The sequence below is a fragment of the Duganella radicis genome, assembly GCF_009720825.1.
GTDB classification, from domain to species: Bacteria; Pseudomonadota; Gammaproteobacteria; order Burkholderiales; family Burkholderiaceae_D; genus Rugamonas; species Rugamonas radicis.
In genome coordinates, this window is record NZ_WNKY01000011.1 from 1 (window position 1) to 57,671 (window position 57,671).

Below are 57,671 nucleotides of genomic sequence, written 5' to 3' on the forward strand. Positions count from 1 at the left end.
CCCTGCCCGCTGCCGATCACGCGCGCGCCGACGCCGGCGTCCTGCCAGCCCGGCCGCGCGGCCGCGCCGGCGGCGTACGGCACGTGCAGGACGCCGCTGTCGTGCTCCAGCAAGGTGATCTGGGTGCTGGCGGCGGTGAACATGCGGTGCACCTGGTCGCCGACCAACGCGATCAGCTTGTCCAGGTCCAGTTTGCCGGCCAGCATCTGCGCCATGCGGTTGACCTCCTCCAGTTCCGCGTTGCGTTCGCTGGCCAGCCGGTGCTCGCGCTCGGCCTCGCCGCGCTGCTGCTCGGCCAGTGCCTTCTGTTGCAATACCTCGACGGTGCGCAGCGCCACCTCGCGTTCCAGCGCGCCGCGCTGGGCCGCCAGCCGCCAGGTGCGCAACCGGTAGGCGCCGTACAGGGCGCCGGCGATCAGCATGCTCATGAGCGCGCGGAACCACCAGGTCTGGTACCACCACGGCTGCACGGTGACCGCCATATGCAGCGTCCGCGCGCTCCAGGCGCCGCTGCGGTTCGCGCCGCGTATCGCCAGCTGATACTGGCCGGGCGGCAGGTTGGTGTAGGACGCCACCCGGTGCGCGGCGTCGGCCATGATCCACTCGCGGTCGAAGCCCTCCAGCCGGTAGGCGTAGCGATTGAGCTCGGGCGCGCTGAAGTCGAGCGCTGCAAATTCCACCGCGAAGCTGTTGGCGTCGCTGCGCACCACCAGCGGCGCGCCGCCGTTGCCGTTATAGCCGCTGGCAGGCACCGACACGCCGCCCAGCCGCAGCTCCGTGACTACCACCGGCGCGTCGAGATTCCAGGGCCGGTAGCGCTCGGGGCGCACGATGGTGATCCCGCCCGAGCCGCCGAACACCAGCTCGCCGCTGGCGGTGGCCACGCCCGCGTGCGACCAGTAGGGCGAGTACTGCACCCCGTCCGCGCGGCCCAGCACGCCGATGGCGAGGGTGTCCGGATCGATCACCACGATGCCGTCGTCGGTGCTGCACCAGACCCGGCCCCAGCGGTCCGCCAGCAGGCTGCCGGTGTTGATGTTGGGCATGCCCTGGGCGATGCCGAGCCGGTGGAAGCGCCGCCGGCCGGCGCCCGCGCCCGGTTCCATCACGTCGATGCCGCCATTGCTGCCCACCCACAGCCGCCCGCGGCGGTCGGTGAGCAGCGTGTTGACGTAGGCGTTGCTGAGCGCGGCGGGATCGAGCGGATCGCCGAGGATGCGCTCGAGCACCGCGCCGCTGGCGGCGTCCACCCGGTTCAAGCCGGTGCGGGTGCCGACCCACATCGAGCCGTCCGGCCCCGGGTGGATGACGGTCACGTCCATGCCGCTCAGCCCGTCCACGTGGCGCACTTGCCGCAGCCCGCCGCGGCCATCGTCGCGCGCCTGGTACACGCCCTCGGTCGCGGTGCCGATCCACAGCAGGTCGCCGGCCCGGGTCAGGGTGCGCAGGTGCAGCCGGTCCAGCCACGGCGCCGCGACCCGGGTGGCGCCGCCGCCGCCCGGCCCCGAGCGGTACAGCCCGCCGCCGGTGGCCACCCACACCACGCCGTCGGCGTCGGCCAGCAGCGCCGAGACCTGGGTGGCCGGGGTCGGATCGTCGTCGCGCAGGCGGCGCGGCCGCCAGCCGGCCGCCGTCCCGCGGCGCGGATCGATCAGGTCGGCGCCATGGCGCACCGAGGCGGCCCAGATCTCGCCCCCGGGCGTCACCGCCATGGCGTTGTAATAAATATCGGACAGGCCCGGGCGGTCGTCGTGCCGCTTGCCCAGCGACAGGACGGCCGGCAGCGGCTGGGTCCGGCTCAGCCCGCTATCGGTAGCCAGCCAGATCGAGCCGGCGCGGTCGGTCAGCAGCGCGCGCACCATGCCGCTGGCCAGGCCGCCGGGCGCCGGGCCGTCGAAGGTGGCGCGCCGCAGGCCACCGCTGGCCGGGTCCAGGATCGCGACGCCGCCGGCGAAGGAACTGATCCAGATCTCGCCGCCTGCCGCCTCGGCGAGGCCGGTGATGATTTCATCCTTCATCAACTCGGCGGCCTCGGCGGTGTCCGCGTAGCGCCGGGCCTGCGCGCCGCCGGGCGGCAGCACGAACAGGCCGCGCTTGCGCGTGCCTATCCACAGCCGTCCGGCGCTGTCCATCAACAAGGCGTTGACCACGGCGCCCTCCGGCAGCGGCAGCGGCACGAAGTCGGACGCGCCGGGCGCGCGCCGCACCAGCCCCTTGAGCGACGCCGCCCACAGCGTGCCGTGCGGATCGACATACAGGGCCTTGACGGCATCGGCCGGCGGACTGCCGGGATTGGCGTCGTCGTGACGATAATGCGTGATGCTGGCGCGCGCCGGCTCGGCCATGCCCGCCATGTAGTCCAGGCCCTTGTCGGTGCCGATCCACAGGCCGCCGGCGTCGTCGCCGGCGATCGCGCGCACGCCGCCCGGGGACAGCGCCGAGTTCTTGCTGTTGTAGGTGACAAAGTCGTCCGACTCCGGCCGGTAGCGCGCCAGGCCGCCGTTCACCGTCCCCACCCACAGCAGGCCGCGGCGGTCCACATGCACCGCCGCGATGAAGTTGTCGGGCAGCGAATGGCTATCGCCGGCGATGTTGGTGTAGTTGCGGAAACGGTAGCCATCCCAGCGCGACAAGCCGCCCTGGGTGCCGACCCACAGGAAGCCGGTCTGGTCCTGGGCGATGTCGGTGGTGACCGGGTTGGACAGGCCGTTCTGCGCGCCATAGTTCTGGAACACCGGCTGCACCAGCCGTGACCAGGCGTCGGCCTCGGCCCGGGCGGCGGCCGGTGCGCCCAGCAGGCCCAGCGCGCTCAGCGCGGCGGCGATCGCCGCCAGCAAGCGCCGGGTACGCCCCCCTTCGAACTGCCACTGTCGCAGGACGGTATTCATCTGTCGCCACACTCCGGTGAGCCGGCGCCCCGGCACGCGCTGTTCATGCCTGATATTGTTACGCACATTCTTGCGCATACGCGCTGTCGCCAAGCACCAGCTGCAAGTCCACCTGCCCCGCGCGCCAGGCGCGTTCCAGGTCCTGCTCGACCTCCTCCACCGGGATCGGCTGGCGCTGGGCGAAGCCGCGCACGCCGTAGGCGCGGTTGCGGCCCTGCGTCTTGGCCAGATACAGCGCCATGTCGGCCAGGTTGATCACGCGCTCCCAGCCCAGCGGCTCGCCCGCCGGCGCCAGCGGGAACGGCGCGTAGCCGATCGACACCCGCACCGAGAGCTGGCGGTCCTGATGGCACACCGCCTGTGACGAGATGCCGAGCAGGATGCTGCGCGCGACCTCGTCGATGCGCTGGCGCGGCAGGGCCGGCACGTAGGCGAGGAACTCCTCGCCGCCCCAGCGCACCACCAGGTCGCTCTCGCGCATCACGGCGCGCAGCTGCCGGGCGACCATCTTGAGCACCACGTCGCCGGCGGCGTGGCCATAGGTGTCGTTGACATGCTTGAAGTGGTCCACGTCCAGCAGGAACAGGGCGCCGACCATGTCGCCATCCGGCGCGCCGCCGGCCTGGCCGCGCCGCTCGCCCGGCGCCAGACCCGCCATGCAGTCCTGGAAGTGGCGGCGGTTGTACAGGCCCGTCAGCGGATCGAGGGTGGACAGCGCCTTGAGCTCCAGGTTCTTGCTGGCCAGCCGCGCGTTCGCCAGCCGTATCTTGCGGTACAGCAGGCCGACCACCACCGACACCAGCGCCAGCACCGCCGCCAGCAACCACCAGATGCGCTGCATCAGGAGATGGTTGTGATTCTCGCTCTCCAGCAGCGCGATCTGCCGCTGTTTCTTGTCGGTCTCGTTGCGTTCCTGTAGTTCCAGCAAGGCCTTCTGGCGCTTGGTCTCGAACAGTTCGTTGTAAATGGCGCGCTCGCGGTGATAGGCGCGCACCGCGCCGGCCATGTCGCCCGCCGCCTCCAGCGCCTGTCCGTACTCCAGCAGGACCTCCTGCAAGCCGGGCTTGTTGCCTGCGTCCTCGAACCACTTCAGCCCCGCCTCGAAGTTTTTCCTGCCTTCGGCGATGCGCCCCATGCCCAGATAGGCGTGTCCCAGATTCACGCGCGCGGTGGCGTCGCTGTCGGTTTCGTCCAGCCCCTGCGTCGTCTGCAACGCCTCGCCGGCGTAAGCCGCCGCCTGCGGGTAATCGCGCCGCTTCAGATAAGCGTCGGCCAGGTTGTTCAGCGTCGAGCCCAGCATGCGGCGGGCACCCAGCTTGCGCTGCAAGGCCAGGCTGTCGAGCTGCGCGCGCAGGGCGCGTTCGGGGTGGCCAAACGCGCTCGCCACCGTGTGTTCGCTAATCTTCTGCAATGCCATCTGCGTCGGCAGACGTTGTTTCTCCGCGATCGCCGTCAGTTCGTCCAGCGTGGCGTAGGCCTTGTCGCGCTCCTTGATCTGGACATACAGGCGGCATATCGATCTCAGCGCGTTAAACAACAGCATCGGGTCGTCGTCCACCTGGCGCGCGCGGTCGACCGCCCGCTGCAACCGTTCCAGCGCAGTGGTAAACAAGCCCTGCCCGGTGCTGGCGGCGCCGACCGCGATCTCGGCCTGCGCCAGCGCCGACCTGTCGTCGCCGCGCAACGCCAGTTGCTCCGCCTCCAGCGCTTGCCGGTACCCCGTCTCGCTGTCCTCGCGCGCGATGGACACGCGCGCCTTGGCCAGCAGCCCCTTGGCGACGATGACGTCGTCCCCCAGGGATTTGCCGTAGGCGACGACCTGATCGGCGGTCGCCAGCGCCGCCTCGTACTGATTCAGCAACATGCGGGCGGCGCTGATCTGCGCCAGCAGCTCGGCCTGGGTGCGCGGCGGTTCGGCCCGCACCTGCGCTTGCAGCGCGAGCAATTGCACCAGGATCTTGTCGGGGAACAGCCGGCCCTGGTCGCGCAGATCCATGATGCGCTGGTCCATCGCTGATCCGGCCAGCGCCGGCGTGCAGAGGACGAGCGCGATCAGCAAGCCTGGCCAGGCCCGCATCAACCGTCCATTATTTATCCAACCCGCCAACTGACGCTCCCGCTAGATGTGTCCTGTTGCACAGGCTACCACCTCTCTGGCATGCAAGACATCAGCAAGACCTGACATGACAGTAGGGAAATCCCTACCACTATTGCGCGACAGGGCAGCACGCCGCCACAGGAGCCCGCCTTGATGAGTGCGCCGGCGTGCTTCCCCAAGGCCTTTGGTTGCTATTGACAACCAAATAAACAGGCAATAGAATTGGTTGTCAATCTCAACCAAGCCATTATGATCAGCAACGAAACCACAGCACAACTTCTCCGTGAAGTCGTGCGCCTGTTCATACGCGACCAGCGTGAGAGCGCGGCATGCATGGACGGCGGACAAACTGTTCGCTGCCACATATTGAACGAATTGCTGCGTAGCGGTTCCCTTCCTCAACAAGCCCTTGTCGAACGACTCGGACTGGACAAGGGATGGATCAGTCGAGCGGTTGAAGCCCTGAGTGCGGAAGGCAGTTTAACCAGGCAACCCAACGAACTGGACAAGCGGAGCGTGATGTTGACGCTCACCGCGCGGGGAACAGACCGCGCCGTTTCTTTAAACAGCCAATTAAATGAGCACGCGACGACCCTGCTGACCCACGTTCCGCCCGAACAGCTAGCCGCCTTGCACAGCGCACTGCGCTCCTTGAAGTCCGCCCTGAACACCCCTGACAAAGCCACGAGGACCCCATGTCAGAAATAAAATTACGCGCCATGCTTCCAGAGGATTGGACAGGCGTTCGCCGCATTTATCTTGAAGGTATTGCCAGCGGCAACTCCACGTTCCAGACCGAGGCCCCGTCCTGGGAGCAGTGGGACGCAAACCATCTGCAAACCTGTCGCCTGGTTGCCGTCAAAGACAACTCAGTTGTAGGCTGGGCCGTTCTGGCGGCAATCTCGGCCCGTCCCATTTATCGCGGGGTCGCGGAGGTCAGTGTCTACGTGGCCTCATCGGTCCATGGACAGGGGGTCGGCAGTGCTCTGATGCGCGAACTGGTATCGGCCTCCGAACGCCAGGGGTTCTGGACTTTGCAAGCGGGCATATTCCCGGAAAACGCGGCGAGCCTGGCACTGCATGCCCGCGTCGGATTCCGCCAGGTCGGAAGGCGGGAAAAGATGGGGCAGCTACATGGCGCCTGGCGCGACGTGGTGCTCGTGGAACGCCGTGTCGATAGCGAACTGCATTAACCGATTCGCGCGCCTTCGCTGGCGCCACCGGACGGCTAAAAGATGTGCGCCATGCCGAAGCCTGTGGACGTCGTGTGCTGGTGTCCGACGCTGAAATACAACGTGGAGCGGCGCGACAAGGCGTAGTCCGCGCCGAACGACAGGTAGCGGTTGTCGACGCCGTTCAGGCGCTGGAGGCTGTAGCCGGTTTTCAGCGTGACGCGCTGGTCCATCTTGTAGCTGGCCGACACCGTATAGGCGCGCGAGCGGCCGTTGGTGGCCAGCTCACGGCTGTCGTCGTACGCGGCCATGATGGCGGCATCGCCGAAGCTGTATTTGCCGGCGGCGAAGTAGTCCTTGTCGCCGATGCTGTTGCGTTCGTAAGCGGCCATGCCGGCCCAGGCGCCCTGCCCGTACTCCAGCACGGCGGACACCGGCCGCGTGGCGCCGCGCGGATCGCGTTCCGGCGTGCCGCTCAGGCGCACGGTGAAGTCGCCGACGGTCGGCGAGTCGTAAAACACGCCGTTATTCAGGCGGCCGTATTCGGCCGTGCCGTTGTTGGCAAAGGGATCGCTGGGCGTCAGATAGTGCCAGTGTTGCCAGGCCGGCGAGGCGATGCGGTTGTAGTTGCACCATGGATCGAACTTCCAGTCGTTGGCCCACATCGCCGTCATGGCGCGCCCTGCCCGCACCGTGCCCCATGCGCCTTTCAGGCCGATAGTGGATTCATCGTGCCAGAATGGTTTATAGCCGGCGCCTTCGCTGGCGCCGGTGTCCATTTCAAAGCGGGTGCTGAGACGGAACACCGCCTTCACGCCGCCGCCCAGATCCTCGACGCCCGAGATGGCGAGATTGCTGCGCTGGACGGTGCCGATCTGCGTCACGCCGTCGAAGCCGCGATACAGGCCCAGATCGAGCATGCCATTGACCGACACCGAGGATTGCGCCCGGGCAGGCGCCGCCATGGCCAGTGCGCCGAGAACGGCGCAGGCCAGCAGCACAGTTTGATGACTGCGCATAATTTTGTCTCCTGTAGTTTTTATCAGAGCGCTCTTGGGCGCCGTTTTTATTTTTTGGCGCGGGTCGCCAGCCAGCAGAGAATCGCGCCGCCGCAGACCATGGCCGCGCCTTGCCAGAAAGCCAGCGACAGCGGCGCGCGCAGCAGCATGGTCGACAAGGCCGCCGACAGCACCGGGATGAAGTAGGACGCGCCGGCCAGCACCGTCACGTTGCCGTGCAGGATGCCGACGTTCCAGGCGCCGTAGCCGAAGCCCATGGCCGCAGCCGCCAGCAGCAAATAGACGATGGCGCTGCCGCTAAAGTCCATATGGCCGCCGCCCTGCAAGGCGTACTCGATCCACAGCGTGATCGCCACCAGCATGAAGAACAGCGTCACGCCATTCTTGCCGCCGGCGATGCGCGCCGTCACCGTGCAGTAGCCGGCCCAGATCACCGCGCCCGCGAAAGCCAGGCCGTAGCTGAGCGGGTTGTCGCGCACGTTGTCCAGCATGCCGGCCGGATCGAAGCCCTGCTCGCCGCCCAGCACCCAGCAGATGCCGACGATCGACACCAGAAAGCCAGGCACGATCAGCCAGTTGGTCTTCTGCCGGTTGAACAGGATGGCGGCGACGATGGTGAAGGTCGGCCACAGGTAGTTGACCATGCCGACCTCGATCGCCTGCCGGGCGTTGTTGGCATAGCCGATCGACAGCGCCAGGCACAGCTCGTAGGTCACGAACAGTACGCTGCCCCACACCAGATAACGGCGCGGGAACTCGCTCAGCTTGACGCGCCCCACCGACAGCAGCAGGAACACCGAGGCCACGCTGTACATCATGGCCGCGCCACCGGTGGCGCCGAGGTGCTCGCTGACGCTGCGAATCAGGCCCACAATCGAACTCCACAGCACGACCGCGACCAGGCCGATCATGGTGGCCTTTTTGGTGTCCATCATGCGTCGATCCAGATGGTTTTGATTTCGGTGTACTGGTCGTGCGCCCACACGGATTTATCGCGGCCGCCAAAGCCGGACTCCTTGTAGCCGCCGAACGGCGTGGTGATGTCGCCCTCGCCGAAACAATTGACCGTGACCACGCCGGCACGAATCTCGCGCGATAGCTTGATGGCGTTGCGCAGATCGTCGGTGTAGACCGAGGCCGCCAACCCGTACACCGAGTCGTTCGCCAAGGTGATGGCTTCCTCCAGCGTATTGAAGGTGGTGACAGACAACACCGGGCCGAAGATCTCTTCCTGGAACAGCAGGCTGTCCGGGCCGACGCCGTCCACCACGGTCGGCTGCACGTAAATGCCCTTCTCCGTCTCGCCACCGTAGACCACGGTCAGTTTTTCCTTGTCCGCCTGTTCCAGGTAGGAACGCACTTTCTCGAAGTGCGCTTTACTGACCATGGCGCCAAGGCGGTTGTCCGGGTCGAGCGGATTGCCCATCTTCCATTCGCGCATATGCACATCCATGCGCTCCAGCAGCTGGCACTTGATGTCGGCATGCACGATCAGGCGCGACGAGGCCGAGCAGTTCTCGCCCATGTTCCAGAACGCGCCGTTGACGATGTGCTGTGCCACGCTGTCCAGATCCTTGACGTCGTTCAGCACCACGGCCGGATTCTTGCCGCCGCACTCCAGCACCACGCGCTTGAGGTTGGACTCGGCCGCGTAATGCAGGAACAGGCGGCCGGTGGTGGTCGAGCCGGTGAAGCTGACCATGCTCACATCGCGATGGCGGCCCAGCGGCTCGCCCACTTCGCGGCCGCCGCCCGGCAGCACGTTGAACACGCCCGCCGGCACACCGGCCTGATGCGCCAGCTCGGCCACACGCAGCGCGGTCAGCGTGGTTTCCTTGGCCGGCTTGACCACGATCGAGCAGCCCGCCGCCAGGGACGGGCCGATCTTCCAGGCCAGCATCAGCAAAGGGAAGTTCCACGGCAGGACCAGGCCGACCACGCCGATGGCTTCGCGCACCACCAGCGCCAGCGCATTGCCGCCAACCGGCGCGGTGTGTTCGTAGATCTTGTCGATCAATTCCGCGTGCCAGCGGATGGTGTGGATGGCTTCCGGGATGTCGGTGTTCTGGCATTCGCGGATCGGCTTGCCGCTGTCCAGGCTTTCCATCACGACCAGTTCGTGGGCATGCTGTTCCAGCAGATCGGCGAAGCGCAGCAGCGTGTGCTTGCGCTGGTTGGGCGACAGGCGGCTCCAGCGGCCGTCTTCGTAGGCGGCCTTGGCGTTGGCCACCGCCACGTCCACGTCCTCGGCATTGCAGGCGGCGATGCGCGCCAGCAGCTTGCCGGTGGCCGGATTGGTGGTCTCGAAGGTCTCGCCCGACAGCGCCGGACGGAAGGCGCCGTCCACAAACGCCTGCGTCGGCAACGTGATGGTCTCGGCCAGCGCCGCGTATTCGGCGCCGGTCAGCAGTTGCGCGGCCATCAGGCCTGGTCTCCAACGGCGGCGGCCACCTCGCTCTTGAGCTGGGCCACGACGGCTTGCAGCGCGGCTTTATCGGCTTCCGTCAGGTCTTGCAGCGGCGCGCGCACGCCGCCCGGACGCAGGCCCACCAGCGCGGTGCCATGCTTGATGGACTGGACGAATTTGCCGCCTTCCAGATAATCCATCAGCGGCATCATGGCCGACATGATGCGGCGGCCCTTGTCGAAATCCTTCTCGACGGCGCAGGCCTGGTACAGGGCGATGTGCTCTTTCGGCAGGAAGTTGGAACCGGCGCACACCCAGCTGCGCGCGCCCCAGGCGAAGAACTCCAGCGCCTGATCGTCCCAGCCGCAGGACAGGCTGATGCCGGGATACTCACGCGCCAGCATGTGCAGTTGGCCGGTCTGGCCCGAGCTTTCCTTGATGGCGACAAAATTCTTCGACGACTGCGTGACGATGTTGAAGAACTCGCGGCCCATGGACATGCCCATGCGGCCCGGGTAGTTGTACAGCATCACCGGCAGGCCGGCGGCCTTGTCGATGGCCAGCGCGTGGGCGGCGTTTTCCTGCTCGGTCGGCAGCGCGTATGGCGGCGTGCCGACCAGGATGGCGTCGGCCTTGATTTCCCTGGCCAGCTTGGCGTACTCCACCGATTCCTCGGTGCGGATGGCGCCGGTGCCGATAATTAACTGGGCGCGATTGCCGATGACCTGTTTGGCCAGCGTCGCCAGTTCCACGCGCTCTTGCGCGGTGTGGGCATAGTACTCGCCGGTGGAGCCGGCGAGTACTATGCCGTGGATGCCTTCGGCGATCAAGTATTCCAGCACTTCGGTGAATGCGGCTTTGTCGATTGCGCCGGTGGCGGTCAGCGGCGTGATGGCCGGGGTGTAGATGCCTTCGAATTTCATGATGATCTCTCTTAAAAATTGGGGGATGAAGAATCAGCGTTTGAGCGAGGAGGCCTGTTCCAGGCTCATGCCACGCGTCTCAGGCGCCAGCCAGACGGATACAATCAAACCGATGAACGAGACGGCGGCGGCCACGTACATGGTGTTGCCGATGCCGAAGCTGGCCAGCGACATCGGCACCAGCCAGGTGCCGATGGCCGAACCAACACGGGTCATGGACGAACCAACGCCGACGGCAAAGGCGCGGATCTCGGTCGGGAACAATTCGTTCGGATAAACCAGTTCCAGCACTTGCGCGCCACCGATGAACAAGGCGTAAGCGCCAAACATCAGCAGCACCAGCGCTTCGGCGCTGTGCGAGAACGCGCCCAGTCCCAGCAACGCCAGGCTGGACCACAGGAAGCTGTGGATGATCAGCGGGCGGCGGCCCATGGTGTCAATCAGACGGGTGGCGACAATGCAGCCAACCACGAACAGCATGGTGATCAGCACCGAGCCGTAGGCGGCCCAGTCGCCTTTCAGGTTGAGCGCTTGCAGCACCACCGGGGCGAACGAGTAGACGGCAAACATCGGCACCACGGCGGCGGTCCAGAACACGATCACGAACAGCATGCGCGTGCCATAGCCCGAGGTCAGCAGGTTGCCCAGCGAGACTTTCTTTTCGGAGGTTTCCGCCGGCATGTTCGCCAGCGAGAACGACGGGCCGTAGACTTGCTTGATGATGCGGCCGGCTTCGTCGAGACGCCCCTTGCTCACCAGCCAGCGCGGCGACTCCGGCGTGCCCAGACGCAGCAGGAACAGCAGCACGCCCAGCACGGCGGAACTGGCCAGCACCAGACGCCAGCCATCGGCGCCGCCATGGGCCAGGATGAAGTTGCCGACGATGTAGGACAGCGCGGCGCCGACAAACCACAGGATGGTCAACCCGGCCAGACGTGGGCCGCGATTCTTTTGCGGCAGGAATTCGGTCAGCAGCGAGCCCGCCACCGGATATTCCAGCCCCACGCCCATGCCCACCAAAAAGCGCAGCACGAACAACGAGACACCCGATTCCACCCAAAAGGTGCCGACCGAGCCGACGATAAACAGTATCGGCCCGACGAAGAACAGGCGGCGTCGTCCCAGCTTGTCGGTCAGCCAGCCGCCGAGGAAGCCGCTGCAAAACGTGCCGAGCATGGCCGAGGCGGCGACCAGCCCCTGCCAGAACGAGTCCAACCTCAGGTAATCAGAGAACTGGACGATGGCAACGCCGATAATACTCAAGATATAACCATCCAAAATCCATCCGCCGCCGGCGCGTACCGTCATCAGCTGGTGAAATTTATTTAATGGCACATCCTCGATGGATATATCGCTTTTATTCATGGCAGGTTATCTCCTTTAATATTTATTTATTCGCCGTATTTAAAACATTCAGCTTTCCAGACCTGCCTTGCGCTGGCCCCACCACAGCGTGGCGTTCACGCCGATGGACAGGAACGGCTCCGGCGGCAGTGTGTTGGGGCCGGAATCGGCCACCAGGAAATCGATCAGCTCATTGCGCTTGCCGGCGATCAGGTCGGCCAGCAGCGCGCCGGTGACGGTGCCGCGCGTGACGCCCAGGCCGTTGCAGAACAGCGCGCCATACACATTCGGCGCCAGCTGGCCGAAGAAGCCTTTGTGATTTTGCGTCAGCGCCAGCGAGCCGCTCCAGGTGTAGTCGAACCCGACTTCCGGCAGCATGGGGAAGCGGCGCTCGAAAGACTGGCGGTGGTTGTGGGCGAAGCGTTCCAGGCAGTCCGGCCTGGACTGCTGCCTGGGATTGAAGCTGAAACTGTTGCGCATCAGGATGCGGTTGTCGTGTGTGCGGCGTACGGTGGAGCCGTAGGGATCGGCCGGGATCACGCCCCAGAAATCCTTGCCACCCAGTTGCGCCTGCTCGGCCCCGGTCAACGGACGGCTCAAGCTGGCGTACAGATACATCGGCAGCACGGTGTGCCTGAGGAAGCCGAAGCGCGCGCCAAAGGCATTGTTAGCGAGGATCAGCTTGTCGGTGACGATGCGGCCTTGTTTGTGCTTGAGCACCACCTTGTCGCCATACTCCACCTCGGTGATCGCGGTGTTTTCGTACAGCTTGACGTTGGACGGCAGGCTGTCGGCCAGCCCTTTCACCAGCGCCGACGGTTGCAGCAGCATGGTGCCGGGCGTGAACAGGGCCTGGCGGTAGAACGCGGTGCCGATGTGCCGCGGCAGGTCCTTGCCGGCGATGACCTCGTACGGCTCGCCCAGCTTGTCCAGTCCGCGACGGTAGGCCTCCAGCACGGCGATGCCGCGATCTTCGATCGCCGCCTGGTATTTGCCGCTGGGGCGCATATGGCAATCGATGCCGTGTTCCTTGACCAGCGTATGCAGCATGGTCTGACCGAGGCGGTTGAGCTTGAGGGTGGTCCTGGCGATATCGATGTCGCCGATGTAATCGTCGGCGCCGATGTCGTGCGGCAGGTCGATGGCGAAGCCGGCGTTGCGGCCCGAGGTGCCGAAGCCAACCTCCTGCGCGTCGATCAGCACCACTTCATCGTTGGGAAAATTCAGCGCCAGCTGGCGCGCGGCGGCCAGGCCGGTGAAGCCGGCGCCAAGCACGGTCCAGCGGGTATGTTTTTCGCCGGCGTGGGCGGGTTTGGCCTGACGGGCCGGGGCGGTGTGATACCAGCCGCACATCGCGTCGTCTTTCGGCGTGGCGGATATTTTAAACATGTGGCCTCCAATAAAACCCATTATTTTTATTTCGACTTATTCGAATTAGTCTGGATATAATCTTTTATTCGGGAGTCGGGCACAATCGACTTTTCATGCAGGAAATTGATAACCGGGCGTTATGAATAAGAACCCATCCACCGACCAGCTGCTGCTCAAGATGCCGTCGCTGCGGGCGGTCAAATGCTTTGTCGTGGCGGCGCGCTACCAGAGCTTCACCCGCGCCGCCGAGGCGCTGTGTGTGACGCAGGCGGCCATCAGCCGGCAGATACGCGAGCTGGAGGAACATCTCGGCACCAATCTGTTCGAGCGGGTCGGACGCTCGGTCAAGCTGACCACGGCGGGTGCGATCTTCTTTGAAGCGGCGCAGCTTTCGTTCATCGCCATCGCGCAGGCGGCGACGCGGGTACGCAAGGATTACGGCAGCAATGCGCGGCATACCGTGACGGTGTGCTGCTCCCCCGCTTTCTCGGCGCTGTGGATGTCGCACCGGCTGCCGAGCTTTTTCAGCGCCAATCCGGATATCGATCTGGATCTGGTGACCACGCAGAATTTTTTATCGCTGGAACCGGGCCTGCATCCGGACATCTTCATCACCAAGATGGCGCGCGTGCGCGAAGGCTATGTCAGCCTGCCGCTGTTTCATGACCGGATCTACCCGATCTGCACGCCGGAGTATTTGCGCGAGCATCCGGAGATCCACACGCTGGAGGGATTACGGAATGGCGTGCTGCTCAACCTGAGTCCCTACGGACGGTCGCAGGTGGCCGAGCATGTGGACTGGAGTGTGTGGCTGGCGATCCACCATCTGGATATTGAAGAGCGCCTGAAAACCGGCGCCCACTTCTTCAATGCCAACGACTACAACCTGCTGATCCAGATGGTGCTGAACAACCAGGGCGTGGCGCTGGGCTTCGACCATCTGGTGGCGCCGCTGATTGCAAAAGGCCTGCTGACCAAACCGGTCGGACAGGAATTGGTGCTCGAAGACACCCGCCACTACCTCGCCTACCGCGAAGACAAGGCCGACGACAACGCCGTTAACCGCTTCCGCAACTGGTTCTTCGAGCAAAGCGGCGGCGTTGCCGCCGCCGGTCTTCGTCACATCAACTAGAAGTTCACACGCAGGCCAACCCGGTAGGTACGTCCCACCGAGTCATACACGGCAGGATTCAACGCCAGGCTCAGGTTGGTCTGCGGCACCAGCACCGGCGCGCGGTCGGCCAGGTTGTCGACCTTGAAGTAGGCCGTCACCTGTTGGTTGACATTGTAGTTGCCGCCCAGGTCGAAGTACACCGCGCCCGGCATATGGTTGTCGTAGATGGTCGGGTGCGCCGCGGTCGGCAGCGGGCAGTTGGTCTGGCACTCGATGTACTCGTTGTTGAACTTGCCGGCGCTGATCCAGCGTTCGGTCAGGCTCAGTCCCAGCCTGCCGCCCAGCAAGCCATCCCACGACTGCGACACCATGGCCTTCCACTTCGGCGTGGCGCCGGTCATCGCGCCCGCGCCTTCGATCGGCGTGGTGCCCGGCACGCCGGGATCCGAGATCGAATGGATCATGCGCGACGCCAGACCACGCAGGGTGACGCTGCCCGGCAAACCGAAGTCGCCCATGTTCTTGCGGTAGGCCAGCTCAAAATCGACGCCGCGCGTATGCAGCGAGGCGAAGTTGAAGCTCTGCGCCAGCACATAGTTGGTGCCGGCGGGACCATTGATCGAGACCGCCGAGCACACCTGCTGGTTGCCGCCGTAGCACAGGTCGACTTCCTGCTGCGGATTCAGCGAGCTGATCACGTTCTTGACCTTGATGTCGTAGTAATCGACCGAGAAGTTGAAGTTGCGCGCCCAGCTCGGCTGACTCAGCACCAGGCCGAAGGAATTATTGCGCGCCTCCTCAGGCTTGAGCGACGGATTGCCGACGTTGCGCTGCTGGATCTGGATCGACTGGCCCTGATTGTTGTTGACCGCCTGATTGGTCACCGTCATGGCGGCAAACAGCTCGGACAGGTTCGGTGCGCGCACGTCCTTGGAGCTGACCGCCCGCACGCGCAGGCCATCGACCGGGGTCTGCCAGGTGGCGCCCAGCTTCCAGGCGCGCGCCTTGCCGGCCGTGCTGTACTTCTCCTCGCGGTCGGCGATGTTCAGGTTGGCTTCGCCGAAGGTGGCCGACTTCAGGAACGGGATATTGAATTCCACATAGGCTTCCTTGACGTTGAACGCGCCCTTGCCATTGTGGTAGTTGCCCGCGAACCAGTTGTCGCCGGTGGTCGACAGGGTCGGATCGGCCGGATGCGCTGCGGTGTAGGGCGATTCCAGCGCCACGCCGGCGCCGTAAGGATCGCCAAACACGGAGTAATCCTCGCGCCGCCATTCGGCGCCAAACGCCACCGAAATCGGACCGGCCCAGCCTTGCGCTACGTCACCATTAATGTTAGCGCTAACAACATTTTGCGTCGAGTCCGTGTGTTGCAAGGGGCCGTTGCTCGGCGCGATGTAGTTCCAGCCGGGCATGTTGATCGGCACATCGCCGAAGATATTGATCGGCTGGCAGCCGGCGGCGCGGGCGGCGGCGCTGCGGCAGACGATCTGGCCGGTGGCCGGGTCCTTGATGGCGTCGATGGCAAAGTTGTAGCGCGGGTTGAGCGTGATGTCGTTGACGCGGATGATGGTCTTGTTTTCGCCATGCTCGGCGTAGGCGTCGTAAGACCATTCCTTGTCGAACAGCTTGAACTTGCCGTTGGCGCCGGCCACCAGGCGGCGCTGGGTGCGGGTCGGGTGGACATTGATGTTGGCCGGGAACTCGGCATTGGCGGTGCCGACCGACATCACGCCGCTCGGGTAACCGGACGCGCAGCCCGCCGCCACCGATGCCGGCAGGTAGGCATTGTCGCAACGGATAGACAGATTGCCCTGCTTGGCCGCCCCCGGGTTGGGCGAGAATGCCGAGGTGACCTGCGCCCAGTTGCCGGTGACGTAGATTTCATTATCGGCGTCCAGATCCCACGACACGCGGGTGTACGCCACCTGGCGCTTGAAGTTCATCGCCAGATTGGTGCCCGCGCCCACGCTGCCGGAGCGGTCGCCGCCGATGCAGAAGTTGCCGACGCAATCGGTACCGTACTGGAACGGGTATGGCGTGCCGCCCGGACCGAAGGCGGTGCCTTTCAGCGGGCCGTTGGTGATCAGGCCGTATTTGGCGTACTGGATGTGCTGGGCATTCACAATGCTGCGATAGCGCGGCAGGCCGGCCGCCTGCATATCCTTGGTCGACTCCTGCAAGGCCGGATTGTTGTACCAGGTGCGGCCGCCCGCTCCTACCTGGCCGAAGCCGGGCGAGTCGATGCCGTTTTGCTTGGTGAATTCGCCGCTGAGGGTGACATGCAGGCGGTCATCGACAAAGCCCTTGCCCCAGGCGGCCTGCAAGGTGCCGCTCTTGTCGTCGTGGTATTTGGTTTCGCCGCCGGCGACGTTGGCCTTGAAGCCGGTGAACTTCTTGTCGGTGATGAAGTTGACCACGCCGCCGATGGCGTCCGAACCGTAGGACGCCGAGGCGCCGCCGGTCACCACGTCCACGCGCTTGACCAGCAGTTGCGGGAACTGGCTGACGTCGGTGACGCCGGTGACGTTGGCGCCCACCACGCGCTGGCCGTCCAGCAGGGTCAGCGTGCGCAACGTGCCGAGACCGCGCAGCGACAGCGAAGACAAGCCCTGGATGCCGCTGGAGGTACTGAAGGTGTTGGTGGTGCGGCCGGTACTGCCCTGCAACGCCGGCAGTTCGATCAGCGATTCGAAAATATTCGGCTTGGCGGATTTGTCGAGATCGGCGGACGACAGCGTGGTGGTCGGCGTCGGCTGGGTGAAGCCGCGCGCGGCAATGCGCGAGCCGGACACCGTCACCGTCTTGACTTCCTCCTGTGGCTGTTCGGCCGGTGCTTGCTGGGCATGGCCCGGCATCGCCAGCATGCCGCAGGCGCTGGCCACGGCAAGGTTGATCATGGTCCGTTGAAGTGGTTTTTGCATAGAGTCTCCTGTTTTTATGTTTGCGCTAACATACTACGTTAGCGCTACCAATGTAGTCGCGCAATTAGCAATGTACCAATTACTTTTTTTGTCGTGATTGATATCGTTTTCGATATCAGTTACCTGCGTCGTGGTTGCCGAGGTAGGCTACAATCACCACTTTTCGCCGGAGCCGCGAAAGTGATTTTCAAGCTGCGATCTCTTTGCTTTTTCGCTTGCGCCTTGTTTTCTTCGATCGCGACACCCGCCTCCACGCCGGGCGTCGCGCCGCTTGAATTACGTATCGCAATGGTGTCCGACGGACGCGCCGACCCGACTTCCGTTTCTATCTGAGCCCGTCCGCCGCCGGCTACCGCCCCATCATCGAGCGCGCCTTGAAGGAAGCGGAATCCAACGGCCTCAAGGCGCGCCTGATCGACGAAGCCTTCGGGGCCGACATCAAGGCCCTCAACCTGAACCGCCGCCTGCCTCTGCACCTCTCCGCGCCGTAAAATCGTTGGCGGCACCGAAATCGATTACAGTATCCATGCCGCGATACCGAAATGGACGCAGGTGAGTTCACCCAAAATTAAGGAGACAACGATTGGATTTCCGCACCTCTGCCGCCAAGGCCATCCGGAACGGTTTGCTGTTATTGCTGATGGCGGCCCTGCCGGCCGCGGCCGAGGTGGGTCAGCCCATCGCCACGCGCTTTAACGCCGATCCCTCGCCGCACTACTTCCAGACCCAGGATGGCGGCCGCTTCTACCTCTACGCCACCGATGACGCCTCCAACTCCGGCAAGTACTGGGACTCGACCAGCTGGCGCCTGTACAGCTCGCAGGACATGAAGCACTGGCGCGATGACGGCGCCTTCCTGGGCGTGGCCGTGTTCAAGTGGGCGCGGCCGGACGCCAAGGCCTGGGCGCCGGAGGCGGCCTACCGCAATGGCGAATACTATTTCTACGCACCGGTCGGCGGCGACAAGATCGGCGTGGCCGTGGCCGACCGCCCCGAAGGCCCGTTCACCGACGCGCGCGGCGACGCCCTGATCGACAAGGCCCGCGACGCCAATGCCGGCGACGAGCCGATCGACCCCGCCGTGTTCGTCGACCAGGATGGCCAGGCCTATATGTACTTCGGCACGCGCGTGCCCAAGGTGGTCAAGCTCAAGGCCGACATGATCAGCGTCGACGGCGCCATCCGGAACGTGGTGGTGCAAGGCTGGCCGGCCGCCGATCCGAAGAAACAATACGGCGAGGCGCCCTTCCTGCACCGGCACAACGGCAAGTACTACTTCAGCTTTTCCACCGGCTGGCCGGGACAAATCGTCTACGCCACGGCGGACTCGCCGCTGGGGCCCTTCACCTACCGTGGCGTCATCCTCGACTACCTGAAGATTTCGACCAATCACCAGGCCATTCTCGAACACGAGGGAAAAAGCTATCTGTTCTACCACGATAACCTGCTGCCTGGCGGCGGCGACTGGCGCCGCTCGATCGCCATCGCCCCGCTCTACTACGATGGCAACGGCGACATCCAGCCGGTGAGCACCACCCCGGCAACCACCTTCCCCGTCCACATGCGCGTGAACGCCGGCCAGGACGACGGCGCGCTTCCGCCCATGTGGCGCTTCTTCGGCGCCGACGAGCCGAATTACGCCACCATGAAGGACGGCCGCAAGCTGATGGCCCACCTGGGCGAACTGCGGCCCGGCGCGGTGTACTTCCGCACCCACAACCTGCTCAACACCGGCGACGGCACCGCCGCCTTCAAGTGGGGCAGCACCAATGCCTATACCGAAGACAGCCAGGGCAAGCCGGTGTATGACTGGACCATCGCCGACCATATCATCGACACCTATCTTGCGCGCGGTGTCCGCCCCTACCTGCAAATCGGCTTCATGCCGCAAGCCTTGTCGAGCGCCCCGCCCGGCACGCCCTACCAGCACGGCTGGCGCCCGGGCTATTCCTACGATCTGATCGCCGGCGCCTGGAACGCGCCGCCCAAGGACTACGCAAAATGGAGCGAGCTGGTGTACCAGTGGGTCAGGCACTGCGTGCAGCGCTACGGCAAGGAAGAAGTCCTGCAATGGTACTTCGAGGTCTGGAACGAACCCAACGGGCCGGCCTACTGGAGCGGCACCCAGGAGGAGTTCAACAAGTTGCACGACTATGCGATCGCCGGCGTGCGGCGCGCATTGCCGCAGGCCCGCGTCGGCGGGCCGGACGTGGCCGGCGCCGGCGGCGCCTTCATGGATGCCTTCCTGGCGCACGTCGCGCGCGGCAAGAACCACGCGACCGGCGACACCGGCACGCCCACCGATTTCCTGTCCTTCCACGCCAAGGGAAGTCCGCGATTCGTGGACGGCCACGTGCGCATGGGGATCGCCACCCAGTTGGCGGGCGTCGACGAAGGTTTCCGCAAAATCGCGGCCGTGCCCGAGCTCAGGGACAAGCCGATTGTCATCGGCGAGAACGACCCGGAAGGTTGCGCCGCCTGCCCCGGCCCGCAGAACGCCTATCGCAACGGCACCATGTATTCAAGCTATACCGCCGCCAGCTACAAGCGCATCTGGCAGCTGGCGCGGCGCGACAAGGTCAATCTGGAGGGTGCCCTGACCTGGGCCTTCACGTTTGAGGATCAGCCATGGTTCGCCGGCTACCGGCAACTGGCCAGCAACGGCATCGACCTGCCGGTGATGAATGTGTTCCGCATGATGGCGAAGCTGGGCGCGCAGCGTGTCGCCGCCGACAGCGACGCCGAGGTGGCGCTGGACGATATCATGCAAAACGGCGTGCGCGGCCACCCGGATGTCGGCGTGCTGGCCGCGCGCGGCGCGAACGGCCAGCTGACGGTGCTGACCTGGCATTACCACGACGACGACACCAGCGGCGCCGATGCAGCGGTCGAACTGCAATTGTCGGGACTCGGAAAATCCGCCGCACGCACGGTCACGCAATACCGCGTCGATCGGCAACACGCCAATGCCTTCACGGCCTGGCAAGCCATGGGCGCACCGCAAGCGCCCAACGAGAAACAGGCGGCACAGCTGGAGCTGGCGTCGCGGATGACGCCGGTGCGCCTGTCCGATATCGCCTTGAAGGGCGGCGCCGGGACGCTGCGTTTTGTGCTGCCGCGCCAGGGTGTCTCGCTGATCGTCATCGATTAAGCGCGACGCGGCGCCGGCGCGCCAGCGCGCCGACCAGCAACAGCCCGGCGCCCAGCAGGACCGGCGGCGACGGCTCCGGCACCGCGGTGAGCACCAGATTGTCCATCCCGACATCCAGCGCGTCACCGCTGAGGATATCGAGCTGTTTCAGGTTGTTGAAGCCGGTGAACCGCGTGGTGATCCAGCTATCGCCGTAACTCACCGCTTGCGACACGCTGGTGCCATCCTGCCGCACGCCGGTGACCACCAGCGCGCCCGTGCCGCCGCCCCGGAACAGCGCGGCAAAGTCGATCGCGCTCAAGGTGAACGCGTGCGCGGCGGACACGCTGATGGTTTTGCCGCCGCCGCATTCCGCCGCGCACCAGCCCAGCACCGTGGTCCCGTTGGTATTGACGCCGGACAGCGGCTGGAAAAAATCGTTGTGATACATGGCGTCGCCAAGCGAGCTGGTGAAGGAATAGCCGTCCTCGACATAGGGGGTGGCGTTCTTCAGCGGCAGGCCGCTCGGCTGGCCGTTCTCAAAGGTCAGGACGGACGCGCCGGCATGCGCGCACAGTACAGCGGCGGCGGCCGCCAACATCCGGCAAATACGCGTGATTTTTTGCATGACATTTCACCTCATGGGTTTGGGTAAGCGCGCGGCGGGACATGCCGCGCGCGATCAATCAGTCGACCTGGTCGATGTGGACCTGATCCAGCAGGATGGTGTTGTCGCCGCCGCGCAAGTTCGTCCCCTGTAACTTCACCGACGCAAAGGCCGCGGTGGCCACAAAGGTCGCGCTGTACGGGCGGTAGCTGGTGGCCCACTGTGCCGGCGCAAAGCTGCCGATGCTGGCGTCGCTCACCAGCAGATCGAAGGTTTGTCCCAGTTGGCCGCCCGGCGTGTTGGCGCGCTGCGCCGCCTTCAGGCTTACCCGGTAGGTCTTGCCTGGCACCAGGCCGGTGATGTCGCGCGCGATGCTGCCCTGGCGCTGGATGAAAGCCACCTGCGTGCCGTCCGGCGCCACCGGATTGCCCGCGCTCATGCCGCTGCCGTTGGAGGCGATGCCGGCGCCGGCGCCGAACGTCCATTCGCTGCCGGCAGGCTGCTCCAGCTGGCTGCCGGTGAGCGGCTTCTCAAAGCCGAAATCGGCCGTGGTGGAATTCCACGCGGCCGGCCGGGAGTAGACCGAGGCCTCGAAAATCCCGGCGGACCAGCTGGCCGAGGCGTTATGCACCATATCCCACACCTGGCTGACGTTGACGCGCACGTAGCGGTAGCTGCCGTTCAGGTTGTGGCTCTGGAAGCCGACCCGGGTATTGGCGGAGTTATCGACCTGGCTGGTCCAGGTGGTCCCGTCCTGGCTGACCGCGACGGTGTAGCGATGGGCGGCGTCGGAGCCGCCGACCGAGCGCAGCGACAGGTCCAGCCGGCCCAGGTCGACATTCTTGCCCAGATCGACCTGCCAGTAGAACGGCGTGCCGGTCGGTTGATAGTAGGCCGTGGCCAGGTTGAAGACACCATCGTTGGCCTGGTCCGGCGTGCGCGGCGCGGCGGCGGTCGAGGCCACGTTGGCGGTCGCAGCCACCGGCTTGCCGTTGGAGACGATCTGGCCGCCGACGCCGCTGGCCTTGCCCTTGGCCAGATCGATGTCGGTTTCCGGCGTCCAGCGCATCTCCATATTGCCGGCGCCGTCGATGTCCAGCGGCAGCCAGACATAGGTGGAGCTGCCCAGCAGCGAGGGATTCCAGCGGTCGCCCAGATACAGGTATTCCGGCGCCGCGGCCGTGCCGATGTCCAGCACCTGGGTCGGCTGGCTGTGCCAGCCCGTGTTGTCGCCGATCGATTTCTGCACTTCCCAGCCATCCTTGTTGCCGATGTCGGCGGTCCGGGTGTACAGCAGCTGATTCGGATACCAGCCGGACTGCCTGGACGTCATCATGTACACATAATCGCCCTTGCGCACCAGCGCCGGCGCCTCGCGCGACTGGTTGATGAACATCGGATACTGCGTGGACGGCACCACGTCGGTGTAATCATCGGTAAGTTGCCACACGCGCAGATAGACATTGTCCTGGGCCGTGACCAGATACGCCTTGCCGGTCTGCGGGTCCTGGAACAGCGTGTAGTCGCGCGAACCGTAGCCTGTGTTGTCGCCCTTCACCGGCGGCGCCGGGTCGCGTCCGTCCGCCGTGAAGTAAATGCTGGTGCCGTCGCTCACCGTGTACAGCTTGACCGCGGCGATCGACCCGGCATACGTGCCGCCGGGCAGCGAAATCACCGGCGGATACATGGGCGCCGCCACGCCGGCGTCGGCCGGGCGGTAGCTCACCGTACCGACCGCGCTGATCACACCGTCTTTCACGCTGACCGCCTTGATCACCTTGGCGGCGTTCAGCGGAATGGCGGTGCCCTCGGCATACACCTTGGTGGTGCCGGCGCCGGCCACCGGCGTGCTGCCGTCGGTGGTGTAGTACAGCGTCGCGCCCGGGCTGCCGGCGACGATATAGGCGTTGTCCTTGAGATTGTTGTTCACCACCACGGTGGCGCCGCCCGCTTGCGGGTAGATCGCCGGCGGCGCCAGCGCGGCGCCGGCCGCCGTGCCGATGACGTAGTCGGCCTGCGCAACGGCGGAACGGCTCGGTGTCGGATAGCCTTCGCCGTCCAGCTTGACGGCAACCGCTTTCAGCGTGGTGCTGTAGCCGAAGTTGGCGAGCTCGGCATTGGCCGCGCCGCTGGCCACCGTCATCGGGTAAGATGGGTAGCCGGGAATAAAGGTGGGATAGTTGCCATCGGCATCGGGCGGTTTGGCCAGATTCGGCGTCGGGATGCCCATCAGGTAACCGACACCGGCGCTATTGCCTTCGCCCGGGCGGAAGTGGCCCTTGGCGGTGATGGTGTACGGCCCCTCGGGCCGGTCCGCGGTGGCCACGATCACGCGCGACGGTCCGTAGCTGCTGTAATTCTCCCAGTGTCCCCACAGGACAAACTTGTTGGTGGCCTGGTTGAACAGCAGCTTGGGCCGTTCAATCTTGCAGTGCGAGAGGATGTGGTTGCCATACACGTCGACCGTGTCCGGCGTCAGCACGGCGCCGACCCGCTCCCAATTCTCCAGGTCGGTGGATTTGTACATGGCCACCGCCTTGAAGCTTGCCGCGTTGTGCGACTTGTCCTCGCCCACCCAGTAGTAGACGCCCTCGTGCTTGAGAACGAAGCCGCCATGCGCCTGGATATGGGTGCCCGATGCGTCCAGGTAGGGCTGGCCGTTCGGCACCGCCGTGTAAGTGGCGGCCATGGCGGGTCCGCCGGCAAAGACGCAGACGGTCGCCAGCAAGACCGGCAGTCGCCGCAACAGCGGATGGCATGTATGGTTCTTCATTGATGTCCCCTCCTTCTCGCTTTGTGTTGTCGTGATTGGCTGCGCATTCGCGCCCAAGCAATATTGCATGGCATGACGACGTTGTCATATAATTTTTTTAACACAACGGATAGCGTTTCCGTATTTCCTCGCCGCGATGGCTTGCATGTGCGCCTATCGCCATTAAGTCCGCTGGAATGGATCAGGCGGCGGGCGCCGGGCCGGTGGAGTCGCGCACGATGAACTTGGTCGGCAATTCGATCCGCATGGCGATCTTTTCATTGCCGTTGATGATGGCGACCAGCTCCGCCACCGCGCGCGTCGCGATGTCGGCCAGCGGCTGGCGCAGCGTGGTCAGCTTGGGGAACACGAAACTGGCTTGCACCACGTCGTCGTAGCCGATCACCGACAAATCGCGCGGCACCACCAGCCCGGCCTCCTGCGCGGCATCGAGCACGCCGAAAGCCATGTCGTCATTGGCGGCAAAAATCGCCGTGGGGGGCGGCGCCATCGCCAGCATCCGCTTTGCCTCGCGGTAGCCGCTCGGGTGGGTGAAGTCGCCTTGGCCGATGTACCTGGCCAGGATGTCGATCCCGGCCGCCGCCAGCGCCTGCTCGTAGCCGCGCCGGCGCTCCGGGCTTTGTCCGGTATTGGCGGTGCCGCCGATGAACCCCACGCGGCGATGGCCCAGGCCGATCAGATACTCCACCGCCTGCCTGGCGCCGGCGCGGTTGGCGCCGACCACCACCGGCAGATCGATGTCGCGGGCGGAAAAATTGATCAGCACGCAGGGGGTGCTGCCACGCTCCAGCTTGCTTAACAACGCGTCCTGGGAGTTCGGCATCACAATCAACAGGCCGTCGCACAAGGTTCGCATCACCTCGCTGGTGGGCGCCCGGTCGGGCGCGTCAAAGCTCGGCGAGTTGAACACCAGCAGCGCATAACCCAGCTCCAGCGCGGCGGCATTGATGCTGGTGATCAGATCCTGCAACACGGAGGAGCCGAAGCCGTGCACGAATACCCCGATCAGCCTGGAGCTGCCGCCGCGTATGCGTTGCGCCAGCACATTGGGCGTGTACTCGACCTGGGCCGCCGCCGCCAGCACTTTCTGACGCGTCTCCTGCTTGACGTACTTGTCGCCACGGATGGCGCGCGAGGCGGTGATCACGGACACGCCGGCCAGCGCCGCGACTTCCTTGATGGTTTTACTTTTGGACATGCTTCAAGCGCCTTCGGGCGGGGCGAACCGATATCGAGATTGTTATTGAAATTTCTCTGACAACGATATCTTATCATGGGCGCCGCGCGGCATTTATCTGCCCGCGCCGGGCTGCCACGCCAGCACTTGCACCTGGCTGGGCGGCTGCCGCGCCAGCCCCTCCCCATCCACCTGGCTCACCCGCTGCAGGAACACATGCAGCATGCCGCTGTCGCGCCATAGTTCGGTGTCGTAGCCGGGCTCCCAGGCACCGTAGGCGTCGGTGGTCAGATCGGCCAGCGTGTAGCGCCCCGCCGCGAAATCGGTGATGGCCGCCACCGACACCCGGTCGCCGCGTTCGGCGTCGCGGAACAGCATCCATCCGGCCGGCTGCGCGCCGCCGTCGAGCACCAGCTGCGGCCGCGAGATCGGAATCGCCTTGGTGCCGCCCCCTGCCAGTGAAAACGGCGTTTTGCGGAAATTCAGGCTGAGTGTCCGCCAGCCTTGCCCGGTGAGGTGAACGATGCGGTATTGCGGCACCGCGCTGTCGGCGTCGCGCCAGTAGCCGGCGATGTAGGGCCGGCCCTGCCGGTCGGCCGCCATCGAGGTCTGGTTGATCAGATCGCTATGCTGCGGGATGCGTGCCGCGTACTCCGCGCTGGCGGCCGTGATCGGCAGCGTGTACGCTTGTCCGCTGGAGCGCTCCCAGCTGCGGCCGCCGTCGCGTGAGCGGGCGTAGGCCAGGTCGTGATTGCTGCCGACGTCGGGCGACTCGCGCCATACCCACGAGACGTGAATCGTGCCGTGGTGGTCGACGCAGGCTTGCCAGTAGGCGCTGCGCCGCCCCTCCCCGCCGATCAGGTTGTCGGCCAGGCGGCGCCAGGCGCCGCTCGCCGGATCGTAGCGGTTCAGGACCAGGTTGCCCTTGCCCGAGGCGCCGTTGCGATAGAAGAACAGCAGGCCGCCGTCCGGCATGCTGAAGAATTGCGGATACGACACCGAGGCCTCGTCCATGCCGGTCATGGCCATGGGCTGCGACAATTCAAGGCTGCCCGGCCGCACACTGCGCGCGTAATGCAGCGGATGGTTGTGATGATCCCAGGCCATGTGCAAATAACCGGCGCCATCAACCATGATGCTGATGGCGTTATGCGCGTCGTCGGCGTGGCCCTGGTACGGCGTGCGCCGCAAGGTCCACGCCTGGCTGCCGGCCTGCCGCTTTCCAAGCACCACAAAGCGCTCCTGATCATAATAGGCGATGTACTGGACGCCCGCGTGGCTCACCAGCGAATTCTGGCGGAAGATCACCGTGTTCACCGAGTTGTTGGCCCAGCCCGGGCCGACCGCGCTCACACTGCCCTGGGGCGCCGCCGGCAGATGTTGGCAGGCGGCCAGCAGCAGGCTGGACACAAAGAGACAAGCGCAAAAAATGGTACGCGTGGGCATGATCATGAGCGATGGGGCGAAATGGTTGATGGGGTGCGGCCCACCGTAACACGCGCCGCGCGGCCCGGGTGCTCATCGCCGTGATTGATCGCGGCGGCCGGCGCCCACCGAGGTCAAATGACAACGTCATCCAATTTCTTTCGACGCCAATTCAAATAGTCATCCGCGTGACTTTTTAGTAAAACCTCGGCCGCCATCGCCTGAAGGCGCCGCGACCGGCGCAATGGTTGCGCTAACCTGAATTGTCGCCGGCCGCGCGGACGCCCCTTGCATAACACAAGGTTGATGCCGAATGCAACCATCCGCCGCCGATTTACCGCCCGCCTGCCCGCGCCGGCGCCGGCCTGTCGAAATATGACAACGTTGGCAGCGCGTTTTCAACTCGTTATTCTAAAAAAACGTGCGCTGCCAACCATGCGGCGCACGCTCTACAGTTTGTTCTGGTCCAAAAATAAAAAGGAGTGGGGAGATGAGCAAGTTAGTCAAGAAACTCGGCGCACGCCAGGTCAGTTACGCCGTGGCCATGCTGGGCATGCTGCCGGCGGCACACGCGCAGGAATCGCCGGCGGCCGACCCGGTGGCCTCGTCCAGCGTGGTCCAGGTGAGCGGTTTCCGCAAGAGCTATACGGATGCGCTGGTCATGAAGCGGCAGAATATCGGTGTCACCGACAGCATCACGGCCGGCGACGGCCGCTTCCCCGACCTGAACGTGGGCGAGGCCCTGCAACGCATTTCGGGCATCCAGGTCAACCGCGAGGAAGACGGCCGCAGCGCCTCGGTCAATCTGCGCGGGCTGCCCAGCGCGTTCGCCAAAGTCACCCTGAACGGCATGGACTTCGCCGCGCCGGTGCTGGGCGGCGCGACGCCGATGGGCGCGTTCGACTCCGACATCTTCAGCGCCTTCACCGTGGTCAAGTCGGTCTCCGCCGCCGACCAGAGCGGCGGCATCGCCGGCAATATCGACATGGTCATCGCGCCGGCGCTGTCGCGCAAGGAAGGCGCGTTCGTGAAGCTCTCGGGCGAGCACGATACCCTGGGCGGCTATAACTCGCCCAAGCTGTCCATCAACGTGGCCAAGAAATACGTGGATGGCCAGCTCGGGGTGTTCGGCATCCTGACCCGCAAGGAAGAAAAGTTCCGCCGCGACTCGCTCTACATCAATCAATTCACCCAGCTGAACCCAACCACCACGCCCAACTTCCTGGCCCGCTACAAGGACTACTACGCGGCCGACTGCACCGGCCAGCCGTCCGGCTGCGTGGCCGCGCCCGGCGGCACCGGCGCCATTTCCAAGTCCGGCGTCACCATCCCGTCCGATATCCGCCAGGCCGCCATGGTCAACGATGGCTCGCTGACCTCGGGCGCGTTCGGCGCCGAGTACAAGGTGTCGCCGCAATTCAAGCTCGGCGCCCAGTACTTCTTCAGCAACCGTGAAATGAAGGGCACCGCGCTCGACATCCTCGACATCGATTACCGCGACGCCAATACCGTGATCGATCCGAGCGCCGCGCCGTTCCTGCATTCGGACGGCCGTTACTATGTGATGGACTACAACTTCACCAATCCGCGCGTATACGGCTCGATGCGGGCCCAGCCATTTGTGCAAAAGTCCAATGGCCTCAACCTGAAAGGCGCCTACACCGACAGCGACTGGCGCGTCGAGGGCACCGGCGTGCTGTCCAGCGCCACCAACTATGGCTACCAGGGCCAGCTGGACGTGCGCAACACGGCCAAGCCACTGGGCACCAGCGGACTGGGGAACGGCGTCACCGGGCGCGTCGGCCTGTCGGGCGGGCTCAGCAACTTCCTCATGAATTTCAACCAGAGCACGCCGGCGCTGGGCGCAGCCCAGTTGACCGGCCCCTGGACCTGGGGCGGCACCGGCAACACGCCGACCGTCACCAACGCGACCGGCGACGTGTTCATCATTGCCGGCTCCGACAACTACGCCGACAACAAGGTCAAGTCCCTCAAGCTCGATGTCGAGCGCTTCGTCGAGCTGCCGTGGCTGGAAGCGATCCAGGGCGGCGCCCAGTACAACAAGAACGACTACAACTCACGGGCCTACCGTTCCAGCGCCGCCGGCGTCGACTACAGCAAGATCAGCACCGGTTTCGTGACGCAAAGCGCGTTTGCCGGCGATTTTTTCGGCGGCAACGCCGGCAATTACCTGCGCAACTGGCAGACCGTCAACTACAACCTGGTCAGCTCAACCTTGCAGCCGACCATCGCCGGCAATCTGCTGCGCACCGCCAGCGGCTGGGTCAACGACCCGGCGGACGGCGGCTTCACCAGTAATAACTTCAGCATGGACGACGATATCAGGGCGCTGTACCTGATGGGCAAGCTGGATGGCAAGCTCGCCGGCATCCGCATTCGCGGCCACGTCGGGCTGCGCCGCGAGGAGACCCGGCAGACCGTCATTTCCATGGACCGCACCGGCACCGGGGCGGCCGCGACCTTCAAGACCAACACCAAGGAAAGCCGGTACACCAACAACCTGCCGTCGATGCTGCTGGCGGCGGACGTGACCGATAAACTGGTGGTCCGCTATGGCAACTACAAGACCTTTGTGCGCCCCAACCCGCGCGACATTTCGCCGATCTCCACCACGGTGGTGGAGGACCCGGTCAACGGCGGCTTCACCGTCAGCCTGGGCCGCGTGAACATCGAGCCGTACACCTCGAAGTCGCAGGATTTGTCGCTGGAGTATTACAACCGGCCCAACAGCATGATCGGCATGGCCTTCTACCAGAAAAAAATCAGTGGCATGATCGTCGGCGAAAACCGCGACGCCCTGCTGTGCCCGGCCAACGGCTACAACCTGGGCCTGGGCAACTGGAGCGTGGTCAGCGACCGCTGCGTCAGCGACCTGGCGGCGCCCGCCGGCAAGGGCCTGAACGGCAAATACACGATCGACGTGAACGGCGCGGTCAACTCGCCGAACGATCTGGTGGCACAGGGCGCGGAGCTGACCGTGCAGCAGGCGTTCGACTTCCTGCCGGCGCCGTTCAACGGCATGGGTGGCGTCTTCAACTACTCCTACACCCGCACCAAAGGCCTGGCGCCGGACGGCACGCCCGCCTTCCTGAACAATGTGTCGCCGCGCTCGGCCAACCTCATCCTGTACTACGAAACGCCGGTCTGGGGCGTGCGCGGGGTGTACAACTACCGCGACGAGTACAACCTGCCAAGCGGCGGCACGTTCAGCGGCGCCGCGCGCGCGGTGAAGGCGCGCGGCCAGTTCGACCTCTCGGCCTCGTACAAGCTGACGCCGGACCTGACGCTGGCGGTGGACGCCTTCAACCTGACCGACACCTTCCGCCAGGAATATGAAGGAACGGCGGCCAAGCTGCGCCGTGCGGACTACGATGGCCGCACCTACCAGTTCTCGCTGCGCTACACCTTCTTCTGAGCGCGCGCTGGCGGCGTTGCGCGGCTGCCGGACATGCCTCGGCGGCCGGCGCGTCACCACGCACAGGCTTTAGGCGCTTCGCCTCCGGGGCCGGGCCAGATCTGGTCCAGACGGCGCAACACCTCGGGGGACAAGCAGATGTCGACCGCGCGCAGGTTAGCGGCAAGCTGCTCCCTGGTGCGTGGACCGATGATGGGCGCGCTGACGGCGGGATTGTGCAGCAGCCCCCCCAGCGCGACGTCCGATGGCTGTTCGCCCAGTTCACGGCACAGCGCTTCGTAAGCCTCCAGCTGCGCGCGGTGCCGTTCGATGACGTCACCGAGCGCACCTCGGCGGCCTGACGCGGCCTTGCCCAGGGTCCCGCCCAGCAAGCCGCCGGCCAGCGGGCTCCACGGGATCACGCCGATACCGAGATGACGACACGCCGGCACGAGCTCCAGCTCGACGGTGCGATTCGCCAGGTTGTACAGGCTTTGCTCCGAGACCAATCCAAGGAAATGGCGGGAGTTCGCCGCACCTTGCGCCATGGCGATGTGCCAGGCCGCGAAATTGCTGCTGCCGACGTACAGCACCTTGCCCTGCTGAACCAGTAGCTCGAACGCCTGCCAGATCTCTTCCCACGGGGTGTGGCGGTCGATATGGTGCATCTGGTACAGGTCGATGCGGTCGGTCTTCAGGCGCCGCAGGCTGTCCTCGCAAGCCTTGCGGATATGGTAGGCCGACAGGCGCCGGTCGTTGGGGCCGTAGCCCATGGGCTGATAAAGCTTGGTCGCGAGGACGATCCGGTCGCGCGCCTGGCGCTCGTGCATCCAGCGGCCAATGATCTCTTCCGAGTGGCCATAACCTTTTTCCATGTCCGGCTTCTGCGGCCCGCCATAGACGTCCGCCGTATCGATGAAGTTGATGCCCGCGTCGAGCGCCGCGTCCATGATCCCGAAGCTGGCCTTTTCATCGCTCACGTAGCCAAAGTTCATCGTGCCGAGTCCCAGGCGGCTGACTTTCAGGCCTGTCCGGCCCAGGTTTGCGTACTTCATGATCGTCCTTTGCAGCTGGTTTATAAATTGTGATCATCAATCTACACGTCCGAATCCATTAATTGATGAATCGCGTTCATAAGCCCAATCAATGCGGGACCGTCCTTTCAGCTGCGCTCGCCCCTACCATGCTGGTCTTCCAACCACCTATCTAAAAGGCATCCCCATGACTGTAAAGGCAAATGGCGCTTACGCGAACGACCGCGAGGCGTGCTCCAGGCCGGCGGCAGGCACCAGCCACGATACGCCAGCGGCTTGGGGCGGCGTGCTTGCCATGTCGCTGGGCGCATTCGCCCTGGTCGCGTCGGAATTCATGCCGGTCAGCTTGCTGACCCCGGTCGCCGCCGACCTCCACATCACCGAAGGCCAGGCCGGCCAGGCCATCTCGGTCTCCGGCGCCTTCGCCGTGATGACCAGCCTGTTCATCTCCTCGCTGGCGGGAAAGCTGGACCGCAAGCTGCTGTTGCTGGGCATGTCGCTGTTGATGATCGCCTCCGGCTCGATCGCCGCATTCGCCCCCAACTTCACCGTCTTCATGATCGGCCGCGCCTTTGTCGGCGTCGCGATCGGCGGATTCTGGTCCATGTCAGCGGCAACGGCGATGCGCCTGGTGCCCGATCGCCACGTCCCACGGGCGCTGGCGATCGTCAATGGCGGCAACGCGCTGGCGACGGTGGTGGCGGCGCCGCTCGGCAGCTACCTGGGTGCGATGGTCGGCTGGCGCGGGGCGTTCTTCTGCCTGGTTCCCGTGGCGGCGCTTGCGCTCGGATGGAAACTGGCCAGCCTGCCTTCGATGCCTGCCAGCGCGGAGGCAGGCGCCGGCCGCGCGTTCGCACTGTTGCGGCGCCCCGCCGTCGCGCTGGGCATGCTGGCGGTCAGCCTGTTCTTCATGGGCCAGTTTGCGCTGTTCACCTACCTGCGCCCCTTCCTCGAATTGGAGACCCGGGCGGACGCCGCGCTGCTGTCCCTGCTGCTGCTGGTGATTGGCGTGGCCGGCTTCATCGGCACCACCCTGATCGGCGCCTTGCTGAAGAGCGGCCTGTTCCGCATCCTGGTGGCCATTCCCCTGATCATGGCGGCCATCGCGGTGGCGCTCCCGGCGTTCGGCGCGTCGGCCATGGTGACCGCGCTGCTGCTGGCCGTCTGGGGGCTGGTGGGCACGTCCGCCCCGGTGGCCTGGTTCACCTGGCTGGCGCAGACCCTGCCCGACGACGCCGAAACCGGTGGCGGCCTGATGGTGGCGGTGATCCAGCTGGCGATCGCCTCCGGCGCCACGGTGGGCGGCGTGCTGTTTGACGCCAACGGTTACCAGGCCACGTTCGGCGCCAGCGCGGCGGTGCTGGTCGCCGCCGCCATCGTGGCGGTCATGGCCGGACGCGCAGTCCGCGGCGCATAGTAGAATCGGGTCAACTTCAACAAGACACCGGGTTTATGGCACGCGACAACATCAGCGACATCCTCGTGTTCCTGGCGGTGGCGCGGGAGCGCAGCTTCACCCGCGCCGCCTCCAAGCTGGGCATGACGCAATCGGCACTGAGCCACACCATCCGTTCGCTGGAGGCGCGCCTCGGGGTGCGCCTGCTGACGCGCACCACCCGCAGCGTGTCGCCGACCGAGGCCGGCGAGCGTCTGTTGCAGAATGTCGCGCCACGGCTGGAAGAGATCGACGCCGAGATCCTCGCCGTCAGCAATATGGGGGACGCGCCGGCCGGCACCGTGCGCATCACCGCCACCGACCACGTGATCGACAATGTGCTGTGGCCCCGGCTGGCGCCGCTGCTGCTGCGCTACCCGGACATCCATGTCGAGATCAGCGCCGAATACCGGATGGTCGATATCGCCGCAGAGCGCTATGACATCGGGGTGCGCTGGGGCGACATGCTGGAACAGGACATGATCGCGGTGCGCCTCACACCGGACACCCGCACCATGATCGTCGGCTCGCCGGCATACTTCGCGCATCGCCGCGCCCCGGCCTCGCTCCAGGACCTGATGAAACACAATTGCATCGGCCTGCGCCTGGCCTCGCGGGGCGGCATTTATGGCTGGGAGCTACAGCATGAGGGACGCAGCGTCGAGCTGCATCCGCGCGGACAACTGGTGTTCAATGGCGGCTACCAGATGTTGCAGGCGGCTCTCAGCGGCTGCGGACTGGCTTTCCTGACCGACGACCTGGCCGGCGGCTACGTGCGTAGCGGACGCCTGGTCAGCGTCATGGAGCACTGGTGCCCGGGCTTTCCCGGCCTGCACGCCTACTATCCGAGCCGCCGGCACGCATCGCGCGCGCTGGAGCTCGTGATCGAGGCGATCCGTCTCAAGAACTGATTTCACAGCGAGCACCGCATGCAAACACTGGCTGACGCCATCGCCCACTGGACCCAGGGGCGGGAGGATTACCCCACCCCCATCGCCAATTTGTTCCTGTACCGGCGCAACCAGCCGACGCCGCCGCAAGTATGCCTGGTGGAGCCCAGCATCGTGTGCGTCGCTCAAGGCGCGAAACAACTGGTCATCGGCGAACAATCCTACCGCTACGATGCCCGGCGTTTCATGGTGGCGGCGCTCAACCTCCCCGGCAGCACGCAGGTGCTGGAGGCGCAGCCGGACCGGCCATGCCTCGGCCTGGTGTACAAGCTGGACCTGCGTGCCATCGCCGAACTGTCGGCGCACAGCAAGCTGGCGGCGCCAGCCGAGATTGCCAGCCAGGGCGCGGCCGCCATCGGCAGCATGACGCCCGCGCTGGCCCATCCCTTCCAGCGCCTGATCGCCCTGCTGGACGAGCCTGAATCCCTGCCCGTGCTGGCGCCCTTGATCGAACGCGAGATCCACTACCGCTTGCTGCTCAGCGACCAGTCCGCACGCCTGCGGCAGATCGCGTCCGCCGGCAGCCAAAGCTTCCGCGTCGCACGCGCGCTGGACTGGCTGCGCGAGCACTATGCCCTGCCGTTGCGGGTCGACGAACTGACGGCGCGCGTCAACATGAGCACGTCCAACCTGCACCTGCACTTCCGGCAACTGACCGCGATGAGCCCTTTGCAATACCAGAAATGGCTGCGCCTGAACGAGGCACGGCGCCTGATGCTGAATGAACAGCTCGATGCCGCCAGCGCGGCGTTCAAGGTCGGCTATGAAAGCCCGTCCCAGTTCAGCCGGGAATACAGCCGCCTGTTCCGCGCGCCACCCAAGCGCGACATCGACACCATGCGGCGCGAGGCCGCTGTCGCCTGAGGCGCCAAAGAGGATCAGGCAAGAATTCCATGGGATTGTGCTATGCGCGGCGCAAATCCGTTCAATAGAATGCAAGCTTGCATTTCCACATGAGCGGAGAGTAAGGAATGATCACACTGAATATCAACGGCTCGACCACACGTGTCGACGTCGCCGCCGACACCCCATTGCTGTGGGTGCTGCGCGACCAATTGCACCTGACCGGCACCAAATATGGCTGCGGCATGGGCTTGTGCGGCGCCTGCACCGCGCACCTGGATGGCACGCCGATTCGTTCGTGCAGCACGCCGGTGTCGGCGGCGGTCGGCAAGAAGATCGTCACGATCGAAGGCGTCGACCGCGCGCGCACAGGCCAAGTGGTGCAGGAAGCCTGGAAAAAGCTGGACGTGGTGCAGTGCGGCTACTGCCAGTCCGGCCAGATCATGAGCGCAGTCGCCCTGCTGGAAGGCAATCGCAAACCATCCGACACCGACATTGACGCCGCCATGGCCGGCAATATCTGCCGCTGCGCCACCTATGTGCGCATCCGCGCCGCCATCCATCAAGCCGCACAGGAGCTGGCATGAACATGAGTCTTCCCCGTATTGAAAACGGTAGCCGCCGCGACTTCCTGCGTGGCGCCGTGCAAGCGGCCGGCGGCCTCACGCTGGCGATTTACCTGCCGGGCACGCAGGCGGCCGAACCGCCGGCAGCCGCGCCGGAGTTCGAGCCCAACGCCTTTGTCCGCATCGGAGCGGACGGTGTGGTCACCGTCATCGCCAAGCACGTGGAAATGGGCCAGGGCGCCTACACCGGCCTCGCCACGCTGGTGGCGGAAGAACTTGACGCAGCCTGGGCGCAGGTGCGCGTGGAAGGCGCGCCGGCGGACGCCGGCCGCTACAACAACCTGGCGTTCGGTCCCTTCCAGGGGACTGGCGGCAGCACCGCCATCGCCAACTCCTGGGAGCAGTTGCGCAAGGCCGGCGCCAGCGCGCGCGCCATGCTGGTATCCGCCGCCGCGGCGCAATGGCAGGTCCCGGCCGGCGAGATCGGCGTCAGCGAAGGCGTGGTCTCGCACGGCGCGCGCAAGGCCAGCTTCGGCGAGCTGGCGCCGGCGGCGGCATTGCTGCCGGTGCCGGCGGGCGTGCCGTTGAAATCAGCCCAGGACTTCAAGCTGATCGGCAAGCAGGCGCCGCGCAAGGACAGCGCCGACAAGGTCAATGGCCGCGCCCAATTTACCCAGGACTTGCATCTGCCGGGAATGCTGACGGCCGTCGTCGCCCACCCGCCGCGCTTTGGCGCCACCGTAAAGTCGTTCGACGCCACCAAGGCCAAAGCCGTCAAGGGCGTGGTGAACGTGGTGCGGATACCAACCGGCGTGGCGGTCCTGGCGCAGGATACCTGGAGCGCCAAGAAAGGCCGCGACGCGCTCAAGATCGTCTGGGATGAATCCAAAGCCTTCAAGCTGGGCAGCGAAGAAATCCTCGCGCGGTACCGCACGCTGGCGCGACAACCGGGCCTGGTCGCCCATAATTCGGGCGATGCCGATGCCGCCCTCGCGCGATCCGGCCGCGTGCTGCGCGCTTCCTACGACTTCCCCTACCTGGCGCACGCCGCCATGGAACCCTTGAACTGCGTCGTGCGCATCGGCGACAACGAATGCGAGCTTTGGTACGGCGCGCAATTCCAGTCCATCGACCAGTCGTCGGTCGCCGCGCTGTTGGGCTTGCCGCCGGAAAAAGTGAAGATCAATATGCTGTACGCTGGCGGCAGCTTCGGCCGGCGCGCCAGCAAGGACGCCGACTACGTGCTGGAAGCGGTGCACATCGCCAAAGCCAGCAAGTCCCGCGCGCCGGTCAAGATGGTCTGGCTGCGCGAAGACGACATGAAGGGCGCCTACTACCGCCCCGCCTTCCACCACGCGCTGGAGGCCTCGCTGGGCGAAGACGGCCGCCCGACCGCCTGGCGCCACCGCCTCGCAGGCCAATCCATCCTGGCCGGCACCGTATTCGGCGGCATGATCAAGGATGGCATTGACGCGGTCTCCGTCGAGGGCGCGGCCAACCTTCCGTATGGGATTCCCGCCATGCGTGTTGAATTGCACTCGCCAAGCGATATTCCAGTCCCGGTTCACTGGTGGCGTTCGGTCGGGTCCACCCATACCGCCTATTCCACCGAGACCTTTATCGACGAACTGGCCAACAGCGCGGGACAAGACCCGGTGGCCTATCGCCTGGCCTTGCTCGACCAGCATCCACGCCACGCCGGTGTGCTGAAGCTGGCGGCGGAGAAAGCCGGCTGGGGCCAGCCGCTGGCGGTCGGAGCGAACGGCGCGCGGCGCGGACGCGGCGTCGCGGTGCATGAAGCCTTCGGCAGCTATGTCGCCGAGGTGGCCGAGGTCACCGTGAGCGCCGATGGCAGCTTCAGCGTCGACCGCGTGGTGTGCGCGGTGGACTGCGGCATCGTCGTCAATCCGGACGTGGTGCGCGCGCAGGTCGAAGGCGGGGTTGGTTTTGCGCTGTCGGCGGCGCTGCACGGCGCCATCACCTTGAAGGACGGCGCTGTTGAACAATCCAACTTCCATGACTACGCCCCGATCCGCATCACCGAAATGCCCAGGGTGGAGGTGCACATCATGCCGTCGGCCGAGAAGCCCACCGGCATAGGCGAGCCCGGCGTTCCCCCGCTGGCGCCGGCGCTGGCAAACGCGCTGGCGGCCGCGACCGGCAAACGCGTGCGCAGCCTGCCGATCCGCACGGAGGAGCTGAAGGCCTGATGGAAAGTGTCGACTTGCAGGTACTGGAGGCCGCCCGCCGCTGGGCGGCCGAAGGGCGGCGCTATGCGCTGGTGACGGTAGCGCATACCTGGGGCTCCGCGCCCCGCCCTGCCGGCTCATGGCTGGTGATACGGGAAGACGGCGTGGCCGTGGGTTCGGTGTCGGGCGGTTGCGTCGAAGACGACATCATCGCCCGCATGCGCGAAGGCAGCCTCGGCGACCGGCTGCCATTCAGCCTGAATTATGGGGTCACCCAGGACGAGGCAGCGCGCCTTGGCCTGCCTTGCGGCGGCGCGCTGCAACTGGTGGTGGAACCGCGGCCCGATGCCGCGCAGCTGAATGAACTCGCCATGCGCCTCGAACAAGGCGAGCTCGCATTGCGGGAGGTGGATCTGACGCGCGGCATCGCGGCCCTGGGCCCGGCGCAACGCGGCGATACGTTGAGCTGGGATGGCCAGCGGTTGCGTACCATCCACGGTCCGCAATGGCGGCTGTTCATCGTCGGCGCCGGACAGATTTCCTATTACCTTGCCCAAATGGCGCAGGCCCTGGACTACGACATCACCATCTGCGAACCACGCGGAGAATATGGCGCCGAATGGCAAGTGCCGGGCACAAAGCTGGTCAACGCCATGCCGGACGACGCCTTCCTTGCCATGCAGGCCGATACGCGTTGCGCCGTCGTCGCCTTGACCCACGATCCGAAGCTGGACGACATGCTGCTGTTGGAAGCCTTGCGCTCACCCGTCTTCTACGTCGGCGCCGTCGGCTCCCGACTCAACGACAGCAAGCGGCGTGAACGCCTGTCACGCCATTTCGATTTCTCGGCGGCCGAGTTACGGCGGCTGCACGGTCCTATCGGCCTCCCCATCGGCAGCCATACGCCGCCGGAAATCGCGGTCGCGATCATCGCGGAAATGACCGCCGTTCGGCATGGCGCGGCGATTGCCGCACGAAGCGAGGCTCCACGGTGACAAGAATAAAGGCCGATGACGATACCCAGCAAATCATCAACGGCCTTCTATTTTTTCTTAAGAATCAGCTAGGTATAACGGGCTCATTACTCCCACTCAATTATCTGAGCATGCGCCAAGGTCTTGAATCTGTAGGAAAATCCGAGCAGGCGTCTGACTATACCATCCAAAGTACCATCAACTGGCAGAGTGCAGTAAATGGGCGGCAGTGTTTTCGACAATACGGCTTTGCAGGCCGTTTTCCACCTATAAAAATCAATGACTTAGAGATTCGCCACACTTTTCGCCACACCAGCCCGCCATTTCCGGACGTTTTGATAGCCGCCAAACCTCGGCAGTAAATGATCAGCATTTGTTGCACAGCTACAAGTGCTAGCGACTCCCTTTTGTTTGATCCGATTCGGTGGTGATGAGGCCCATCTTGGTAAATCACTCAGCTTTATTTCTTAGCCATAGGTATCCCAGGACTCCGGAAGTGACAGAAGCACAAAGGATGGCAAGTTTTGCGCTAATAACTACGCCCGGCGAATTTGGGAATGCCAGGTTGGCGATGAAGATGGACATAGTGAAACCGATTCCGCCAAGCATCGCAGCGCCAGCGATATGCCGCCACGACAATCCCTGTGGAAGCCTGCACAGCCCGGTGCCCACGGCCAGCAGACAGGCCAGACCAATTCCTATGGGCTTGCCAACGCACAGCCCGAGCATGACGCCGAGGCTGTTCGATGTCATCAAGCCGTCCATCCATTGAGCAGACAGTTCGATCCCGGTATTCGCCAGCGCAAATAGAGGAAGAATCAGCAGTGCCACGGGTTTGTGCAACGCGTGCTCGAGTCGATGCGAGGCCGAGGACTCGTCGTCGCAGATGGATGAATACGGAATCGCGAATGCCAACAGCACGCCAGAAATGGTTGCATGCACACCCGACTTGAACATGAGGAACCACATCAGGATGCCGCCAAGCAGATAGGGTGCAAGCGCCTTTACATGGAACAGTCGATTGAGCATCAGTAGCGCCGTCCACACGGCCAATGCCGCAGCCAGATACACCAGCGACACCTTGGCAGTGTAAAAGAGGGCTATGACCACTATGGCGCCCAAGTCATCCATTACAGCGAGCGCCGCCAGAAAAACCTTGAGAGTGGTGGGAACACGACTCCCCAACAGGGCCAGAACGCCCAGCGCAAAAGCGATGTCTGTGGCCATTGGAATACCAAGTCCTGCTTGAGTGGGGGTACCGTAATTGAGGGTCAGGTGGATGAGCGCCGGGACAGCTATTCCGCCAGCTGCGGCCAACGCGGGCAGCAACGCACGTTTCAGGTCTGAGAGCTCGCCGCTATACAGTTCGCGCTCTAGCTCCAATCCGATGAGCAGAAAAAATATCGCCATCAGGGCGTCATTGATCCACAGTTCGACGCTTAACCCAGCGAGATCAGCGTGCCAAAAATGAAGATATTCCTTGCCAATTGACGAGTTGGCTAAAGCGAGCGATAGGATTGTGCAGAAGATGAGGACAATGCCGCCAGTTTTTTCGGAGTTGGAAAATTCAGTGAAACTACGGGAAATGAAGGTGTCGATTTGCATAGGCGCGGCCTTATCGCGCGGCGGCCCGACCAACGCAATACCTGCTTCGCCCCGATGGCAGAAACACCCTGATAGTCATTATACCTGGTCAAGATATGCGCCAGGCAGCTTGAAGCATCCATCGGCTATGGCAAGGCGATCGTCCGAATCGGCGTCATGCTTGGTCCAAGAGAAGATGCAGGAGAACCAGAGCGACGTGTCTTTCGATAGCGATCCGCCGGCGTTGACGACGCGACACGACCCAGCCAGTTAGGTGGCCTCAGTGTGCGACCGCTGGTGGCGCAGGCTGGAGCGTAGTCGGTGATGCATTGATAAGGTGCTGTTGAGCCAACACTGCATACAGGGGTGCGCTGATCACCTTGGAGATCGTGCGCGCAATCATCGCGCATGCCATCAGACTCAAGACCATCGAATGGCCATCCACCATCTCCATGACGATAATGAACGACGTAAGGGGCGCTTGGGTGGCTGCTGCCAAGAACCCGACCATTCCCAATGCAATCAGAGCGGTAGCGTTGGGCATGTGAAGAAATTGTGCGACATCGTTACCCAGCGCCGCGCCGATCGCCAGCGACGGCGCGAAGATGCCGGCGGGGACGCCCGACCAGGTCGTCAGCCATGTGGCGACAAATTTCAACAAGAAGAACAACGCGGGCACCGCTTCCCTACCGGCGACCATATCTCGTGTGTGTCCGTAGCCGCTGCCGAAGGTGGCGCCAGCTGATGCGAGCCCGATCACTGCAACGAGCAGTCCGCACAGCACGGCGAATCGCATGGGCTGTCTGGCCCGCCATCTGGAGAGAATGTCTTTTCCTTGACCCAACAATGAGGCCTGCAGCAGGCGCGAGAAGAGGCCGCCCGCTAGGCCGCTCAGCACCGCAACCAACAAGCCGGGAAGTACCAGCGACACATCGATGCCGGTGGCGCGTATGATGCCAAAGTATGTCGCATTGCCGTAAATCGATACCGCGATCAGACCGGCCAACACAATGGCCGACAGCAACAGACCACTGCTACGCTGTTCCGGTCTGCGGGACAGTTCTTCGATGGCGAACATGACCCCCGCCAATGGCGTATTAAAGGCTGCGGCGATGCCCGCCGCGCCACCTGCCACCAGCAGACCATGCGTACTTACCGCCACGCGCTCAGGCAACCATTTCCCAGCGGCGAGCATGATGCCGGCGGCCACCTGTACTGATGGGCCTTCACGGCCCAGCGACAGGCCGCCAAGCAAACCCCAGGTGGTCAACCCGACTTTGGCGATGCTGATTTTGAACGACACCAGTTTGCGCGTGGCAGCGGGCGTCGCAGCAGGATCGAGCGTCGCCATGACTTGTGGAATACCAGAGCCGGCCGCTGCCCCGACATAGCGCCGCGTGATCCAAACGATGCAGCCTGCGCACATGGGCGTCCATGCCAGCGCCGCCATCGGCTCGTAGTGAAACAGCGTCATGAACAGGTCAAGCGCTTTTTCTCCCAGCCAGGTAAATGCCACCACGACTAGTCCTGCGGCGCAGGCTGCCGCCATGACCACTGCTCGGGTGGCCCAGACTCGCCAATTACGAAACTCGCTGTCAAACGCAGCTGAAGTATTGTGCTTTATTTTCATGGCGATGGATTAGCAAAAAAAATCCTCGCGGATCAAGGACGCGAGGATTAAAGCCTTCAGCGGGCCTGCTGTGACACTTGAGCCGATCAATACATTTGTACAAATATACTTTGCTGCCATATAATTTGTCAAATGTACCGACACAAACTTGCAAGCGTCGCAGCATGGCGACGCAACACCGTCTCAGCGCTGGCGTTGTGCGGAATGGCCTCCTCGGCCACTGCTGCGCCGACGCCCACGCCGGTCAACAACGATTTGCCAGCCATTGTGAAGTCCTTCGCTGCGTTGAGTGGAAATCGCCCTGTCTTTTGCGATGCGCCATCGGCGCTTGCGCCGGCGGGTTGGGTCAGCGCGCCAGTACAATGCGCTTGGCGAAAACGGTTGACCCTGCAGCGCTGGACGCTGGATTTGAAGCGCAACTCGGGCTGCGTCAGCCCCCAGGCCGATTGGTGGCACTGGCAACAACTAGCCGGCTCGGCGACTGCTAGTTCGCCTGTCTGGAACGCTCGCTGGCGTCGTCAAGCCATTTTCCAGGAAGGCAATGAGAGCGCCGGCACGAAGAAAATGACGCTCATTGCGCAAACCGCCGATGGGGCCTGGACTGCAATGACGTGGGGCTGGACACCGTCCAATCGGCCTGGCACACGTGCCTGGGAACAAAACCGCTGGGATCGATTGAAGCAGGCGCTTCAGGAAATGACTGGCAACGAGGACGCCATAAGTTCGCAATCGGCGCTTGGCTTGGGGTACCGCAACCTTCGCAATCGCACCGCCGAACAGTCGGGTAACGCGCTGATTTGGCAGGAGGGCAAACTGTGCATGCGTATCATGGCGGCTGACAAGTCGGCGGAGCCGGACATTCCGCTCCCCTACGCGCGCGAGGACAGCCGGCTTGAGCAACGCGCGGCCATCCAAGTGAAAATGGCGCGTGGCGATGCGTCGTTGGCCTGGCCGGCGGCATTTCATTTGATGCTGCCTATACTTCCCCATCAACGCAGCGCCACTTACGCCGCGGTGGCACGAAGCAATCTACATATTACCGGCCACTTATGGCTGCCAGCGCCGACAGAGAAAGCGGTCCATCTTCACATTGATACAACGCTGATTGCCAAGCAAGGCTCGCCTGAAGAGACGCAAATCGTCTCGGTGCTGAACCGCGAAATGGCCGCTATCGCGGCCCTGTGGGTGGCCGATCATGAACGCTGAAATCCTCTCGTGGCCGTTGTGGCTGTCTTCCCCGCTGGCCCTATTAGGCGCAGGCTTGTTGCTTGCGCAGATGTTGGGCCTTGTACTCGAAGCACGACGGCTGCCCAAGCTATATGGCGCAGTTGCGGCAGGCCTGCTGCTCGGCGTGAGCGGTCTTGGAATGATCGATGCCGCTGTCACCACGCAATTTCAAGAACTGTTCAATGCCGCAACCGCGCTGGTGCTGTTTGAAGTTGGGCGCAAGATGGATATCGCCTGGCTTTGGCGCAGCCGGCGCCAGGGAGCAAGCTTGCTGCTCGCCTGCCTGTTGCGTGTGACCGTCATTTGGGGCCTGCTGGCTGCCTGGGGTTTTGGCTGGGCTGAGGCTGGTTTTATGGCCGCCCTGCTCATCGCCTCAAGTCCGATCATTTACGCGTCCATGGTCTCCGACTCGCAAGCGAGTGGCGTCACCGTTTTTGCTGGCGCCAATTTTGTCGGTCTTGGCAACGTGATGGCATTGCTGGTGCTGTTTCCGACGGTCGCCTGGCTGCGGATGCGCGCCGAAGGCGAACTGGCGAGCTACGCGACAGAATTGATTAAGCAGTTGAGCCGGCTCGGGCTGGGTGTGGCGATCGCTTTGCTCAGCTATGGTTTTTATTTCCTCGCCACGCGACTGACCCGCGCCCGTGCGCGTTTGCGCCCAGGCATGTTGCTGGCGGCGCTGCTGATGGATCTGGGACTATGCTCCGTCAGCGCGGCCAGCGCTCTGTTATCGTTATTGCTGATGGGGCTATTGCTGCGGAACGCGGAAAAACGGGACAACGTCTTTCAGGCAGAGCTGCGCACGGGGCAGGATATCGGGTACGCCTTGTTGTTCATGATGTCCGCCTCGCTGGTGCGCATCGAGCAGCTTTTACACTGGCAGACGCTGCTGGTCGCACTACTATTGTTCGCCGCGCGCATTCTGATGACGCGGCTGGCCCTGACGTTCGCGACGGCATGGGATAGCCAGAAAAAAAATGCCCTGGCACTGTCGACGTGCTCGCTCGTGAGTTTTGGCGCGCTCATGGTTGACAACTCGATGACCGGCTATCCAGGGTTAAGTGAGCCTGCCCAGCAGATCATGGCGGCATTGCTCGCATTAAATGTGCTGCTTGCACCCGGCCTGACGTGGTATGGATTGCACTTGGCCGGAGAGAACCACGAAGAGGAGCGTCATGCTTGAATCATCTGCAACCGCGCCCGATGCCCATACATTGGCCGCATCAGGCCAGGGGCCGGCTTACCTGCCGCCGTTCGCGCACGCTCGGCTCGGCACAATGGGCATCGAACTCGAATTGATGGTGTTGGACCGGCTCACCCACGACCTGTTGCCGGCGGCGCCGGATATCTTGCGCCTGCTCGATCTACAAGAGAAGCGATGGGTGGCCACGCCGGAAATCACGACGTCGATGTTGGAGGTTGCGACGTCGATATTGGAAAACCATCAACAGGCCGCCGCAGAGCTTGAGGAAATTCGCCACAGTGTTGAACGCGCCGCATTTGAAGTGGGCGCTGTTATTTCAGGCGGTGGCGCCCACCCATTCCAGCAATGGAGCGATCAGCGCATCTACCCCAAGGAACGGTATCGCGAGTCGGCACGCAAGTTTGGCTACCTGGCGAAGCTTTTCACCGTGTTCGGCATGCACGTGCACATTGGCGTTCCCAGCGGGGATGAGGCCGTTCGGCTATGCGCCTGGTTGACCCAAAGGGCGCCGCTATTTATCGCATTGTCCGCCAATTCACCTTGCTGGCAGGGAGAGAACTCCGGCTTTTGCAGTGCCCGGAGCAATGTAGTGGGCGCTTTCCCGATGAGCGGCACCATGCCATCGCACATCCGATCATGGGAGCAGTTCCAGCAGCATTTCGATCGACTGGCCAAATTGGGCATCGTCAGCAGCATCAAGGATTTCTACTGGGATGTACGCCCCAAGCCGGAATACGGAACGATCGAATTGCGCGTGCTTGACACGCCCTTGCATCCATCTTACGCCGCAGCATTGGCATGCTATGCCCGTGCTTTGTGTGTCGAGGCGAGCCGTCAGCCTGGCCGCTGGCCGACCAATGATGGGCCGGAGCTTTACACCTGGAACCGCTTCAATGCGGCCCGCGACGGCGTGGCAGGCATGTGGATCGACCCCGAGACTGGACAGCGCCGCTCGATCGTCGATGTCGTGACCGCGGATATGTCCCGGTTGGCGCCGAAATCCGATGACCCGGGCTTTAAGACGGCGCGCGCGCAAATTGAAGAGCTGTTGCGTAACGGAGGGCAGGCGAAGTGGCTCACGGCCCAGTTGGACGCGGGCTACGGCATGAACGATCTGGCCCGCCATGCGAGCGAACTGTTCGGTCAAAAGTCGTCGCAACTACCAGGATATGCCGGAGTAAAGTGATGTCGCCCTTACCTGTGCCGGACGATCTGCGGCGGTTTATCCTCAGCAGTATCGCGTCGGTCCCTCATCTTGAGGCGCTGCTGTTGTTGCGCGCCGCTTCGGAAAAAGATTGGGACAACGACGCCGTGGCCCGTCGCCTCTACATCCCGAACCGCATCGCGCGCAAAGTCCTGGACGATTTAACCGCTATCGGCGCCCTGCACGCCACCGAACTCGCGCAAGGCGTCTGCTATCGGTATGGCCCCAACTCGAACGAGCTGGGGCAGTTGATCGACCGACTCGCTGCAGCCTATTCGACCAACCTGGTTGGGATTACCAGGCTGATACACTCGCAACTGGATCGGCACGCGCAGCAGTTCGCCGATGCGTTCACCTGGAAGAAGGACACCTGATATGGCGCAATTGATCTACGGACTTTGCACACTGACCTCGCTGGCCTGCGCCTGGATGTTACTGACGACATACCGGCGTAATCGCGTACGTCTGTTGTTCTGGAGCGGCCTGTGCTTCATCGGCATGTCCGTCAACAACATATTACTCGTGCTCGATAAGCTGGTGTTCCCCGAAATTGATCTGCTGCCGGTCCGCTTGATTAGCGCCTTGGCCGCATTGATGCTCCTGTTGTTTGGCCTGATTTATGAAACCAAGTGAGGCGGAGATGATTCTGTTTCTGACGGGCGCAATTGTCATGGCTTCGGCGGTCATTGCGCTTTTCTTTCTGCGTTTCTGGCGCAGCACCGGTCAACGGTTCTTCCTGTACTTTTCCTTATCGTTTTTCGTCGAAGCGCTCCATCGGGCGTACTCGGCATGGGACGGCGCCAGCCACGAAGATTCACCGTATCATTATTTGATCCGGCTGCTGTCGTACGGCTTGATCCTGTGGGCAGTCGTGGAAAAAAATTTGCGCCCCCGGTCGCCTGACTCTTGATAGCAAGGTTCGCTCCGATCATTCAAATTCTGCTGGAGGTGCATGGCGGTGCGTCACGTGAATGCCGACAATGCGCAGGACGATAGCGTACTGTATCGATGGCAAAAATATCTGGCCAAACCCACGCCCGCGTGCACCATTGCCGCAAGTGCCGGCTCGCTCCTCCTCGTCGGTCTCATCGCATGGATCAATATCTTGGCGGGCCCGGAGATTCAGCTCTTCGTCTTTTATTTGCTTCCGGTGTTAGGCATCACTTTGTATCTGGGGCGGCAAACCGGTGTTGCAGCATGCTGACTTTGCGTCGCGGTTAATCTTGCAGCGATGTGGTACGTCGGCGACCTCAGTTCCGGACATTGGGTCACGGGTTTTGCCAGACTGCTGGGACTGATCTTGGTGGTAATGAGCTGGGGAAGATTTCATGAAGTCAGCTGCTTACTTGGCGAGCTAAGTATGGTGGACTCGCTGACAGGTCTTCAGAACCGCAGAGCATGCCTGTTACGTGGACAGGCTGAGTTTGCACGGATGCACCGTACCGGCGAGCAGCTCAGCCTGATGTTTATCGACTTGGACAATTTCAAAACCGTCAACGACCAGTTCGGGCATAAGGCCGGTGATCGACTACTGCGTATGACAGCCGCTGAATTGCGGCGGGTTTTGCGCCATAGCGATTTTGCGGTTCGCCTTGGTGGCGACGAATTTGCGACTATTTTGCCGGGAACCGACGGTGCTGGCGGCCGCTCTTTGGCCGAGATCGTGCACATATGCCTGAATAGGCTTTTTGAAATCGCCGGATTTGATGTTAGCGCGAGCGTCGGCGTGGCGACTTTTCGCGCAGTACCTGCCCATTTCGAGGAGGTCTTGCAACGTGGCGATGAACTGATGTACGAAATAAAAAGGGCCGGCAAAGACGGCGTGCTCCAGCGGGATGTAGAATGACCAGACAAAGATCTTTCTATTCAGGATATATGTAGTGATGCCACCGAATCACCCGTCTCAAAAAATCCCCTCTGATTTGCCCACCGTCAAATACACGGATGCGCTTCCGCCATCGACGCGAGTCCTCAGGCAATTCCGTATTGTATTTAACGCCGTCAAAACACACTTCCGCACTGTCGAAAAAGCGGCTGGCATTGGCGGCGCGCAGGTATGGGCGCTGAGCGTCATTGGAAAAAATCCTGGCATTGGCATAGGTGATCTTGCCAAAGAATTGGATGTTCATCAGACGACCGCGAGTAATCTGGTCAAGGTTCTTATGGCTCAAAACTTAGTCAAGCAAGGAAAAAGTGAAACTGACAGACGCGCTGTCACCATGCAGCTTTCCGTCGAGGGCCAGCAGCGCCTGAAGAAAGCACCGCTACCATTTGCTGGCGTCCTCCCTAACGCGCTGTCCTCTATGGATGAGCAGACGCTGGCACGAATGGAGCAGGACCTGGGAACTCTCATCGCCATCCTGGCAGCCGATAAGGACAGCGCGAATACGCCGCTAGCCGAACTTTAAACTCAACAATAAATATGGCCGAATCGTAGCGCGCCCTGGGCCTTCGCTCGCTTCCTGCCGCAAGTAATACAAAAAGGGCAGCCTATTGGGCTGCCCTTTCGCATTTTTGGAGCGGGAGAAGAGTCTCGAACTCTCGACCTCAACCTTGGCAAGGTTGCGCTCTACCAACTGAGCTACTCCCGCTTAGGAGCTTTGGAGGCGAGGACGGGAGTCGAACCCGTCCACACGGCTTTGCAGGCCGCTGCATATAACCGCCCAAATGCCGCGCACCACCAAAACAATGTCTTGATCCAATCCGTAAGCGCTGTCGATAATTCTAACAGCACCCAGATAAATTTCGCCATTTCCCCTTTAAATCAGTACCTTATAGCAGACTGATCACTCCCACTCGATGGTCGCAGGCGGCTTGCCCGAGATATCGTAGACCACGCGGTTGATGCCACGGACTTCGTTGATGATGCGGTTCGACACCTTGCCCAGCAGCGCGTGCGGCAGGTGCGCCCAGTGCGCGGTCATGAAGTCCTGGGTCTGCACGGCGCGCAGCGCCACCACGTATTCGTAGGTGCGGCCGTCGCCCATCACGCCCACCGATTTCACCGGCAGGAACACGGCAAACGCCTGCGAGGTGGCGTCGTACCAGTTGCGCGGCACCGCGTCCTGGTCGAAGCCCGGCACCACGGTCGCCTCGTACGGCGTGTTGCGCAGTTCTTCGATGAAGATGGCGTCGGCCTGGCGCAGCAGGTCGGCGTATTCCTTCTTCACTTCGCCCAGGATGCGCACGCCCAGGCCCGGGCCCGGGAATGGGTGACGGTAGACCATGTCATGCGGCAGGCCCAGCGCCACGCCCAGCTTGCGCACTTCGTCCTTGAACAGTTCGCGCAGCGGTTCCAGCAGTTGCAGTTTCATGTGCTCCGGCAGGCCGCCCACGTTGTGGTGCGACTTGATGGTCTGGCCTTTCTTGCCTTTGCCGGCCGACTCGATCACGTCCGGATAGATGGTGCCCTGCGCCAGCCATTTGGCGTTGACCAGCTTGCCTGATTCCTGGTCGAACACTTCGACGAACTCGCGGCCGATGATCTTGCGCTTCTGCTCGGGATCGGTGACGCCGGCCAGGTGACCCATGAACTGGTCTTCCGCGTCGACGCGGATCACTTTCACGCCCAGGTTGTTGGCGAACATGTCCATGACCATCTTGCCTTCGTTCAGGCGCAGCAGGCCGTGGTCGACGAACACGCAGGTCAGCTGGTCGCCAATCGCGCGGTGGATCAGCGCCGCCGCCACCGACGAATCGACGCCGCCCGACAGGCCCAGGATGACTTCGTCCTTGCCCACCTGCGCGCGGATTTTCTCGACCGCTTCCGAGATGTAATCCGGCATGTTCCAGTCCGACTTGCAGCCGCAGATTTCGTGCACGAAACGGCTCAGCATGACCTTGCCCTGCACGGTGTGGGTCACTTCCGGGTGCCACTGCACACCGTAGAACGATTTCTCTTCGTTGGCCATGGCGGCGATCGGGCACGACGGGGTGTCGCCCATCAGCACGAAGCCCGGCGGCATTTCCAGCACTTTGTCGCCGTGGCTCATCCACACCTTCTGCATGCCGTGGCCTTCGCCGGTGACGAAGTCGACGATGCCGTCCAGCAGCTTGGTGTGATTGCGCGCGCGCACTTCGGCGTACCCGAATTCGCGCACTTTGCCGTTCTCCACTTTACCGCCCAGCTGCGCGGCCATGGTCTGCATGCCGTAGCAGATACCCAGCACCGGCACGCCCAGTTCGAACACGGCGTCCGGCGCGCGCGGCGCGTCGCCTTCCAGCGTCGAGCTGTGGCTGCCCGACAGGATCACGCCGGCGGCGCCGTAGTTGCGCACGAATTCGTCGCTGACGTCATACGGATACACTTCCGAGAACACGCCGGAATCGCGCACGCGGCGCGCGATCAGCTGGGTAACCTGGGAGCCGAAATCGAGGATGAGGATTTTAGAATGCATGGAATGATGTAAACCAGTTTGGATATAGAAAAACGCCGGCGGGCGGCCGGCGTTTGCAAGGTCTTAGTCGCCGGAACGGTAGTTCGGCGCTTCCTTGGTGATTTGTACGTCGTGCACGTGCGATTCGCGCATGCCGGCCGAGGTGATCTCGACGAACTCGGCCTTCTGGCGCAGCTCGTCGATGGTGGCGCAGCCGCAGTAACCCATGGATTGGCGCACGCCGCCCACCAGCTGGAAGATGATCGCCAGCACCGAGCCTTTGTAGGCCACGCGGCCTTCAATGCCTTCGGGGACGAACTTGTCCTGCTTCATGGCGGCGTCCTGGAAGTAGCGGTCGGCCGAGCCGTCCGACATCGCGCCCAGCGAGCCCATGCCGCGATACGATTTGTAGGAACGGCCCTGGTACAGGATCACTTCGCCCGGCGCCTCTTCGGTACCGGCAAACATCGAGCCCATCATCACGGTCGAGGCGCCGGCCGCCAGCGCTTTCGAGATATCGCCCGAGAAGCGGATGCCGCCGTCGGCGATGCATGGCACGCCGGTGCCTTCCAGCGCTTCGGCCACGTTGGAGATGGCGGTAATTTGCGGCACGCCCACGCCAGCGACGATACGGGTGGTGCAGATCGAGCCCGGGCCGATGCCGACCTTGACCGCGTCCGCGCCGTATTCGACCAGCGCCTTGGCGGCGGCGGCGGTGGCGATGTTGCCGCCGATGACGTCCACTTGCGGGTACTTGGTCTTGATCCATTTCACGCGGTCGAGGATGCCTTGCGAGTGGCCGTGGGCGGTGTCGACCACCAGCACGTCGACGCCGGCGGCGACCAGCAGATCGATACGCTCCTCATCTTTCGCGCCCACGCCGACAGCGGCGCCCACCAGCAGCTTGCCTTGCGAGTCTTTCGACGCCAGCGGGTGCTCGGTGGATTTCTGGATGTCCTTCACGGTGATCAGGCCGCGCAGTTCGAATGCATCGTTCACCACCAGCACGCGCTCCAGGCGGTGCTTGTTCATCAGGCGCTTGGCTTCGGTGGTGTCGGCGTCTTCCTTCACGTACACCAGCTTTTCGCGCGGGGTCATCTTGGCGCGCACTTCGGCGTCCAGCTCCTGCTCGAAACGCAGGTCGCGGTTGGTGATGATGCCGACCACTTCCTTGCCTTCCACCACCGGGAAACCGGAAATGCCATATTGCTCGGTCAGCTTGATGACGTCGCGGATTTTCATGGTCGGCGGGATGGTGATCGGGTCACGCAGCACGCCGGCCTCGAAGCGCTTGACGCGCGCCACTTCACGCGCCTGGTCCTTCGGCGCCAGGTTTTTGTGGATGATGCCAATGCCGCCTTCTTGCGCCATGGCGATCGCCAGGCGGGCCTCGGTGACCGTATCCATGGCTGCCGACAGCAGTGGGATGTTCAGGCTGATATTGCGAGTCAGACGGGTTTTGAGGGACGTATCCGCAGGAAGAACGTTGGAGTACGCTGGAACGAGCAGCACGTCATCGAATGTGAGTGCTTTTTGGAGTAGACGCATAGCATTTCCTATAGGCGCAAAAGCAGATTATACAGAAATTGCCCATGCTTGTCATTAACTTCTAGAAACCACTGCGCGCGCAGCGCTTATAAGGGTTTCTTTGATATCTCGAAGTATGCTTTGGTTTGGGAAAGTTTGAGTTTTCGCCCAAATTTCGCCCACGTTTTTTGGAGCACGCAATAGGTGATTGAAACTGGGCGACCAGCGTTCAGTACAGCCGGCTCCTCGACTCTTGAGCGCCAGTAGGAGGGCAGCCTCCACATCGTCGAGCTTCGTGTGGGTGATCGGCAACGCCGCGCACCTCAGTTCACCTTTGTTCCAGCCGGCTGACGCACCCAGCACATTGTTATTAGATGTATGCAAGTCTTTGCATTTTCGACCTCGCAACAGCAATAGGCCGATCGATACAGCCGTCTTTGACTAGTCGACTCGCGGCAAAATGCCCTGCACTGCCTTGAGTAGTTGGAATGAAACAGCCCGACCTATTGCGTTGGCATCAGGATTATCGGGCTGCCATAGATCTACTGGCTCACCGTCAGGAAACGTGATGTCACCGTTATTGGAATGAAACATCACAATCGGCGCAAAAGTGAACGTCTATGTCCAAAATTATTTGGACCATTCTAAATTTTTTCGTGCTTGAAGCGGAATGCTACGATAAAAACTTCAACACCAAGGAGAGCAAAGTGACCCCGGTTGACCGCTTTATCAATCGCGACGATAGGCAGCGCGAGCTTTACAAAATCTTTGATCGACGTGACATGCCGCACTTGCGCAGGAGGCGCATCGCGCGGTTGCTGCACTGCTATAACGATTGGTTGCTCGGCTATGCCTTCGCACAAGTGAAGCCCCTTTCCTAGGCACGAAAAGAGTAAAAACACCGCCAACGCACGGCCAGCGGCAACGGTCCAGCAGCGCTAGACGAGAGAAAAGGTAACCCGGCGAGGGTTCGCCCCCCCCGACCAATTCCTTACGAGAGAGCGGCTCTAAGACCTGATCTATCGAGGCACGCGCGGTACCGAGATCTCGCGGTCTAAAACCGCGATGGATTTCCAGCGCGGCGGCTTCGACGAAGGCGATCGCAAGGTCGTTTAGCCAACACAGTACCGTACGGGCCGATCGTCGCGTTTTTCGGACCTGACAAAGCTTGCACGGTGTTACGGCGTGACCCGAATTTTCTTAGGCCTCGTAATCGGCAGCTGGCCTGAAACGCCAACGAAACCGTTGCGGCGACGCCATGGCTGTGCCGGCTGCTGGAGTGGCAAGGGCGCCAGGACGAACGCGCCTTGCAACACTCATTCATCGTTTCGGCGCTGCTCCAGGATTCTCTGGTGGGGGCGCAATATCCGCAGCATTCATTTGATCCTTCAGCAAGCTTTGAAGTTGCTTCAAGTGCTTGTCCTGCGCCCCTTTTTCAAGCGCTTCGGATTCTTTCAACTTCTTGTCGATAGCAGCTTTCAAGGCCTCCGGATCGTCCTTGAGATGCCACAATCCCAATCGTTTCAATCTATCTTCGCTTGACATGATTTCATACTCCTAATGTTTTCTTGCCTCGACCTGGAGGTCTGCCCGTCCAAACGCGTCTGCAGGGGACTCGCCTGCCAATATACTACTAACCCCAAACACGATACCAGTGCCTCGTTTGCTCAAATTGTCCTTGTGTTTCGGGTGTTCAATTTCATGCAATTTCTCACCTACAATATATTCAGAAACTTTGTCTTGGGCGAGTTGCATATGCATTTCAACCATATTTCTCGTTGCAAAACGACCGACAACGACAAAACTGAACTCATCGCCACCATGGCGAAAGCGGCCAACTTTGATGCCCATCGATTCCATCATCATCATTGTTTGTTCTGCAATCCTTGCCATTCCGCCAAAAACTGCATCGGCGCCGCTATGACCTTTTACTGCGTTTAAGCCTCCCAGGTTTTTAATGTCAACTTCAACATAAAAGGCACGGTCGAGTTTATTCTCGGTGACATGTCTTATGGCGTTTTGCACCGTCGGAGTGCGATCTCCTGCAAGGTCGAACCCCGTTACAGTGTCTGCCGTGACATCGCTTCTTGCTTTCTTGAATAATTGCATTGCAAGCTCGTCGGGAATGCTATTTTGACGCGCAAACCCTTTGAATTCGTTCAAGCGCATTTCTGCCGCCGTTTCGAATTCTTTTGGTTTTCCCAACTTCATCGAAAGGTTATTTAGAGAATGCTCAAAAACCTCACCGAACAAGTCAATTTTTGCCTCAAGTACTGAATTGCATTTATTAATCGTATAGGCAAAGAAGGCGTTCAGGTAAGCGCTTGCTTCAACCTTAAACTTACTCAACATCTCCTGGAAGTATTCACTGACCTGGTGAATATCGTCTTCCTTGGAGAGTTTTTTTTGAGTAACGCCAATGCCGGAAGCGTTCGACGTCGTATGGTTAGCCACGCCCGTCATTGGTGCTTGATCGCCATGTAACTGCAAAGCCTTGCTGCCCATGACGTCGGCCTCATGTTCGAGTCCGGCATCATCATTTACCGGCACCCCATTTTTCATTTGCACGGTCGGCTTCACGATGCCCCGCGCCTGCTGCACCACGTGCCAGGCTTCGTGAGGCAGATGCTGCTCCTGTCCGGGCGCCATGTGGATGTCGCGGCCCTGAGCGTAAGCGTGCGCGTTCAGCTGGGCTGGTTTGTCCGAGTTGTAGTGGACACGGACGTGATCCATGCTCATGCCCGACAGCGATTCGATCCCCGACTTCAGCTGATTGGGCAAGCCGGTCTGGTTTTGCTGTGCTTGGAAAGGCGCGCCGGCTTGCTGCTTCTGGAAGACGTCGAACTTTCCCTGCAGAAGTTCCTCATCGGGCACGCGTTGCGCGGGCACGAACTTCCCTTGCAACATGTCCTCGTCCATGACCCGCTGCGCTGGCGCTGCCTCGCCCTGGGCGGCAATCATGTCGGTGCGGGCTTTTAGCTGGGCGGCCTGGCTGGAATTGTTGGCCATCGATTGAAGGCGCCGCTGCGCGATCGACGAGGCGCGCACGTCATCAATGACAGCAGGCGCGTGCCCTGATTGCGCATTTTCCTGGCCGGTCGCGTTTTTTTGGTCTCGCTGGCCGGTCAAACGTGTCTTCATGGTGAACTCGCTTTCTCGAAATGCAAGGAACGCACAGACTTCATGGGTCGTAGACTAGCGTGCTCGTCCCCCATTCGGAAGTAACAGCCGGGTAACGCCAGCTGCGTTACGTCGCCTCATCAGCCTGTGGTAACCGTTCACGCGGCGGCGTACGTGGTTCGCACAGCCGCGTCATCCAGGTCCCTGAGGGGGCAGTGCGAAAAGCCTGCATGAACGGAAATAGATGCGTTTCGGTCGAAATCGTCGATCCCGAGGCTGCGCTAAATTGGCATTAATAATGCCATCAAATAGCAAAAGACATGCTATTGTTGAGTCGTTCAATTGCTTCAATGTAGATACTACTGGTTCCGAAAACCAGGCTTCGGGATCGACACCGTTCAGCTTGGCCGTGCCGATCAACGAGCAGACCGCAGCGGCCCGTTCGCCGCCGCTGTCGGCGCCGGCGAACAGATAGTTGCGCCGACCAATGGCGACACCACGCAGGGCGCGTTCGGCCGCCGAGTTGTCAATCTCGATGGCGCCGTCGTCGCAGTAGCGCAGCAGCGCCGGCCAGAGCTTGAGCGCGTACAGGATCGCCGCCGCTGTGTCGGACTTGCGCGATAACGTTTCGAGTGTGGTGCGCAGCCAGCGTTCCAGGTCGTCGAGCAGCGGGCGCGAGCAGGCTTGCCGAACTTGCCTTCGCTCGTCGGGCGGCTTGCCCCGCATCTCGGCCTCGATCACATAGAGCTCGGCGATCTGGCGCAGCGCTTCGGTGGTCAACGGCGTGGTTCGCGCCGCGTGCAGATCATGGAATTTGCGCCGGGCGTGCGCCCAGCAGGCGGCTTCACGGATCGTACCACTCTCGAACAAGGCGTTGAAGCCGGCGTACGCGTCCGCTTGCAGCACGCCAGCAGCGCGCGATCGAGGTCGACGCCTTCGCGGGGGTAGATAACGGACTGCCGGTACAGCGGCAGATGGTCGGCGAACTTCGCCACCAGCACATGCGCCAGCAAGCCGGGGCCGGCAATGCCGCGCTCAATCGGACGGCTCGGCGCCGGCGCCTGGACGATGGCGTCGCAGCAGGCGCACGCCAGTTTCGGGCGCACATGGCGGATCACGCGGAAGCTGGCCGGCACGAACTCCAGTTGCTCGGCCACTATCATCAATTATCGCCAGCGGAGTTCATCCCGAGGCATATGGGCGGGCAAATGATGTTTCTTGCAACCGTGCAGATAACATGATCACAAACGCTGCCGCTGAACTCATCAGCTTGCGATTCGCCACCATCCGATTCGCTAGGCCGGCCGGTAGAGTGAACAACTTGTGCAAGCACACCCTCTTTATTCAGTCCTCACCAGCAAGAACACCGCAGCATTGCCGAAATACCGGTAGCCGAAATCTCGCCATACTTAGACGGCGACCAACATGACGCCATTGATCCGTAGCAGCGATGCTCAACTCTTGCTGAACTTTTGGTTCTGCTGCAGTGGTTCTTTGTCAGGAGCTTGCGCGGGCACCGCCAATTGTTAAATTTTGCCGCGCGGAATTGGTGTTGTTTTAACGCCAATCTAAGAAAAACGCTATCTTGGCTGGCCACCTGACAAGTGGCAAAAACAGCCCGGCAGCTGCATCTGCCGGTCACTATAACGTTATGTTTAGGGGTTCTACGATGAAACTGAAGCTACTCGCTGCTGCATTACTCGCTGGCGCCGCATTCTCCGCCAGCGCCGCCGACCAGATCGTCAACATCGGTCTCGGCACCACGGAGTTCTCGGGTATTCCAACGCTGCTGGAAGGCGGCTCGGATACCATCACCTTCGACGGTCTGGCAACCGGCCTGTACAACGTAACCGTTTCGTATCAGGGCAACTTCCTGAATATCGCCTCGGTCGCCTTGAACAACAACCTGGGCACCTCGCTGGTGCTGGGCGGCCCAACCGGCTATTTCAGCGTTGGCGGCCTGACCATCGGCGCCAATTCGCCATTCACGCTGGTGCTGACCGGCGACGAGTCGACCTCCGCGTTCGCGCAATACCAGGGCGCCATCACGGTCACCGCCGTACCTGAGCCTGCCACCTACGGCATGCTGCTGGGCGGCCTGGGCCTGCTGGGCATGGCGGCGCGCCGCAAGAAGCAGTCGTAAAGCAGCAGTGGCGCTCCGGTTGACAGTTGCCATGAATCATGGCGAAATCGTTGTATGTCATCTGGAGCGCTTTTATGAATCCCCGCAACACCCTGCTAGCCGTCCTGCTGCTCGTCACCACACCACTGGCGCTGGCCCAATACATGTGGATCGATGAAAAAGGCGTCAAACAGCTGTCCGACCGCCCGCCGCCACCCAATGTGCCGGAAAAACGCATCCTGAAGGCGCCCGGCAAGCCGCTGTTCAATCCCAACGCCACCGAGCCCGAGTCTGCCGCCGCCGACACCCCGGCCGCCAAGCCGGCGCCCACCCTGGCCGAGCGCAACGCCGACTTCAACAAGCGCAAGGCCGAAGCCGCCGAGACGGCGAAACAGGCCGCCGCCACTGCCCAGCGCAAGGCCGACGAGGCCGCCAATTGCAACGCCGCCCGCCAGAACCAGCAAGCGCTCGACCAGGGCCTGCGCCTCAGCACCTACGATAAAAACGGCGAACGCGGCTATATGAACGACGAACAACGCGAAGAATTGCGCAAAAACACGCAAAAAGTGTTGGCCGAATGCAAATAGAGGCTCTTACTTTCGGCGTAGCTGCCGTATGATATCGCTATCACCATCATACACAGCGCAGCAATGACCAAGACTCAAGCGGGCAAGAGCCGCGCCAGCGGACGCATCACCCTCGCCATGGTGGCGGAAAAGGCCGGCGTGGCCACCATGACCGCCTCGCGCGCCATCACCCAGCCGGAGATGGTGTCACAGGCCTTGCGCGACCGCGTCGATGCGGCCGTGGCCGAGCTCGGCTATGTGCCGAACCGCGCCGCCCGCGCCCTCGCCTCCTCGCAGTCCAAGGTGATCGCGGTGCTGGTGCCGTCGCTGTCGAACGCCGTGTTCACCGAGGTGCTGGCCGGCATCCAGGACGCGCTGGACGCCGACGATTACCAGATCTTGATCGGCAACACCCGCTATTCCGACAAGGAAGAGGAAAAGCTGATCAACACCTATCTGCAATCGAATCCGGACGGCATGCTGCTGTCCGGCCTGACCCACAGCCCGCGCGTGCAGCAAATCCTGTCGACCCTGCGCATGCCTGTGGTGTCGATGATGGACATGTCCACCGACCCCGAGCAGTACACCGTGGGCTTCTCGCAATTCCAGGCCGGCCACGCCATGACCCGCTACCTGCTGGACAAGGGCCACAAGCGCATCGGCTTCATCGGCGCCCAGCTGGACGAGCGTACCCTGCGCCGCGCCGAAGGCTACCGCAAGGCCATGCAGGAAGCCGGCCGCGCCGACGCCAAGCTGGAGGTGATGGTCGGCGAGCCGTCCACCATCGCGCTGGGCGCCGAGCTGCTGGGCCGGATGCTGGCGCAGGCGCCCGATTGCGACGCCATCTTCTGCTGCAACGACGACCTCGCCCACGGCGCCATCTACCAGTGCCAGCGGCGCGGCATCGCCGTGCCGTCGCAACTGGCCATCTGCGGCTTCAACGACCTGCCGGCCTCGGCCTGGATGAATCCGTCCCTGACCACCATCGGCACGCCGCGCTACCGCATCGGTTTCGAGGCGGCCACCCTGCTGCGCTCGGTCATTAAGGGCGAGCAGCCGGCCACGCGCCAGATCGACCTTGGCTTCACGCTGATGGCGCGCGAAAGCGCATAAAACCCCGTCTGCTGCGCCGCACCATCGATAGTGCTTTACAAATTTCGCAATCCGTCTAAACTCGCAGCACCTGTTAGCGCTATCATTCATATGCTCAAAAGTGTCAACCTCAAACCCGCACGCTGGGTCGTCATGGGCGTCAGCGGCTGCGGCAAAAGTTCGGTGGGATTGCAACTGGCCGGGGCGCTGGACGTGCCCTTCCTCGAAGGCGACACCTATC

At 63.0% G+C, this 57,671-nt stretch carries 45 protein-coding genes, 1 tRNA gene and 1 pseudogene (1 of these 47 running past the window's edge); 25 read left to right on the top strand and 22 right to left on the bottom strand.

The window, feature by feature from the left end; all coding sequences use genetic code 11:
• Together GM676_RS12190 and GM676_RS12195 are read right to left on the bottom strand one after the other, a co-directional pair.
• Positions 1–2,888, bottom strand: a 2,888-nt coding sequence (locus GM676_RS12190; RefSeq protein ID WP_170304281.1) for a ligand-binding sensor domain-containing protein, incomplete at its 3' end; no start/stop codon positions are given.
• Between the two features lie 58 nt (positions 2,889–2,946).
• On the bottom strand, positions 2,947–4,965 hold the full coding sequence (locus GM676_RS12195; RefSeq protein ID WP_170304282.1) for a tetratricopeptide repeat-containing diguanylate cyclase: 2,019 nt from the start codon (positions 4,963–4,965) through the stop codon (positions 2,947–2,949).
• A 243-nt stretch (positions 4,966–5,208) separates the two neighbouring features.
• On the opposite strand from GM676_RS12195, the gene GM676_RS12200 reads away from it, so the two are divergent.
• Both GM676_RS12200 and GM676_RS12205 read left to right on the top strand, forming a co-directional pair.
• Positions 5,209–5,694 carry a MarR family winged helix-turn-helix transcriptional regulator gene (locus tag GM676_RS12200; protein WP_155463850.1) on the top strand — a complete coding sequence of 162 codons (486 nt, stop codon included), beginning with the start codon at positions 5,209–5,211 and terminating at the stop codon, positions 5,692–5,694.
• Entirely contained in the window at positions 5,682–6,179 is a 498-nt protein-coding gene (locus GM676_RS12205) for a GNAT family N-acetyltransferase (protein ID WP_155463851.1), read from the top strand. Before GM676_RS12200 ends, GM676_RS12205 begins: the two co-directional genes overlap by 13 nt.
• A gap of 35 nt (positions 6,180–6,214) precedes the next feature.
• On the opposite strand, the gene GM676_RS12210 is transcribed toward GM676_RS12205, so the two are convergent.
• From GM676_RS12210 to GM676_RS12235, 6 genes are read right to left on the bottom strand one after another with little or no spacing between them, the layout of a single operon-like run.
• Positions 6,215–7,177: a porin gene (locus tag GM676_RS12210; RefSeq protein WP_155463852.1), complete on the bottom strand. Its 963-nt coding sequence runs from the start codon at positions 7,175–7,177 to the stop codon at positions 6,215–6,217.
• 47 nt (positions 7,178–7,224) lie between these two features.
• Positions 7,225–8,112: an aromatic amino acid DMT transporter YddG gene (gene yddG, locus GM676_RS12215; RefSeq protein WP_155463853.1), complete on the bottom strand. Its 888-nt coding sequence runs from the start codon at positions 8,110–8,112 to the stop codon at positions 7,225–7,227.
• Positions 8,109–9,599, bottom strand: a complete 1,491-nt coding sequence (locus tag GM676_RS12220) for an aldehyde dehydrogenase (protein ID WP_155463854.1) — start codon at positions 9,597–9,599, stop codon at positions 8,109–8,111. The genes yddG and GM676_RS12220 overlap by 4 nt, the downstream gene beginning before the upstream one ends.
• Positions 9,599–10,507 carry a dihydrodipicolinate synthase family protein gene (locus GM676_RS12225; protein WP_155463855.1) on the bottom strand — a complete coding sequence of 303 codons (909 nt, stop codon included), beginning with the start codon at positions 10,505–10,507 and terminating at the stop codon, positions 9,599–9,601. The genes GM676_RS12220 and GM676_RS12225 overlap by 1 nt, the downstream gene beginning before the upstream one ends.
• A gap of 33 nt (positions 10,508–10,540) precedes the next feature.
• On the bottom strand, positions 10,541–11,872 hold the full coding sequence (locus tag GM676_RS12230) for an MFS transporter (RefSeq protein WP_155463856.1): 1,332 nt from the start codon (positions 11,870–11,872) through the stop codon (positions 10,541–10,543).
• Positions 11,873–11,920: 48 nt separating this feature from the next.
• A complete protein-coding gene (locus GM676_RS12235; RefSeq protein WP_155463857.1) occupies positions 11,921–13,240 on the bottom strand; it encodes an NAD(P)/FAD-dependent oxidoreductase in 1,320 nt (439 codons plus the stop codon).
• 121 nt (positions 13,241–13,361) lie between these two features.
• On the opposite strand from GM676_RS12235, the gene GM676_RS12240 reads away from it, so the two are divergent.
• Positions 13,362–14,354, top strand: coding sequence for a LysR substrate-binding domain-containing protein (locus GM676_RS12240; protein ID WP_155463858.1), 993 nt, complete (start codon positions 13,362–13,364; stop codon positions 14,352–14,354).
• Here GM676_RS12240 and GM676_RS12245 read toward each other — a convergent pair.
• Positions 14,351–17,260 (bottom strand): TonB-dependent receptor domain-containing protein, encoded by a 2,910-nt coding sequence (locus tag GM676_RS12245; RefSeq protein WP_229262654.1) that lies wholly within the window; start codon positions 17,258–17,260, stop codon positions 14,351–14,353. The genes GM676_RS12240 and GM676_RS12245 overlap by 4 nt on opposite strands.
• A 583-nt stretch (positions 17,261–17,843) precedes the next feature.
• On the opposite strand from GM676_RS12245, the gene GM676_RS31820 reads away from it, so the two are divergent.
• Entirely contained in the window at positions 17,844–20,411 is a 2,568-nt protein-coding gene (locus tag GM676_RS31820) for a GH39 family glycosyl hydrolase (RefSeq protein ID WP_211923216.1), read from the top strand.
• On the opposite strand, the gene GM676_RS12260 is transcribed toward GM676_RS31820, so the two are convergent.
• From GM676_RS12260 to GM676_RS12275, 4 genes are all read right to left on the bottom strand, one after another.
• Positions 20,401–21,018, bottom strand: coding sequence for a PEP-CTERM sorting domain-containing protein (locus tag GM676_RS12260; RefSeq protein WP_155463859.1), 618 nt, complete (start codon positions 21,016–21,018; stop codon positions 20,401–20,403). The two genes, GM676_RS31820 and GM676_RS12260, sit on opposite strands and share 11 nt — an antisense overlap.
• 58 nt (positions 21,019–21,076) lie before the next feature.
• A complete protein-coding gene (locus GM676_RS12265) occupies positions 21,077–23,770 on the bottom strand; it encodes a chitobiase/beta-hexosaminidase C-terminal domain-containing protein (RefSeq protein ID WP_170304283.1) in 2,694 nt (897 codons plus the stop codon).
• 181 nt (positions 23,771–23,951) lie between these two features.
• On the bottom strand, positions 23,952–24,968 hold the full coding sequence (locus tag GM676_RS12270; protein ID WP_155463861.1) for a LacI family DNA-binding transcriptional regulator: 1,017 nt from the start codon (positions 24,966–24,968) through the stop codon (positions 23,952–23,954).
• A 93-nt stretch (positions 24,969–25,061) separates the two neighbouring features.
• Positions 25,062–26,357, bottom strand: coding sequence for a BNR repeat-containing protein (locus GM676_RS12275; RefSeq protein ID WP_371866211.1), 1,296 nt, complete (start codon positions 26,355–26,357; stop codon positions 25,062–25,064).
• Between the two features lie 505 nt (positions 26,358–26,862).
• Between GM676_RS12275 and GM676_RS12280 the strand changes: the two genes are divergently transcribed.
• On the top strand, positions 26,863–29,808 hold the full coding sequence (locus tag GM676_RS12280; protein WP_155463863.1) for a TonB-dependent receptor: 2,946 nt from the start codon (positions 26,863–26,865) through the stop codon (positions 29,806–29,808).
• Between the two features lie 53 nt (positions 29,809–29,861).
• Here GM676_RS12280 and GM676_RS12285 read toward each other — a convergent pair whose 3' ends face one another.
• Positions 29,862–30,842 (bottom strand): aldo/keto reductase, encoded by a 981-nt coding sequence (locus tag GM676_RS12285; protein WP_155463864.1) that lies wholly within the window; start codon positions 30,840–30,842, stop codon positions 29,862–29,864.
• Between the two features lie 166 nt (positions 30,843–31,008).
• Between GM676_RS12285 and GM676_RS12290 the strand changes: the two genes are divergently transcribed.
• The 6 genes from GM676_RS12290 (at position 31,009) to GM676_RS12315 (ending at position 37,799) form a co-directional block, all read left to right on the top strand.
• Positions 31,009–32,238: an MFS transporter gene (locus GM676_RS12290; RefSeq protein WP_155463865.1), complete on the top strand. Its 1,230-nt coding sequence runs from the start codon at positions 31,009–31,011 to the stop codon at positions 32,236–32,238.
• 35 nt (positions 32,239–32,273) lie between these two features.
• On the top strand, positions 32,274–33,167 hold the full coding sequence (locus tag GM676_RS12295) for a LysR family transcriptional regulator (RefSeq protein ID WP_155463866.1): 894 nt from the start codon (positions 32,274–32,276) through the stop codon (positions 33,165–33,167).
• 18 nt (positions 33,168–33,185) lie between these two features.
• Positions 33,186–34,070, top strand: a complete 885-nt coding sequence (locus GM676_RS12300) for an AraC family transcriptional regulator (RefSeq protein WP_155463867.1) — start codon at positions 33,186–33,188, stop codon at positions 34,068–34,070.
• Positions 34,071–34,177: 107 nt separating this feature from the next.
• Positions 34,178–34,636: a (2Fe-2S)-binding protein gene (locus tag GM676_RS12305; protein WP_155463868.1), complete on the top strand. Its 459-nt coding sequence runs from the start codon at positions 34,178–34,180 to the stop codon at positions 34,634–34,636.
• A complete protein-coding gene (locus GM676_RS12310) occupies positions 34,633–36,825 on the top strand; it encodes a xanthine dehydrogenase family protein molybdopterin-binding subunit (protein WP_371866212.1) in 2,193 nt (730 codons plus the stop codon). The genes GM676_RS12305 and GM676_RS12310 overlap by 4 nt, the downstream gene beginning before the upstream one ends.
• Positions 36,825–37,799, top strand: a complete 975-nt coding sequence (locus tag GM676_RS12315; protein WP_155463869.1) for an XdhC family protein — start codon at positions 36,825–36,827, stop codon at positions 37,797–37,799. Before GM676_RS12310 ends, GM676_RS12315 begins: the two co-directional genes overlap by 1 nt.
• Positions 37,800–38,228: 429 nt before the next feature.
• On the opposite strand, the gene nhaA is transcribed toward GM676_RS12315, so the two are convergent.
• On the bottom strand, positions 38,229–39,383 hold the full coding sequence (gene nhaA, locus GM676_RS12320) for a Na+/H+ antiporter NhaA (RefSeq protein ID WP_155463870.1): 1,155 nt from the start codon (positions 39,381–39,383) through the stop codon (positions 38,229–38,231).
• Between the two features lie 259 nt (positions 39,384–39,642).
• The gene (locus tag GM676_RS12325) at positions 39,643–40,992 is read right to left on the bottom strand and encodes a chloride channel protein (RefSeq protein ID WP_155463871.1); all 1,350 of its coding nucleotides are present in this window, start codon (positions 40,990–40,992) and stop codon (positions 39,643–39,645) included.
• A 381-nt stretch (positions 40,993–41,373) separates the two neighbouring features.
• Here GM676_RS12325 and GM676_RS12330 point away from each other — a divergent pair, with 381 nt between their 5' ends.
• The 9 genes from GM676_RS12330 to GM676_RS12370 all read left to right on the top strand — a co-directional run bounded on the left by GM676_RS12330 (position 41,374) and on the right by GM676_RS12370 (position 47,035).
• The gene (locus GM676_RS12330) at positions 41,374–42,198 is read left to right on the top strand and encodes a hypothetical protein (RefSeq protein WP_155463872.1); all 825 of its coding nucleotides are present in this window, start codon (positions 41,374–41,376) and stop codon (positions 42,196–42,198) included.
• Complete coding sequence (locus GM676_RS12335; RefSeq protein WP_155463873.1) at positions 42,188–43,402, top strand: cation:proton antiporter domain-containing protein; 1,215 nt, start codon at positions 42,188–42,190, stop codon at positions 43,400–43,402. Before GM676_RS12330 ends, GM676_RS12335 begins: the two co-directional genes overlap by 11 nt.
• Complete coding sequence (locus tag GM676_RS12340; protein ID WP_155463874.1) at positions 43,395–44,609, top strand: YbdK family carboxylate-amine ligase; 1,215 nt, start codon at positions 43,395–43,397, stop codon at positions 44,607–44,609. Before GM676_RS12335 ends, GM676_RS12340 begins: the two co-directional genes overlap by 8 nt.
• Positions 44,609–45,001 (top strand): hypothetical protein, encoded by a 393-nt coding sequence (locus GM676_RS12345; RefSeq protein WP_155463875.1) that lies wholly within the window; start codon positions 44,609–44,611, stop codon positions 44,999–45,001. The genes GM676_RS12340 and GM676_RS12345 overlap by 1 nt, the downstream gene beginning before the upstream one ends.
• A 1-nt stretch (position 45,002) precedes the next feature.
• Positions 45,003–45,260 (top strand): DUF5985 family protein, encoded by a 258-nt coding sequence (locus GM676_RS12350; protein WP_155463876.1) that lies wholly within the window; start codon positions 45,003–45,005, stop codon positions 45,258–45,260.
• A gap of 7 nt (positions 45,261–45,267) precedes the next feature.
• A complete protein-coding gene (locus GM676_RS12355) occupies positions 45,268–45,537 on the top strand; it encodes a DUF5985 family protein (protein WP_155463878.1) in 270 nt (89 codons plus the stop codon).
• 42 nt (positions 45,538–45,579) lie between these two features.
• The gene (locus GM676_RS12360) at positions 45,580–45,831 is read left to right on the top strand and encodes a hypothetical protein (RefSeq protein ID WP_155463879.1); all 252 of its coding nucleotides are present in this window, start codon (positions 45,580–45,582) and stop codon (positions 45,829–45,831) included.
• A 156-nt stretch (positions 45,832–45,987) separates the two neighbouring features.
• Complete coding sequence (locus GM676_RS12365) at positions 45,988–46,473, top strand: GGDEF domain-containing protein (RefSeq protein ID WP_170304284.1); 486 nt, start codon at positions 45,988–45,990, stop codon at positions 46,471–46,473.
• A gap of 37 nt (positions 46,474–46,510) precedes the next feature.
• The gene (locus GM676_RS12370) at positions 46,511–47,035 is read left to right on the top strand and encodes a MarR family winged helix-turn-helix transcriptional regulator (RefSeq protein ID WP_155463991.1); all 525 of its coding nucleotides are present in this window, start codon (positions 46,511–46,513) and stop codon (positions 47,033–47,035) included.
• A gap of 107 nt (positions 47,036–47,142) precedes the next feature.
• Here the strand turns inward: GM676_RS12370 and GM676_RS12375 are convergent.
• The 3 genes from GM676_RS12375 to guaB all read right to left on the bottom strand — a co-directional run bounded on the left by GM676_RS12375 (position 47,143) and on the right by guaB (position 50,551).
• Positions 47,143–47,218: transfer RNA gene (locus GM676_RS12375), tRNA-Gly, on the bottom strand.
• Between the two features lie 195 nt (positions 47,219–47,413).
• The gene (gene guaA / locus GM676_RS12380; protein WP_155463881.1) at positions 47,414–49,024 is read right to left on the bottom strand and encodes a glutamine-hydrolyzing GMP synthase; all 1,611 of its coding nucleotides are present in this window, start codon (positions 49,022–49,024) and stop codon (positions 47,414–47,416) included.
• Between the two features lie 63 nt (positions 49,025–49,087).
• On the bottom strand, positions 49,088–50,551 hold the full coding sequence (gene guaB, locus GM676_RS12385; protein WP_155463882.1) for an IMP dehydrogenase: 1,464 nt from the start codon (positions 50,549–50,551) through the stop codon (positions 49,088–49,090).
• Positions 50,552–51,150: 599 nt separating this feature from the next.
• On the opposite strand from guaB, the gene GM676_RS12390 reads away from it, so the two are divergent.
• Entirely contained in the window at positions 51,151–51,411 is a 261-nt protein-coding gene (locus tag GM676_RS12390; protein ID WP_155463883.1) for a hypothetical protein, read from the top strand.
• A gap of 439 nt (positions 51,412–51,850) precedes the next feature.
• Here the strand turns inward: GM676_RS12390 and GM676_RS12395 are convergent, their stop codons facing one another.
• The 3 genes and pseudogenes from GM676_RS12395 to tnpC all read right to left on the bottom strand — a co-directional run.
• On the bottom strand, positions 51,851–52,075 hold the full coding sequence (locus tag GM676_RS12395; RefSeq protein ID WP_155463884.1) for a hypothetical protein: 225 nt from the start codon (positions 52,073–52,075) through the stop codon (positions 51,851–51,853).
• A 12-nt stretch (positions 52,076–52,087) separates the two neighbouring features.
• The gene (locus tag GM676_RS32185; protein WP_229262655.1) at positions 52,088–53,671 is read right to left on the bottom strand and encodes an eCIS core domain-containing protein; all 1,584 of its coding nucleotides are present in this window, start codon (positions 53,669–53,671) and stop codon (positions 52,088–52,090) included.
• Between the two features lie 171 nt (positions 53,672–53,842).
• Positions 53,843–54,807: pseudogene (tnpC, locus tag GM676_RS12405) on the bottom strand (IS66 family transposase); the annotation flags it as partial.
• A gap of 512 nt (positions 54,808–55,319) precedes the next feature.
• Between tnpC and GM676_RS12410 the strand changes: the two are divergent.
• The 4 genes from GM676_RS12410 to GM676_RS12425 form a co-directional block, all read left to right on the top strand.
• A complete protein-coding gene (locus GM676_RS12410) occupies positions 55,320–55,793 on the top strand; it encodes an FxDxF family PEP-CTERM protein (protein ID WP_211923217.1) in 474 nt (157 codons plus the stop codon).
• A 74-nt stretch (positions 55,794–55,867) separates the two neighbouring features.
• Positions 55,868–56,359 (top strand): DUF4124 domain-containing protein, encoded by a 492-nt coding sequence (locus GM676_RS12415; RefSeq protein WP_155463886.1) that lies wholly within the window; start codon positions 55,868–55,870, stop codon positions 56,357–56,359.
• 63 nt (positions 56,360–56,422) lie between these two features.
• Positions 56,423–57,451 carry an HTH-type transcriptional regulator GntR gene (gntR, locus tag GM676_RS12420; protein WP_155463887.1) on the top strand — a complete coding sequence of 343 codons (1,029 nt, stop codon included), beginning with the start codon at positions 56,423–56,425 and terminating at the stop codon, positions 57,449–57,451.
• 90 nt (positions 57,452–57,541) lie between these two features.
• Positions 57,542–57,671, top strand: the 5' portion of a protein-coding gene (locus tag GM676_RS12425) for a gluconokinase (protein WP_229262656.1). 383 nt of this gene lie beyond the right edge of the window; the window shows 130 of its 513 coding nt (coding positions 1–130); it begins with the start codon at positions 57,542–57,544; the stop codon falls past the right edge of the window.

Excerpts from the sequence above, each read along its gene's own strand:
- GM676_RS12195 (WP_170304282.1), bottom strand. The coding sequence starts at position 4,965 with ATGCGGGCCTGGCCAGGCTTGCTGATCGCGCTCGTCCTCTGCACGCCG.
- GM676_RS12205 (WP_155463851.1), top strand. The coding sequence starts at position 5,682 with ATGTCAGAAATAAAATTACGCGCCATGCTTCCAGAGGATTGGACAGGC.
- GM676_RS12210 (WP_155463852.1), bottom strand. The coding sequence starts at position 7,177 with ATGCGCAGTCATCAAACTGTGCTGCTGGCCTGCGCCGTTCTCGGCGCA.
- yddG (WP_155463853.1), bottom strand. The coding sequence starts at position 8,112 with ATGATGGACACCAAAAAGGCCACCATGATCGGCCTGGTCGCGGTCGTG.
- GM676_RS12220 (WP_155463854.1), bottom strand. The coding sequence starts at position 9,599 with ATGGCCGCGCAACTGCTGACCGGCGCCGAATACGCGGCGCTGGCCGAG.
- GM676_RS12225 (WP_155463855.1), bottom strand. The coding sequence starts at position 10,507 with ATGAAATTCGAAGGCATCTACACCCCGGCCATCACGCCGCTGACCGCC.
- GM676_RS12230 (WP_155463856.1), bottom strand. The coding sequence starts at position 11,872 with ATGAATAAAAGCGATATATCCATCGAGGATGTGCCATTAAATAAATTT.
- GM676_RS12235 (WP_155463857.1), bottom strand. The coding sequence starts at position 13,240 with ATGTTTAAAATATCCGCCACGCCGAAAGACGACGCGATGTGCGGCTGG.
- GM676_RS12240 (WP_155463858.1), top strand. The coding sequence starts at position 13,362 with ATGAATAAGAACCCATCCACCGACCAGCTGCTGCTCAAGATGCCGTCG.
- GM676_RS12245 (WP_229262654.1), bottom strand. The coding sequence starts at position 17,260 with ATGCAAAAACCACTTCAACGGACCATGATCAACCTTGCCGTGGCCAGC.
- GM676_RS12260 (WP_155463859.1), bottom strand. The coding sequence starts at position 21,018 with ATGCAAAAAATCACGCGTATTTGCCGGATGTTGGCGGCCGCCGCCGCT.
- GM676_RS12265 (WP_170304283.1), bottom strand. The coding sequence starts at position 23,770 with ATGAAGAACCATACATGCCATCCGCTGTTGCGGCGACTGCCGGTCTTG.
- GM676_RS12270 (WP_155463861.1), bottom strand. The coding sequence starts at position 24,968 with ATGTCCAAAAGTAAAACCATCAAGGAAGTCGCGGCGCTGGCCGGCGTG.
- GM676_RS12280 (WP_155463863.1), top strand. The coding sequence starts at position 26,863 with ATGAGCAAGTTAGTCAAGAAACTCGGCGCACGCCAGGTCAGTTACGCC.
- GM676_RS12285 (WP_155463864.1), bottom strand. The coding sequence starts at position 30,842 with ATGAAGTACGCAAACCTGGGCCGGACAGGCCTGAAAGTCAGCCGCCTG.
- GM676_RS12290 (WP_155463865.1), top strand. The coding sequence starts at position 31,009 with ATGACTGTAAAGGCAAATGGCGCTTACGCGAACGACCGCGAGGCGTGC.
- GM676_RS12295 (WP_155463866.1), top strand. The coding sequence starts at position 32,274 with ATGGCACGCGACAACATCAGCGACATCCTCGTGTTCCTGGCGGTGGCG.
- GM676_RS12300 (WP_155463867.1), top strand. The coding sequence starts at position 33,186 with ATGCAAACACTGGCTGACGCCATCGCCCACTGGACCCAGGGGCGGGAG.
- GM676_RS12305 (WP_155463868.1), top strand. The coding sequence starts at position 34,178 with ATGATCACACTGAATATCAACGGCTCGACCACACGTGTCGACGTCGCC.
- GM676_RS12310 (WP_371866212.1), top strand. The coding sequence starts at position 34,633 with ATGAACATGAGTCTTCCCCGTATTGAAAACGGTAGCCGCCGCGACTTC.
- GM676_RS12315 (WP_155463869.1), top strand. The coding sequence starts at position 36,825 with ATGGAAAGTGTCGACTTGCAGGTACTGGAGGCCGCCCGCCGCTGGGCG.
- nhaA (WP_155463870.1), bottom strand. The coding sequence starts at position 39,383 with ATGCAAATCGACACCTTCATTTCCCGTAGTTTCACTGAATTTTCCAAC.
- GM676_RS12325 (WP_155463871.1), bottom strand. The coding sequence starts at position 40,992 with ATGAAAATAAAGCACAATACTTCAGCTGCGTTTGACAGCGAGTTTCGT.
- GM676_RS12335 (WP_155463873.1), top strand. The coding sequence starts at position 42,188 with ATGAACGCTGAAATCCTCTCGTGGCCGTTGTGGCTGTCTTCCCCGCTG.
- GM676_RS12340 (WP_155463874.1), top strand. The coding sequence starts at position 43,395 with ATGCTTGAATCATCTGCAACCGCGCCCGATGCCCATACATTGGCCGCA.
- GM676_RS12345 (WP_155463875.1), top strand. The coding sequence starts at position 44,609 with ATGTCGCCCTTACCTGTGCCGGACGATCTGCGGCGGTTTATCCTCAGC.
- GM676_RS12350 (WP_155463876.1), top strand. The coding sequence starts at position 45,003 with ATGGCGCAATTGATCTACGGACTTTGCACACTGACCTCGCTGGCCTGC.
- GM676_RS12355 (WP_155463878.1), top strand. The coding sequence starts at position 45,268 with ATGATTCTGTTTCTGACGGGCGCAATTGTCATGGCTTCGGCGGTCATT.
- GM676_RS12360 (WP_155463879.1), top strand. The coding sequence starts at position 45,580 with ATGGCGGTGCGTCACGTGAATGCCGACAATGCGCAGGACGATAGCGTA.
- GM676_RS12365 (WP_170304284.1), top strand. The coding sequence starts at position 45,988 with ATGGTGGACTCGCTGACAGGTCTTCAGAACCGCAGAGCATGCCTGTTA.
- GM676_RS12370 (WP_155463991.1), top strand. The coding sequence starts at position 46,511 with ATGCCACCGAATCACCCGTCTCAAAAAATCCCCTCTGATTTGCCCACC.
- guaA (WP_155463881.1), bottom strand. The coding sequence starts at position 49,024 with ATGCATTCTAAAATCCTCATCCTCGATTTCGGCTCCCAGGTTACCCAG.
- guaB (WP_155463882.1), bottom strand. The coding sequence starts at position 50,551 with ATGCGTCTACTCCAAAAAGCACTCACATTCGATGACGTGCTGCTCGTT.
- GM676_RS12390 (WP_155463883.1), top strand. The coding sequence starts at position 51,151 with ATGTCCAAAATTATTTGGACCATTCTAAATTTTTTCGTGCTTGAAGCG.
- GM676_RS12395 (WP_155463884.1), bottom strand. The coding sequence starts at position 52,075 with ATGTCAAGCGAAGATAGATTGAAACGATTGGGATTGTGGCATCTCAAG.
- GM676_RS32185 (WP_229262655.1), bottom strand. The coding sequence starts at position 53,671 with ATGAAGACACGTTTGACCGGCCAGCGAGACCAAAAAAACGCGACCGGC.
- GM676_RS12410 (WP_211923217.1), top strand. The coding sequence starts at position 55,320 with ATGAAACTGAAGCTACTCGCTGCTGCATTACTCGCTGGCGCCGCATTC.
- GM676_RS12415 (WP_155463886.1), top strand. The coding sequence starts at position 55,868 with ATGAATCCCCGCAACACCCTGCTAGCCGTCCTGCTGCTCGTCACCACA.
- gntR (WP_155463887.1), top strand. The coding sequence starts at position 56,423 with ATGACCAAGACTCAAGCGGGCAAGAGCCGCGCCAGCGGACGCATCACC.